General features: G+C 66.4%; 44 protein-coding genes (1 of these 44 running past the window's edge). 26 read left to right on the top strand and 18 right to left on the bottom strand.

The features are described 5' to 3' along the window. Positions 1-533: 533 nt before the first annotated feature. Entirely contained in the window at positions 534-1115 is a 582-nt protein-coding gene (locus ACFWUR_RS16025) for a vancomycin high temperature exclusion protein (RefSeq protein WP_378907464.1), read from the top strand. Here ACFWUR_RS16025 and ACFWUR_RS16020 read toward each other — a convergent pair. Continuing rightward, positions 1042-1695, bottom strand: a complete 654-nt coding sequence (locus ACFWUR_RS16020) for a hypothetical protein (RefSeq protein ID WP_378907462.1) — start codon at positions 1693-1695, stop codon at positions 1042-1044. The genes ACFWUR_RS16025 and ACFWUR_RS16020 overlap by 74 nt on opposite strands. Positions 1696-2178: 483 nt before the next feature. On the opposite strand from ACFWUR_RS16020, the gene ACFWUR_RS16015 reads away from it, so the two are divergent. Continuing rightward, complete coding sequence (locus ACFWUR_RS16015) at positions 2179-5469, top strand: DEAD/DEAH box helicase (RefSeq protein WP_378907459.1); 3291 nt, start codon at positions 2179-2181, stop codon at positions 5467-5469. Here the strand turns inward: ACFWUR_RS16015 and ACFWUR_RS16010 are convergent. From ACFWUR_RS16010 to ACFWUR_RS16000, 3 genes are all read right to left on the bottom strand, one after another. Continuing rightward, a complete protein-coding gene (locus ACFWUR_RS16010; protein ID WP_378907457.1) occupies positions 5451-6509 on the bottom strand; it encodes a class I SAM-dependent methyltransferase in 1059 nt (352 codons plus the stop codon). The genes ACFWUR_RS16015 and ACFWUR_RS16010 overlap by 19 nt on opposite strands. Before the next feature lie 490 nt (positions 6510-6999). Then, complete coding sequence (locus tag ACFWUR_RS16005; protein WP_378907454.1) at positions 7000-7455, bottom strand: PTS glucose transporter subunit IIA; 456 nt, start codon at positions 7453-7455, stop codon at positions 7000-7002. Further along, a complete protein-coding gene (locus ACFWUR_RS16000; protein WP_378907451.1) occupies positions 7452-7682 on the bottom strand; it encodes a glucose PTS transporter subunit EIIB in 231 nt (76 codons plus the stop codon). The genes ACFWUR_RS16005 and ACFWUR_RS16000 overlap by 4 nt, the downstream gene beginning before the upstream one ends. Positions 7683-7910: 228 nt before the next feature. On the opposite strand from ACFWUR_RS16000, the gene ACFWUR_RS15995 reads away from it, so the two are divergent. Genes ACFWUR_RS15995 through ACFWUR_RS15970 form a run of 6 tightly spaced genes read left to right on the top strand, consistent with a single transcriptional unit; the run spans position 7911 to position 13891 of the window. Next, complete coding sequence (locus ACFWUR_RS15995) at positions 7911-9257, top strand: PTS transporter subunit EIIC (protein WP_378907449.1); 1347 nt, start codon at positions 7911-7913, stop codon at positions 9255-9257. 4 nt (positions 9258-9261) lie between these two features. Further along, positions 9262-9525 carry an HPr family phosphocarrier protein gene (locus ACFWUR_RS15990; protein ID WP_378907446.1) on the top strand — a complete coding sequence of 88 codons (264 nt, stop codon included), beginning with the start codon at positions 9262-9264 and terminating at the stop codon, positions 9523-9525. Further along, positions 9525-11189, top strand: coding sequence for a phosphoenolpyruvate--protein phosphotransferase (gene ptsP, locus ACFWUR_RS15985; protein WP_378907444.1), 1665 nt, complete (start codon positions 9525-9527; stop codon positions 11187-11189). Before ACFWUR_RS15990 ends, ptsP begins: the two co-directional genes overlap by 1 nt. Beyond that, positions 11186-12358 (top strand): N-acetylglucosamine-6-phosphate deacetylase, encoded by a 1173-nt coding sequence (locus tag ACFWUR_RS15980; protein ID WP_378907441.1) that lies wholly within the window; start codon positions 11186-11188, stop codon positions 12356-12358. Before ptsP ends, ACFWUR_RS15980 begins: the two co-directional genes overlap by 4 nt. Further along, positions 12358-13137, top strand: a complete 780-nt coding sequence (gene nagB / locus ACFWUR_RS15975; RefSeq protein ID WP_378907439.1) for a glucosamine-6-phosphate deaminase — start codon at positions 12358-12360, stop codon at positions 13135-13137. The genes ACFWUR_RS15980 and nagB overlap by 1 nt, the downstream gene beginning before the upstream one ends. A gap of 1 nt (position 13138) precedes the next feature. Beyond that, positions 13139-13891: a copper homeostasis protein CutC gene (locus tag ACFWUR_RS15970; RefSeq protein ID WP_378907437.1), complete on the top strand. Its 753-nt coding sequence runs from the start codon at positions 13139-13141 to the stop codon at positions 13889-13891. 33 nt (positions 13892-13924) lie between these two features. On the opposite strand, the gene ACFWUR_RS15965 is transcribed toward ACFWUR_RS15970, so the two are convergent. Continuing rightward, positions 13925-14566, bottom strand: coding sequence for an HD domain-containing protein (locus tag ACFWUR_RS15965; RefSeq protein ID WP_378907434.1), 642 nt, complete (start codon positions 14564-14566; stop codon positions 13925-13927). A gap of 73 nt (positions 14567-14639) precedes the next feature. Beyond that, positions 14640-15308 (bottom strand): methyltransferase domain-containing protein, encoded by a 669-nt coding sequence (locus ACFWUR_RS15960; protein WP_378907431.1) that lies wholly within the window; start codon positions 15306-15308, stop codon positions 14640-14642. Between the two features lie 99 nt (positions 15309-15407). Here ACFWUR_RS15960 and ACFWUR_RS15955 point away from each other — a divergent pair, with 99 nt between their 5' ends. Beyond that, positions 15408-15986, top strand: a complete 579-nt coding sequence (locus ACFWUR_RS15955; protein WP_378907429.1) for a TetR/AcrR family transcriptional regulator — start codon at positions 15408-15410, stop codon at positions 15984-15986. Here ACFWUR_RS15955 and ACFWUR_RS15950 read toward each other — a convergent pair. Beyond that, positions 15922-16224 carry a hypothetical protein gene (locus ACFWUR_RS15950; RefSeq protein ID WP_378907427.1) on the bottom strand — a complete coding sequence of 101 codons (303 nt, stop codon included), beginning with the start codon at positions 16222-16224 and terminating at the stop codon, positions 15922-15924. The genes ACFWUR_RS15955 and ACFWUR_RS15950 overlap by 65 nt on opposite strands. A 235-nt stretch (positions 16225-16459) precedes the next feature. On the opposite strand from ACFWUR_RS15950, the gene ACFWUR_RS15945 reads away from it, so the two are divergent. The 3 genes from ACFWUR_RS15945 (at position 16460) to ACFWUR_RS15935 (ending at position 19901) form a co-directional block, all read left to right on the top strand. Continuing rightward, on the top strand, positions 16460-17410 hold the full coding sequence (locus tag ACFWUR_RS15945) for an NAD(P)H-dependent flavin oxidoreductase (protein WP_378907425.1): 951 nt from the start codon (positions 16460-16462) through the stop codon (positions 17408-17410). 147 nt (positions 17411-17557) lie between these two features. After that, positions 17558-18112, top strand: a complete 555-nt coding sequence (locus tag ACFWUR_RS15940; protein WP_378907422.1) for a TetR/AcrR family transcriptional regulator — start codon at positions 17558-17560, stop codon at positions 18110-18112. Between the two features lie 70 nt (positions 18113-18182). Further along, positions 18183-19901 carry an alpha/beta fold hydrolase gene (locus ACFWUR_RS15935; RefSeq protein WP_378907420.1) on the top strand — a complete coding sequence of 573 codons (1719 nt, stop codon included), beginning with the start codon at positions 18183-18185 and terminating at the stop codon, positions 19899-19901. Between the two features lie 87 nt (positions 19902-19988). Here ACFWUR_RS15935 and ACFWUR_RS15930 read toward each other — a convergent pair whose 3' ends face one another. Next, positions 19989-21632 carry a CocE/NonD family hydrolase gene (locus ACFWUR_RS15930; RefSeq protein WP_378907417.1) on the bottom strand — a complete coding sequence of 548 codons (1644 nt, stop codon included), beginning with the start codon at positions 21630-21632 and terminating at the stop codon, positions 19989-19991. 361 nt (positions 21633-21993) lie between these two features. Between ACFWUR_RS15930 and ACFWUR_RS15925 the strand changes: the two genes are divergently transcribed. The 3 genes from ACFWUR_RS15925 to ACFWUR_RS15915 all read left to right on the top strand — a co-directional run bounded on the left by ACFWUR_RS15925 (position 21994) and on the right by ACFWUR_RS15915 (position 23922). Then, a complete protein-coding gene (locus ACFWUR_RS15925; protein WP_378907414.1) occupies positions 21994-22461 on the top strand; it encodes a hypothetical protein in 468 nt (155 codons plus the stop codon). 92 nt (positions 22462-22553) lie between these two features. Next, positions 22554-23024, top strand: coding sequence for an SRPBCC family protein (locus ACFWUR_RS15920; protein WP_378907411.1), 471 nt, complete (start codon positions 22554-22556; stop codon positions 23022-23024). Positions 23025-23346: 322 nt separating this feature from the next. Then, positions 23347-23922 carry a hypothetical protein gene (locus ACFWUR_RS15915; RefSeq protein WP_378907409.1) on the top strand — a complete coding sequence of 192 codons (576 nt, stop codon included), beginning with the start codon at positions 23347-23349 and terminating at the stop codon, positions 23920-23922. 185 nt (positions 23923-24107) lie between these two features. On the opposite strand, the gene ACFWUR_RS15910 is transcribed toward ACFWUR_RS15915, so the two are convergent. After that, a complete protein-coding gene (locus ACFWUR_RS15910; RefSeq protein ID WP_378907407.1) occupies positions 24108-24464 on the bottom strand; it encodes a S1 RNA-binding domain-containing protein in 357 nt (118 codons plus the stop codon). 87 nt (positions 24465-24551) lie between these two features. Between ACFWUR_RS15910 and ACFWUR_RS15905 the strand changes: the two genes are divergently transcribed. The 3 genes from ACFWUR_RS15905 (at position 24552) to ACFWUR_RS15895 (ending at position 27189) form a co-directional block, all read left to right on the top strand. Beyond that, a complete protein-coding gene (locus tag ACFWUR_RS15905; protein WP_378907404.1) occupies positions 24552-25646 on the top strand; it encodes a hypothetical protein in 1095 nt (364 codons plus the stop codon). A 387-nt stretch (positions 25647-26033) separates the two neighbouring features. Further along, positions 26034-26417, top strand: a complete 384-nt coding sequence (locus ACFWUR_RS15900) for a hypothetical protein (RefSeq protein ID WP_378907401.1) — start codon at positions 26034-26036, stop codon at positions 26415-26417. Between the two features lie 142 nt (positions 26418-26559). Further along, positions 26560-27189 carry a hypothetical protein gene (locus tag ACFWUR_RS15895; protein ID WP_378907398.1) on the top strand — a complete coding sequence of 210 codons (630 nt, stop codon included), beginning with the start codon at positions 26560-26562 and terminating at the stop codon, positions 27187-27189. A gap of 161 nt (positions 27190-27350) precedes the next feature. On the opposite strand, the gene ACFWUR_RS15890 is transcribed toward ACFWUR_RS15895, so the two are convergent. Further along, a complete protein-coding gene (locus tag ACFWUR_RS15890; protein ID WP_378907396.1) occupies positions 27351-27578 on the bottom strand; it encodes a hypothetical protein in 228 nt (75 codons plus the stop codon). A 651-nt stretch (positions 27579-28229) separates the two neighbouring features. Between ACFWUR_RS15890 and ACFWUR_RS15885 the strand changes: the two genes are divergently transcribed. Then, the gene (locus ACFWUR_RS15885) at positions 28230-28829 is read left to right on the top strand and encodes an AIM24 family protein (protein ID WP_378907393.1); all 600 of its coding nucleotides are present in this window, start codon (positions 28230-28232) and stop codon (positions 28827-28829) included. A gap of 108 nt (positions 28830-28937) precedes the next feature. Here the strand turns inward: ACFWUR_RS15885 and arfB are convergent, their stop codons facing one another. Both arfB and glnA read right to left on the bottom strand, forming a co-directional pair. Further along, positions 28938-29366, bottom strand: a complete 429-nt coding sequence (gene arfB, locus ACFWUR_RS15880) for an alternative ribosome rescue aminoacyl-tRNA hydrolase ArfB (RefSeq protein ID WP_378907391.1) — start codon at positions 29364-29366, stop codon at positions 28938-28940. Positions 29367-30166: 800 nt separating this feature from the next. Continuing rightward, a complete protein-coding gene (gene glnA, locus ACFWUR_RS15875) occupies positions 30167-31603 on the bottom strand; it encodes a type I glutamate--ammonia ligase (protein WP_378907388.1) in 1437 nt (478 codons plus the stop codon). A 285-nt stretch (positions 31604-31888) separates the two neighbouring features. Here glnA and ACFWUR_RS15870 point away from each other — a divergent pair, with 285 nt between their 5' ends. Next, the gene (locus tag ACFWUR_RS15870) at positions 31889-32344 is read left to right on the top strand and encodes an RDD family protein (protein WP_378907385.1); all 456 of its coding nucleotides are present in this window, start codon (positions 31889-31891) and stop codon (positions 32342-32344) included. Positions 32345-32389: 45 nt separating this feature from the next. Further along, the gene (locus ACFWUR_RS15865; protein ID WP_378907381.1) at positions 32390-32773 is read left to right on the top strand and encodes a YrdB family protein; all 384 of its coding nucleotides are present in this window, start codon (positions 32390-32392) and stop codon (positions 32771-32773) included. A 52-nt stretch (positions 32774-32825) separates the two neighbouring features. Here ACFWUR_RS15865 and ACFWUR_RS15860 read toward each other — a convergent pair whose 3' ends face one another. Then, a complete protein-coding gene (locus ACFWUR_RS15860) occupies positions 32826-33569 on the bottom strand; it encodes a DUF4191 domain-containing protein (RefSeq protein ID WP_378907378.1) in 744 nt (247 codons plus the stop codon). A 118-nt stretch (positions 33570-33687) separates the two neighbouring features. Between ACFWUR_RS15860 and ACFWUR_RS15855 the strand changes: the two genes are divergently transcribed. Genes ACFWUR_RS15855 through ACFWUR_RS15845 form a run of 3 tightly spaced genes read left to right on the top strand, consistent with a single transcriptional unit; the run spans position 33688 to position 36434 of the window. Next, positions 33688-35106 (top strand): M20/M25/M40 family metallo-hydrolase, encoded by a 1419-nt coding sequence (locus tag ACFWUR_RS15855; protein ID WP_378907376.1) that lies wholly within the window; start codon positions 33688-33690, stop codon positions 35104-35106. After that, positions 35103-35936 (top strand): alpha/beta hydrolase, encoded by an 834-nt coding sequence (locus ACFWUR_RS15850; protein WP_378907373.1) that lies wholly within the window; start codon positions 35103-35105, stop codon positions 35934-35936. Before ACFWUR_RS15855 ends, ACFWUR_RS15850 begins: the two co-directional genes overlap by 4 nt. 36 nt (positions 35937-35972) lie before the next feature. Continuing rightward, a complete protein-coding gene (locus ACFWUR_RS15845; RefSeq protein WP_378907371.1) occupies positions 35973-36434 on the top strand; it encodes a 6,7-dimethyl-8-ribityllumazine synthase in 462 nt (153 codons plus the stop codon). 1 nt (position 36435) lies between these two features. Here ACFWUR_RS15845 and ACFWUR_RS15840 read toward each other — a convergent pair whose 3' ends face one another. Both ACFWUR_RS15840 and ACFWUR_RS15835 read right to left on the bottom strand, forming a co-directional pair. Continuing rightward, entirely contained in the window at positions 36436-37881 is a 1446-nt protein-coding gene (locus ACFWUR_RS15840) for a metallopeptidase (protein ID WP_378907368.1), read from the bottom strand. Positions 37882-37954: 73 nt separating this feature from the next. Next, entirely contained in the window at positions 37955-38905 is a 951-nt protein-coding gene (locus tag ACFWUR_RS15835; RefSeq protein ID WP_378907365.1) for an endonuclease/exonuclease/phosphatase family protein, read from the bottom strand. Between the two features lie 94 nt (positions 38906-38999). Between ACFWUR_RS15835 and ACFWUR_RS15830 the strand changes: the two genes are divergently transcribed. Then, positions 39000-39281, top strand: coding sequence for a hypothetical protein (locus ACFWUR_RS15830; RefSeq protein WP_378907362.1), 282 nt, complete (start codon positions 39000-39002; stop codon positions 39279-39281). Here the strand turns inward: ACFWUR_RS15830 and ACFWUR_RS15825 are convergent. Together ACFWUR_RS15825 and ACFWUR_RS15820 are read right to left on the bottom strand one after the other, a co-directional pair. Further along, positions 39278-41794: a DUF262 domain-containing protein gene (locus ACFWUR_RS15825; RefSeq protein WP_378907359.1), complete on the bottom strand. Its 2517-nt coding sequence runs from the start codon at positions 41792-41794 to the stop codon at positions 39278-39280. The two genes, ACFWUR_RS15830 and ACFWUR_RS15825, sit on opposite strands and share 4 nt — an antisense overlap. 103 nt (positions 41795-41897) lie before the next feature. Beyond that, the gene (locus ACFWUR_RS15820; RefSeq protein WP_378907357.1) at positions 41898-42920 is read right to left on the bottom strand and encodes a hypothetical protein; all 1023 of its coding nucleotides are present in this window, start codon (positions 42918-42920) and stop codon (positions 41898-41900) included. Between the two features lie 220 nt (positions 42921-43140). Here ACFWUR_RS15820 and ACFWUR_RS15815 point away from each other — a divergent pair, with 220 nt between their 5' ends. Next, positions 43141-43344: a cold-shock protein gene (locus ACFWUR_RS15815; RefSeq protein ID WP_056821080.1), complete on the top strand. Its 204-nt coding sequence runs from the start codon at positions 43141-43143 to the stop codon at positions 43342-43344. Positions 43345-43402: 58 nt separating this feature from the next. On the opposite strand, the gene ACFWUR_RS15810 is transcribed toward ACFWUR_RS15815, so the two are convergent. Continuing rightward, positions 43403-44290, bottom strand: the 3' end of a protein-coding gene (locus tag ACFWUR_RS15810) for a bifunctional [glutamine synthetase] adenylyltransferase/[glutamine synthetase]-adenylyl-L-tyrosine phosphorylase (RefSeq protein ID WP_378907355.1). Its footprint extends 2124 nt past the window's final position; only the last 888 of its 3012 coding nucleotides appear in the window; its start codon lies beyond the right edge, outside the window; the stop codon is at positions 43403-43405.

Genomic DNA, 44290 nt, shown 5'->3' with positions numbered 1-44290 from the left:
CTCTCCGTTGAAGACTCTCAACCAACCCCCGAAAGGGTCAATCAGAAATATCTAAACTAGAGTCCGAAAACCTAGCATTGCCGAACACCAGCAAAAAAGATTCGCTGTTGTTCAATGTCCAACCTCCCACGACCGGGGGGTACATGAAAGATTGGAACCAATAATAATTATTGGCACTGACATTCATCGACACACTATTGAGTTCTCAAAGAACACACGCACACACTTCTACCCACAACTTCTCGTAGGGGTTTCGGTGAGGCAAGGGTTCAAACTTTAGCTCAGGCAACCGGCCGGAAGCAAATCCGAACCGAGTTCCTCTGAACACGCAGTCAGTCAGGCGCTCATCGTACTACCTCGTGTCCCGGCCGCTGGGCGGCTGAGTCGGTGTCCGTGTCGCTCTGACTCGAATAAAGTTACGTGCCGACAAACGCGAAGTCAAATCCCCTAGTCAGGGGTAATTTTCGCGCGGTTCATGTATGAAAGGGCGCATGGCGGGTGAACTCAGTGGGAAGCGTCGATGGTGGCGTCGAGTGGCAAAGGCCGGAGTTCTGTTGGCGGGTGGACTCGCGTTGGTGACGGCCGGGCCGAACGCCACCATGTGGACTTTGTCGTCCGGCCACAGAAGTGATGTGGCGGCCGCGCCCAGCGCACCTGTCGTCATCGTCCCGGGTGCCCGAGTCGCACCGGACGGAACTCCGATGGCCTACCTCCGAGGTCGTCTCGATGTAGCGATCGAGTTGGTCGAAGCGGGCAAGGTCGGGGGGATCTTGCTGTCGGGGGATGCCGGCGGTTCGTCGGGCGACGAGATCGTGTCGATGACGCGCTATCTACTCGACCACGGCATCGACCCGGCCATTGTGCGTTCCGATGGTGTCGGACTTTCCACTCGAGAGACCTGCGAGCGGGCGAAGTCGATGTTCGGCGTCGACCGCGCGATCATCGTGAGCCAGTACCAGCATCTCCCCCGGGCGGTGGCGCTGTGCCGAGCGGCGGGTATCGAGGCCGACGGGGTGGTGGCCTATTGCGAGTGCAGGCAGATCACCGAGGTACGCAACAACGTTCGTGAATGGCTTGCAGCACCGAAGGCCGCGGCGGAGATGCTTCTGCGTTGATCGCGCGCTTGGACCGCAGCGAGGCGACGAACCGGCGCCACTTCCCGGGCCGGGTCGGAGTTTGTTCGAACGACGCCTCGAATGCTTGCGGGGGCACCGGCGCGTAGGGCGGGCCTGCGAGCAGGGTTCGGCACGCGCTACGAACCTGCGCACGGAGCGACGCGGCGTCGGCGAACTCCAGGTACTCCGACAACGACTCGAACTCCCTGGCCAAGTCGTACAGATCCGGTGCGGGCGGATCGGGGTATCCGGCCAGCTCCAGAAGCTGCACCGTGATTGCGTCCACGTGGTCGGCCAACTCGCCCTCGTCGGCCAGCAGGGCTGTCGCGTGATCTCGTGCCCGAGCTACCCGGGCGTCGACTTCCCGCGCTGTCCATTCGGTCACCACGTTCAGTTCAGCCATGGCGGTGCGGAACAGGTCGGGGGCTCCGGCGCAGTCCGTTCGATGTAGACAGGCGAGCTCGAGCAGCGCGGGGCTGTCGAGTCCACGCGCGAGCGCCTCGGCGGCAGCCATCGACAGGTCCGCGTCGTCGAGCTCGCCGAGCACGAACAGGTCTGCGGCGCGGGCCAAGTCGTCCATGATCCCAGCGTGGGCGGCGGGAGACGGACGGGTCAAAGGGTTTTCCGACGCGGGCGCGGCGATCGGAGCGGTCAACCCTGTCCGTCGGTACGTACTCCTGATCGAGGAGGACGACGAGTGGGCATCATCAAGGCAGTCACGATCACGGTGGCAGTGGCCGGCGGGCTGTGGCCTGGGCAGGTCCGGCTGTGGCGAAATCGGCGCCCGATGAGAACACCTTCGATGTGCTCGAATGCTCGTTCGGGGCCGGATGAGTGAGAACACATCGGTCGCTCTCGGCGGCGGAAGCGGTTCGGGCGCACCGGTTTCGAGTTCGTCGGCGGGGCGGTCGCGGGCAGCTGGGTGCTCGCCGCGGCGGTAGGACCAGCGCCGATGGTCTCGCCCCGGCAGGCAGGACCGCCGGGGTGGCGTGCTAGCGCAATCCCTATCGCGTACCGTGATCGGGGTTGTCTGCAATGATGGCCGACCGGATTGGGGTGCATCGTGGGCGGTTCCGAGCACGCCGCGCGGCTCGTGCGTTTCTGGCAGACCGTCGAGTTGTTCGGTCCGCAGCTTGTGCCGGACGTCCAGACCGACGGCCTGGTGGTCGATCTCGCGGCGGATGAACGCGCCCCGTGGGAAAATCTTGCCGCGCTGCCCGCGTTGAAGTCCGGGCGGGTGTGGCAGTTCGTCGTGTACGGCGGATTGTTCGAGGTGGGGCGCGCGCGGAAAGCGCTGGTGCGGACGTTCGGCGAGGATCAGCTCGAGGCCGATGCTCGACGGGCCGGGACCACAGCGGCTTTCGCGATGACGCTGACCGACAGCGGTGGAGTTGTCGAGGGCTCGGCCACCTTGTCGGGGTTGGCGTGGGCCGTGAATCGGCTGCGCGCGCCGGGGCCCGGCGATATCGGTTGGGCCGACGGGTTCGACCATGACTCGGCCTCGTTCACTGCCGCGCTCGACACATTGGCGCGAGACACCCCGCCCGATGCCGATCAGGTGGGCCCGTCACCGCGGTGGCGTGCGCTGGATGTGGCGGGCCGTGGGGTGGCGGCTTCGGTGATCGCGGCGGGGGCGGATGGGGTGATCTCACCGGGGCTCGCCGGGATGTCGGCGTTGGCCTTCGCCGAACGGTTCGCCTGCGCGGACGATGAGGACAGTGTCGAGGCGCCCAGGTTGACCGGTCGGGACCTGCATCTCTTCACCGGCGAACTGTGTGCCGCGTTGGGTATTCGGTCGGAATTGCGGGCCGGTGGCGTGCGGGTGGCGTGTGTCCAGGTCGCGGCGCGTGATGCGGACAACGATGCCGCCGAGGATCGGCTCAACAGTGGGCTGGGACCGGTGCTGGCCGACCTCGCGAAAGCGGTGGAGCGCGGCGATATCGGTGTGGCGCTGCGTGATTACCTCGCGGCGGCCGACGCCCTGCCCGTCGATGACCGGATCGATGTTCGTCGACGACAGGACGCGGTGGTCGAAGGGCTACTCCCCCACCTCGTTCCGGACGGACGCTGGCCGGGTGACCCGCTGGTGTCGGGGCAGCAGTTCGCGGTCGATTGCGCACTGTCCGAATTACGTGATGACGCCGGCATTTTCGCGGTGCACGGCGCGCCGGGTACCGGCACCACGACGATGCTACGAGACCTACTGGCCGGAATTCTGGTCGAGCGAGCGGGGCAACTGGCGGCTTTCGATGACCCGATGGCGGTGTTCGCCGGAGTCACCGAGCAGGTTCAGGTAGCCAAGAACTACACGGTGGGCGCACATCGATTGGCGAACTGCGTGACCGGGTTCGAAGTGGTGCTCGCGACGGGCAGCGACGCCACCGCGGCCGATGTGGTCACCGAACTTCAGCATCGCGGCGCGATCGACGGCGAGCTCAATCACTTCACCGACTTGGCCGAACTCGTCGGCGGAGCACCCGCGTGGGGTTTGGTCGCGGCGGCGCTGGGCGAAACGCGACGGACATTCGCCGAGCAGTTCTGGTTCGGGGATCGGTTCGCCGCCGAGCGCAAGACCGGCACCCCGAACGGCGGGATGCTCGACATCCTCAAGCAGGCCGAGGCCGACCCGGATTCGATTCCGGATTGGCCGACCGCGACGCGGGACTTCACCACTCGCCGGGCCGAGGTGCGCAGGCTCGCTCAGGAGCGCCAGAACGTGGCCGATGCGGTCGCCGAACTGCCCGCCATGAACGCCGGGTTGCAGTCGACGGCGGCCGAGATCGCCAATGCCGATGACGCACACGCACATTGGCGTGAGCGTCATCAGCTGGCAACCGAACATCTGCGCGCCGCGCAGGCCGCGCATCACCGGGCAGGCAAGTTCCTCAGCGAGCACGGCGGACAGAAGCCAGGGTTCATGGCGTCGCTGTCGACGGGGTTCCGGGCCGGTCGGCGGTGGAGTGCGCGCAGCAATGAGTTACTGAGGGAACGGCATATCGCCGAAGCGGAGATGCGGCGGCGCCAGACCGAGGTCGAATACACGCGCGACCAATGGTCGCAGGCCGCCGAGCACGGCCGCACGCTGATTCGTCGGCACGTCGAGTTGACGGAACGGCGGGCGGCGGCGCTGGACGTGATCGAGCGAGGGCGCGAGAATTGGTCGCGCACCATTCCGTTCGGCGATGTCGCGGGTGATGACGAGCAGTTCCAGCTGTGTAATCCGTGGGCGGACGAAGAGTATGCGACCGCACGGCGTGACCTGTTCCTGTCCGCGTTGAAGCTGCATCGCGCGTTCCTGCTCAACGCGGCACCGCGGGTGCGCGACAACCTGATCGTCGCCATCGCGTTGATCCGTGGTGAGCTCGCGGTCGAGCCGAATCCGGAAACCGTCGCGGCGGCGTGGCAGACGCTGTTCTTCGCGGTACCGATGATCACGACAACCTTCACCGCGCTGCCGCGATTGTTCGCGGGGCTGGGGTCCGAGGCGTTGGGATGGTTGTTCGTCGACGATGCGGGACAAGCCGCGCCACAGTCGGTGGCCGGTGGGTTGTGGCGAGCTCGGCGTGCGGTGATCGTGGGTGATCATCGCCAGCTGGGGCCTGTCGGTGCGTTGCCCACGTCGGCGCAGGAAGCCTTGGTGCAGCAGTACGGGCTCGACGCGGAATGGATGCCGGATCAGGCGTCGGTGCGTCAGGCGGCCGATCGTGGCGTGCGGTACGGGACCTGGCTGATGCCCTCGGATTCGATCGCGCCGGTGTGGGTGGGCACGCCACTTCGGGTCCATCGGCGCAGTGACAGGCCGATTTTCGAGCTCACCCATCACATCGCCTACGACGACGACCTGCTGGTGTTCGGCACGCCGGATCGGCCGGAGTTCCCCGGCCACGATCGGTGGATCGATGTGAGATCCGCACGGGCCGAGGGCAATTGGATTCCCGGTGAGGGTGACGCGCTCGCCGCGTTGCTCGCGCAGTTGACCGAGGACGGTGTGGCCTCGGCCGATATCCGTGTGGTCAGCCCGTTCCGTGATGTCGCCTTCGGCGCGCGGGAAGTGGCGCGTGAGGTGCTCGGTGCGGAGTTCGCGCAGCGACAGGTGGGGACCGTCCACGCGATGCACGGCAATTCGGCCGAGGTCGTGGTGCTGATCTTGGGGACCTCGCCCGCCGCGGGCGGGTCACGACGGTGGGCGGCGACCAATCCGAATGTGCTCAACGCGGCGGTTTCGCGGGCGCGGCGGCGGGTCTACGTGATCGGCAACTACCGATTGTGGAGCAGCCAAAGGTATTTCGATGACCTCGCCAGGCGGTGGACGGTCCAGACCGAGCAGCTGGTCGATCAAACCGTGAGCCGGTAGAAGCGCCAGAAGCCGAAGTTCTCGATCGGGAGGATGTCGACGGCGGTGAAACCGGCCTCGTCGGCGTACTCCCCCAGTTTCGCTGTGCGCATGACAGTGCCGGTACCGGCGGACTGGGGGTGCGCCATGCCGTCGGGCAGGCAGATCAACAGACTGAATCCGTACATCAGGCGATCGATATCGCTTGCGGGGGCGGTGAATTCCGATTCGACGGCCTCGTCCATGATGATCACCGCGCCGCCCGGGCGCAGGGCCTTGCGCATGGAGGTCAGCACCTCGACGGGGTGTGGCATGTCGTGCAGGCATTCGAAGGCGAACAGCGCGTCGTAGGTGGATTCGGGGAGATCGGTGGCGGCGTCGGCGTGGTGGAAGCGGACGCGGTCGCCGAGATCGGCGGCGTTCTCGGTGGCCATCTTCACCGAGGGCTGGTCGATGTCGTAGCCGTCTACGGTCAACTGGGGGTAGGCGCGCGCCAGCGCGATCGCGGACCAGCCGCCGCCGGAACCGATGTCGGCAGCCTTGGCATCCGGGCGCGAGAGCAGCGCGTGGACACCGGCGACGCCGGCGAGGTCGGTGGCGAGACGTTGTTCGAACCAGGGGCGGTTCATGTCCGATTGGGATTCGCGCATGTCGGCGCCGTATTCGGACCAGCCGACCCCACCACCGTCGCGATAGGCCCGCACCAGCGCGGGCATCTGGACAGCGGCGCCTGCCAGCATACGAGCCAGCGGCGCAAGGTAATCGAGACTGCTCGGGTCGGTGAGAACCTCCGCGGCGCCGGCGGGCAGAGCGAACCGCCCGTCCGCGTCCACCGCCAGAATCCCGGTGGCCGCCTGCTGCTCGAGCCACTCCTGCGCATACCGGAGATCCCCGCCGGCCCGCGCGATCAACGCTGCCGCGTCGGCGGGCCCACCCTCGACCAACGCCCGATACCAGCCCAGTCGATCACCGAGATGCACCGCCAGGATGTCGATCGTCCCGAGCGCGGCCCCGAACAACCGCTCGGCGAACTGCTCACTGGTCTGCTCCACTGCACTCACCGGTCATCCTCCTGACGATGCGACACGAATCGGCATCGACCCGCTGATACGGACTACGCACCGCCGAGACCAACGGTTCACCCGCCCAACGATTCGATCTCCAACCGGTCCATTGCGGGATGTTAGCGCGACAATTGTCGGTGAGCCTCGAATGATCGGACAAGTCATGAGAACAGCGATATTACTCGGCTCAGCAGGTTGCTCCGCCATAGCTGTCGCCATTGCGATGGCGCCATCAGTCACCGCTGATCCGATCACCGACGTACTTCGCACCAGCGAATCGAGCCAGTTCCGTGCAGCACCGGACTGTCACTCGTCCTATGACCCTTGCGTCCCGATCGTCAGCGACGTGGACTGCGAGGGCGCCGGCGATGGGCCGGTCTACACGGGGCCCGTTCGCGTGATCGGGCCCGATGAGTACGGGCTCGACCGCGACGGTGACGGAAGAGGGTGCGAAGCCGGCTGATTCGCCGGTGTACGGCCGCGCGCCCTACGGCGAATCGAACAGGAGGGCGCCGGATTCCACGGTGGTGCTGGTGGTGTCGGTGTCGACGGAGTTCTTCGCAGAGTCCATCACCACGACGGGGCAGATGACCGAGTAGCCGGTGGCGGCGATTTCCGTCGGGTCGAAGGTGACGATGGGGGCGCCGGCCTCCACCGTGTCGCCTTCGGTGGCGAGGAGTTCGAAGCCTTCGCCCTTCAGTTTCACCGTGTCGATTCCCAGGTGAACCAGCACGCCGACCCCGTGGCCGAGGATGACGAAGGCGTGGGGGTGGAGTTTGAGGATCTTGCCGGAAATGGGGGCCGTCACCGTCAGGGTGCCGCGGGTGCGGTCGGGGTCCAGTGCGACACCCGAGCCGACGATTTGGTCGGCGAAGACCTGATCGGGCACCTCGGACAGGGCGATGACCTTGCCGGGGAGGGGGGCGAGGACCGGGATGCTCACAGAATGTCTCCGATGTCGTCGGCGAGGGTGTCGGCTTCGGGGCCAACGACGACCTGGACGATCGAGCCCGCCTTGAGCACACCGTGGGCGCCTGCGGCCTTGAGCGCGGCCTCGTCGACCTTGCTGCCGTCCTTCACCTCGGTGCGCAACCGGGTGATGCAGGCCTCGATCTCGACGATGTTGTCCGCGCCGCCGAGGCCCTGGACGATCGCTTCCGCTTTGGACATGTGTTCTCCCTTTCCACGGTGGTTGCCGGTACCAGTATGGGAGTCTCGAATGTGCGCCACATCATATTCGGCGGTTGACATCCGACCTCCACCTGGTCAAACTGGCAACTGGTTATGACCGGACAGTACCCGTCAGGGACACCGGTTCACAACAGTTAACCCGGATCGGCGGGCAAGCCGGTCCTCCCTCGCCGAGACCGCCGGAACCCCGGCACGAAGAAGGTCGACATGACTGCCGTTACCGACACACCCAAACAAGAATCGAAGGTGTTCGCGGGATTGCAGCGCCTCGGTCGCAGCCTCATGCTGCCGATCGCGGTGCTCCCCGCGGCGGGCATCCTGCTGCGCATCGGCCAGGACGACCTCCTCGGCCGCTTCTCCGCGCTGGAGAGCACCGCTTCGGTCATCTCGGCGGCCGGCCAGGCCGTGTTCACCTGGCTGCCGCTGATCTTCGCCGTCGGTATCGCGATCGGCTGGGCCAAGAAGGCCGACGGGTCGACGGCGCTGGCCGCGGTGGTCGGCTACATGGTGATCAACGGTGTGTTCGAGGCGATGTCGCCGATCGTGCTCGAGGGAAAGACCGACCCGAAGGGCGCGCAGGCGCTGATCAACTACGGCGTCCTCGCCGGCATCGTGATGGGTCTGCTGTCGGCGACGCTGTGGCAGCGGTTCTATCGCACGAAGCTGCCCGATTTCCTCGGGTTCTTCAACGGCAGGCGGCTGGTGCCGATCCTGACCGCGTTCACCGGCCTGATCGTCGGCGTCGGCATGGCGTTCCTGTACCCGGCGTTCAACTCCGCGCTCACCTGGGTGGGCGAGGGCGTCGCCGACAACTCGGTGGTCGGTGGCGGCATCTACGGCGCGGCCAACCGCCTGCTCATCCCGACCGGTCTGCACCACATCCTGAACTCCACGGTCTGGTTCCTCGTCGGCGATTACACCGATGCGTCCGGCCAGCTCGTGCGCGGCGACCTCAACCGCTTCTTCGCCGGTGATCCGAGCGCGGGCACGTTCATGACGGGCTTCTTCCCGATCATGATGTTCGCGCTTCCCGCTGCCGCGCTCGCCATCTGGCACAACGCGCGCCCGTCGCAGAAGAAGCTGGTGGGCGGCATCATGCTGTCGACCGGTCTCACCGCGTTCGTCACCGGCATCACCGAACCGCTGGAGTTCTCGTTCATGTTCGTGGCGTGGCCGCTGTATGTGGTGCACGCGATCTTGACGGGCACGTCGATGGCACTGGTGAACGCGCTCGGTATCCACGACGGATTCACGTTCTCCGCCGGTGCGATCGACTATCTGCTGAACTTCGGCAAGGCGACCGACGCGTGGATGCTGATCCCGATCGGGCTCGGCTACGCGGTGATCTACTACGTGCTGTTCAGCTTCGTGATCAAGAAGTGGAACCTGCGGACTCCCGGACGCGAGGCGGAAACCGATGTCGAGGCCGGCGTGCCCGACGCGGCCGTGGTCGAAGCGGAGACCGCCGAAGCCGCCACGGGCGATACTCGCACCGATGCACCATCGGTCGCCGAAGTCGACAAGAAGTCGGACAAGAAGCTGGAAGGTGAGTGAGGCAATGAGCACCCGCACCGTCATCGTCGGATCCGAGGTGGGGCTGCACGCGCGGCCCGCCGCGAAACTCACCAGGGCCGTGCAAGCGGCGGGAGTGCCGGTGCGGATCTCGGTGGGAGGTGGCGAACCGGTCGACGCGGCCAGCGTGCTCGCGGTGATGACGCTGGGCGCGGACCACGGCGCCGAGGTGACCCTGCACGCCGAGGGCGCCGACGAAGTCCTGGACCAGCTGGCGGCACTGATCGCCTCGGATCTGGATGCCGCCTGATGCCGGAACAGGTGATTCGCGGTCTCGGAGTGAGTCCTGGAGTCGTGTGCGCGCCGTGGTTGCGGTTCGGATCGCAGCTCGAGACCTCGGCGCAGGATCCGGTCGGCGGATCGGTGGCCGAGGAGCTCGCGCGGGTCGAGGACGCGCTCGGTGGGGTGTCCGACGAGATGACCGCCCGAGCCGCGCGGGTGAGTGGTGTTGCGGCGGAGATTCTTTCGATGTCGGCGACGATGGCCCGTGATCCGGGCATCGTCGCCGCCACCGAGAAGGAACTCGCCGCCGGGATGCCGACGGCGCACGCGGTACACCTGGCGTTCGAGGGGTTCTGCGCGAAGCTGGAAGCGCTCGGCGGGTATATGGCCGAGCGGGCCACCGATCTGCGCGATATCGGCGGCCGGACCGTCGCGGTGCTGCTCGGGCTGCCGATGCCGGGCATTCCGGAGCCGGGGTATCCGTTCGTGCTGGTCGCGCGGGATCTGGCCCCGGCCGACACGGCGATGCTGGGTGACAGTGATGTGGTCGGGTTGCTCACCTCCGAGGGCGGGCCGACCAGCCACACCGCGATTCTCGCGAAGTCCCTCGCCTTGCCCGCGGTGGTCAACTGTCCCGACACCGATCGACTCGTCGACGACGTGCCGGTCCTGCTCGACGGCACGACCGGCGAGGTCGTGATCGATCCCAGCGCCGAGCATCAGCAGGCCGCACTCGAGCGGGCGGCGGCGGACAAGGAGCGAATCGCGGCGGCCAGTGGGCCGGGGCATACCGCCGACGGGACGCCGGTACAGCTGCTGGTGAACATCGGCACCGTCGATGACGCGGTGCACGCGGGGCCGATCGACAGCGAAGGCGTGGGGCTTTTCCGCACCGAGTTCATGTACCTCGGTAAGGCGTCCGCACCGTCGTTGGACGAGCAAACCGCCTCGTATACAGCGGTTCTCGAACAGTTCGCCGGGCGACGGGTTGTGGTGCGAACCCTCGATGCCGGCTCGGACAAGCCGCTGCCGTTCCTCGATCTCGGCACCGAGGAGAATCCGGCGCTCGGTGTCCGCGGGCTGCGGATCGGCACGGTGTTTCCGGAAACGCTCGCCACCCAGCTCACCGCGCTTGCCCGGGCAGGTGAGGCGACCGGGGCCGATCTGTGGGTGATGGCGCCGATGGTCGCTACCGCGGACGAGGCCGCTGGGTTCGCCTCGCTGGCACGGGAATCCGGGCTGAAGAAGGTCGGCGCGATGATCGAGATCCCGGCGGCCGCGTTGCGAGCCGCCGACCTGCTCGCCCATCTCGACTTCGTCAGCATCGGAACCAATGATCTGAGCCAGTACACGTGTGCGGTGGATCGGATGGCGGGCGGGCTCGCCCAGCTGCTCGATCCGTGGCAGCCCGCGGTCCTCGACCTGATCGCGATGGTCGGCGCCGCCGGTGCGGCGGCGGGCAAATCGGTCGGGGTGTGTGGTGAGGCCGCGTCGGATCCGACGTTGGCGCCGGTCCTGGTGGGTCTCGGAGTGACGAGTCTGTCGATGTCTGCGCCCGCGTTGCCCGCCGTGCGGGCGGCGTTGGCCGCGGTGGATGTGCAGCGGTGCCAGGATGCGGCGGATGCGGCGTGTGCCGCGCGGAATCCGCAGGTGGCGCGTGAGGTTGTCGCGGCGATCATCGGGCGGTCGTGAAAAAGGTTGTTGTGCGCGGTCGACTCGTCGGGACGGCCGAAGGAGAGATCGCGGACGGGATCGTCGAATTCGATGAAGGTCGAATCATCCGGGTCGGGCCGGCTGCGGATCATCATGATTCCGAATGTCTTCCAGCGCCGAACGATGATCTTGTGCTTCCGGGTCTGATCGACCTGCACTGCCATGGTGGCGCCGGGTTCGGGTTTCCGAACGCTGATGCGCAGGGTGCGCGGGTCGCGGCGGCGCATCATCGGGGGCAGGGCACGACCGGGCTGCTGGGGAGTTTGGTGTCGGATCAGCCGGAGGTGCTGGTGACGCAGGCGGCGATGCTGGCCGATCTCGTCGAAGACGGGGAACTGCTCGGCGTACATCTCGAAGGGCCGTTCCTCAATGCGACCCGCTGTGGCGCACAGGACCCGGCGGCGATCATTCCCGGCGATCCCTCGTTGTTCGAGCGGATCTACGCTGCGGCGCGCGGCACCGTGCGGTCGATGACATTGGCCCCCGAGACCACGCATTTCGATGAGCTGCTGGCCGCGATGCGCCGTCGTGCTGTGCTGCCGAGCCTCGGGCACACCGACGCCGACGCCGCGACCACCGCGGCGCGCATCGCCGAGGCAAGTGGCGCGCCTATCACCGCTACGCACCTCTTCAACGGGATGCCCGCCCTGCACCACCGCTCCCCCGGGCCCGTCGCGGCCTGTTTGGCCGCCGCTGGGCGCGGCGAGATGGTGGTCGAATTGATCGCTGACAGTGTGCATTTGGCGGCGGAGACAGTGGCGATGGTGTTCGATACCGTGGGACCGGATCAGATCGCACTGGTGTCGGATGCGATGGCGGCAGCGGGAATGAGCGACGGCGACTACCGGCTGGGTGCGCTCGATGTTCAGGTCCACGGCGGTGTCGCCCGGCTCGCCACCGTCGACGGTTCGCCCGGGGCGATCGCGGGCGGAACAGCTCGGCTCGTCGATGTGCTGCGCTGGACCGTTTTCGAGGTGGGTATCCCGCTGTCCGACGCGGTTATCTCCGCGACGCGCACCCCTGCCCGTGCGCTCGGACTCGAGGGCGAACGCGGCAGTCTCACCGTGGGTGCGCGTGCCGACATTCTTGTCACCGACCAGTCATTGCGGCCGCGGCGGGTCTTCGTCGCCGGAACGGAAGGAATCTGATGGAGATCGTGATCCGGGCTGACGACAACGAGGTGGCCGCCACGGTCGCCGATATCGTCGGCGGCTATGTGACCGGCGGGAACGCGATCCTCGGCCTGGCTACCGGGTCGTCGCCGCTGGGCAGCTATCAGGAGCTGGCGCGCCGCTGGCGCGCGGGTGAGCTCGATTTCTCCACCGCCAGTGCGTTTCTGCTCGACGAGTACGTCGGACTGCCGAAAGACCATCCGCAGTCGTACTTCTCGGTGATCAGGTCCGAGTTCGTCGACCATGTGAACCTGGATCCCGCGCGGGTGTTGAGCCCGAACGGGGAGGCAGGCGACGTCGCGGGTGAGGGACGGCGGTACGACGCGGCCATCGCCGCGGCAGGTGGGGTCGACGTGCAGCTGCTGGGCATCGGCACCGACGGGCATATCGGTTTCAACGAGCCCGGGTCGGCGTTGACCTCGCGCACGCGGGTGAAGACGCTCACCGAGCAGACACGTAAGGACAACGCGCGCTTTTTCGACGGGCCGCAGGATGTGCCGCATCATGTGCTCACGCAGGGTCTGGGCACCATCAACGAGGCCGGTCACCTGGTGATGATCGCGCTCGGCGCGGGGAAGGCCGATGCGATCGCCGCCGCCGCGGAAGGGCCGTTGTCGGCGTTCTGCCCGGCTTCGGTGATGCAGTGGCACCCCCATGTCACGGTGGTGATCGACGAGGCCGCGGCGAGCAAGTTGAAACTGGCGGACTATTACAAGTACGCGCTGGCGAACAAGCCTGCCTGGCAGTCGTTCTGAGGTGACCGCGCTCGAGTTCGCGGTACAGGACGTGGCGGGCGCGCTCGGCGCTCGCCGCGTCGGGGCGGATCGGGTGGAATTGTGTGCGGGGCTGGGCAGTACCGGCGGGCTGACGCCGAGCATCGGGACCGTCGAGGCGGTGGTCGGAACGGGAATACCCGTCCACGTGCTGATCCGGTGCCGGGCCGGTGGTTTCGTGTACGCCGATGCCGCTGAGCTCGCGGTGATGAATGCCGATGCGCGCGCGGCAGTGTCGGCCGGCGCCGCCGGGTTGGTGCTCGGTGCGCTCACGCCCGACCATCGGGTCGACGCAGAAGGACTGCGTCGCATTCTCGACGGACTCGATGTTGATGACATAGAGCTGACCTTTCATCGTGGGATCGATCAGATCCGCGACCGCGAGGCCGCTCTCGACACGTTGATCGCCGGTGGCCTGACCCGGGTTCTCACCTCCGGCGGGGCGGCTACCTGCGCTGAGGGTCTCGATGAACTCGCCGCGATGGTCGAGCACGCGGCGGGGCGCATCCAGATCATGGCGGGCGGTGGGATCGCCCTCGGTGACCTCGCCGCCCTACAGCGGGCCGGTGTAGACGCGATTCACCTGTCTGCGCGACGTGTCGTCGCCGATGACGGCGGGCCGGGCGGAGGCGGTGAGTCCGGCCATGAACAGCTGGACGAAGACCTCGCGGCAGCCGTGGCCACCCGGTTGTTCGCCGCGGACCGTCCGCCGTTCCCCGGACGCCGAGCACCCTGAATCAGGCTGCTCGGTAAGCGGTGCCGCGGGTGATCAGGCGCGCTCGGCCAAGATCAATTCTGCTTCGCCCGGATCGCACTCGAAAGTGGCTTGTACTGCCGCTAAGGCCTTTTCGTGTTCGCCTGCCGCGACCAACTGGTCGATGTCGGCCCACTGATCGATGGGCGGGGCCACCGACGGATCGAGGCGACGGTCGAGCCGCTCCCACATGCGGGCCACGGTGGGGTCGTCAACGAGTAGCTCGCCGAGGTGAGCTTTGAAGGTGGGGTGTTCGGTGCGGTACATGCCCATCCAGCTGCTCGCGAGTGGGCTGGCCTCGGCGTTGGCGGTGCGGTCGGCGAGCTTGAGGATCACGGCCCGGGGGTGGGCGGCGATCTTGGTGTAGGCGTTGTGGTTTCGCGCCTTGCGGTCGGGGCCGATACCGGTGACCGCCCAGACCAAGTCGAGAACCACACGACCGAAACGGGATTCGACCTCCTCGGCCGTGACCGGGGTGTCTTCGACGACGTCGTGGAGCCAGGCGGCGAGGCCGAGTTCACCGCCGTAGCCGAAATCGTCGAGAACACCCCGAACGGCCGCGAGATGGGTGACGTAGGGACGGTCGCCGTAGCGCTGATCACCGTGTGCCGCGATGGCGAATTCCCGTGCTTCGATTTCGCGCTGATCGAACTCCATGCCGCACCCCCGTGCTCGATTGGTGATCGTGTCGAAATCGACCCTAGCCGAGGGCACCGACAGGATGCGGGGATCAGTGGTGGGCGAGGGGTTTCAGCGCGGTCAGGATACCCGTCTGGTCGCGGCTCTGGGTATAGACCAGATCGGTGAATCCGACCGCCTCGACCTGACCGGTGTAGTGGCGGATGTCGGCGTCGGCGAAGGGATCGGCGTCGCGGCCGAGGAACCGTGAGAGCACGGCCCGCATCCGGGGCGACGGGGACGCGTCGGCGAGCAGCAGACGTCCGCCTGGTCGCAGCACTCGCCACATTTCGGTGATCGCGGCATCACGCTGCGGCTCGGGGATGTGGTGCATGACGAAAGTACAGGTGACCACGTCGAATTCGGCGTCGAGCAAGGGTAGCGATTGCGCGGGGCCGACCACGTAGTGATGGTGTGTGGCGTGATCCCGGGCACTGTTGTCGGCCACGGCTGTAGCCGAGGGGTCGACCCCGACGGCAGCACCGCTCGGTCCGACCGCTTCGCCGAGCGCCCGGACGAGTTTTCCGGGACCACAGCCGATATCGAGGGCACGAGAACCGGCGCGCACACCGGAGCGGGTGACGAATTCGGCGAGCAGACGACGATGCCTGCCGAGGAAGAACACCGAGGTGAACAGGTTGTAGCGACGCAGGCCCGCGATGACGAGGCCGGTGTCCGCGTCGTGGACGAACATGGGGGTGAGAAGCTGATTTCGGGACATGAGTTCATGGTCGGGCGGCGCCGCGTACGGCACCAGGAGCAGAATCTCCGGAGGTGTCCGTTATCGAACAGATCCGGGGAAACCGTGCAGGAGGAAGCGATGGCCGAGCACCCTGACCGCCGGGTTCGACGCACCAGGGACACGCTGCACAAGGCGTTGATCGAGCTGATGATCGAGCGCGGCTACGACAAGGTGACCGTCAGCGACATCATCGGGCGCGCCGACGTGGGGCGATCCACTTTCTACGCGCACTATCGCGACAAGGACGACCTGCTGGCGGTGAGCTGCACCGAATTCCTGCGTCGAGAAATCACCCGCACGACCGCTCCCGGCTCCCCGCTCGCGCCGCTGCGCGTGATGTTCCATCTGGCCGCACAGTATCCCGAGGTGTATCGCCCACTGATCGGGTCGAAGGCAACTGCCACCGTCGTGCGCGCCTACCAGCAGAGTGTGGCCGAACTGGTCGGTGAACTCCTCGGCGATCGGCCCACGGGGACGATCGAATTCCTGTCGTGGGGGCTGCTCGGCATGCTGGGTCCGGTGATCGAACCGACCGCGCCGACACCGCCCGCGCAGGCATGGCGGCGGTTCGAGGCGCTCGCGCTCTACGGGCTCAGTGGGTCCGGCGGCGCAGGTCCGGCCACGGCGGACGACGCAGAATCGCCAGCGCCGCAATGACTCCGGTGAGCAGTCCGATCCATTCGCCGAGTTGAGCGATGCGATTGGCGTCCATCGCGGGCGTCCAGTGCGCGCGTCCGGCATGGACGACGAACAACCCGATCGGATGAGGGTGCCGCAGGAGACCACCACTGCGCGAGACAGTGATGACAGTCGAGCCGTCGGCCGTTTCGAACGGTTCACCGAACACCATCACCGGCTCGGCCACCATTTGTTCGACGCGATCTCTGATCGTCATCACAATCCTGTCTCGTCGTCCTGTGTTCCCGTCGAACATACGCGCCCGGCGGAGCCGCCGTCGGGGTTCGTCGCCCCTGGCGCGCCACCTGGTCTCCAGTGCGACCAACTCCACGAACAGTGCTGCCAACGAGGTATTTCGAGATGCAGGTCGGCCCCGGCTCGCGCGGCCAGGACCGCCCGCACCGCCCGGCTGCCATGATGGTTGCGTCATGGCCGTGGCGAAAGGTACACCGATGTCGGAACTGGCACTGTCGACCCAGTGGTCACGATCGTTGGGGCTGCGAGTACCCGTGGTGAACGCGCCGATGGGCGGAGCGGCGGGCGGACGACTCGCGGCGGCAGTGAGCGCGGCGGGTGGGCTCGGCATGATCGGGATGGGCAGTGCGGGGTCGGTGGCGGCTTTGCGGCGCGAGTTGGCTGTCACTGGCTCGCCGGACGGCATCGGGCTCGTGGACTGGGTTCGCGCCCGCGAAACCGGGCTGCTGGATGCTGCCATCGCCGCGGGTCCACGGATCATCTCGGTCAGTTTCGGCACTGATTTCTCCTGGGTGCCGAAGGTGCAGGCAGCGGGCATCCTCGCCGTCACCCAGGTCTACGACGCACCCGGCGCCCACCGCGCGCAGGATGCGGGCATCGACATTCTGGTGGCGCGCGGCAGCGAAGGCGGTGGTCACGGCGCCGACCGGCTGGCTTTGTTGCCGCTGCTCGACGCCGTCCTCGACATCGCGACCGTGCCGGTTCTCGCCGCCGGCGGTATCGGGTCCGGTCGAATTCTCGCGGCCGTGCTCGCGGCGGGCGCGGCGGGGGCTTGGCTGGGGACCTGCCTGGCCGCCGCCGAGGAGTCCCTGCTGCCCGAATCCGCCCGCCTCGCGATGCTGGCCGCCGACTCGGGCGCCACCACCGTCACCACCGCTTTCGACGAGGCACTCGATCTGCCCTGGCCACCGATCTATCCGGCGCGCGTCCTGCGCAACGAGTTCACCGATCCGTGGACCCGGCGCGACGGCGACGACCTCCCCGATTCCGAACAACTTCGCGCGGCGATCGAGCTCGACGATCCCCGGCTCGCGCCTGTCGATGCGGGGCAGGGCGTCGGTTCGGTGAACCATATCGAGCCTGCCGCCACCGTTATCGACCGATTGTGCGGGGACGCGGCCGAGCTTCTCTCGTCACGCCTCACGTAGTCGAATCTGCGAAGAAGGTCGTTTCGCCACACCACCACGATCCTTCGCGCCCCGGCGCATGTCTTGCTGTGTGCCGGAAACGCCCGCCCCGCGGACACCGACCAATCACCAGTTGCAAAAATATGTAGATCGGTCTAGTTTGAGTTGGTGGGCAAAAAGGGAGCCGAAACCCGGTGCAAGCTGATCAGGGCGACGAGGTCGCTGATCGAGTCGCAGGGATATTTCGGCGCCGGGCTCAATCAGATCGTGCAGGAGAGTGGGGCGCCGCGCGGGTCGCTGTACTTCCACTTCCCCGGCGGCAAGGACGAGTTGGTGGCAGCGGCCCTCGCCGAGAGCGGCACCGATATCGCGGCGATCATCCGGACGATCGAAGCGACGGACGCGCGGGATTTCGCGCGGAAAATGGTGAACCTGCTGGGCGATCAGCTGGAAGCGTCGGACTGGACTGTCGGATGTCCGGTTGCGGCCGTCGCGTTGGACACCGCGTCGACCAATGACACCGTGCAGCAAGCCTGTTCAGCGACCTACCAGCTCTGGGAAGAAGCGATCCGGGAGCGGCTGACCGGGTTCGGCCATCCCGAGCCGGAGCGAATCGCCACGGTCGCGCTCGCGCTGATCGAAGGCGGACTGGTGCTGGCTCGCACTTATCGCTCCCGCCAACCACTTCGGCACCTCGCCGACACCATCGACGTTCTGATCTGAACGACCTCCTTCACCCGAGCCCGGCTCATCACTTCAAAATATGTAAATCGGTCTACTGAAAGTAGGACACATGACTCACACTGACTCGGTTGTTTTCGGTGCCGCCGGCTTCATCGGCCGCTCACTGGTCGCCGAACTACTGCGAACCGGACATACCGTCACCGCCGCGTTGCGAACGGGCAGTCAGGATCGGCTTCGGAACTGGCTCGACGGACAGGATGTCGACACCGCAGGCTTGACCATCACCACCACCGATATCGGTGAACCGGATCTGGCGCTGAGCGACACCGTCGACGGGGTGCGCGATGTGTACAACGCGGCCGCGTTGATGAAGTTCGGGCTGGATGCGCAGGTGGCCCGACGAGTCAATCTCGACGGGGCGGTACATGTGCTGGAATGGGCTGCGCGACAACCGGATCTGCGACGAATCGTGCACATCACCGGCTATCGCGCGGCCGAGAACGGCGGAAAGCAGGACTACGGCAACGGTGCCTACGAGGCGTCGAAGGTCGAGGCCGACCTGCTGCTACGGCGCATCGCGGCCGACCGCGATATCCCGCTGACCATGGCAAACCCCTCCGGAGTTCTCGGACCCGGCCAATATTTCGGGCTCTCCGACATCATCGACAACCTCTGGCAGGGCCGATTGCCCGCACTGCCGGGCGCTGCCGACACCTTCGTGCCGGTCGTCGATCTCGACTACGTGGCCCGGTTCATCGTCGGGCTGCCCGCGCAACCCGATACGGTCGGTAGGTCTTATCCGCTGCTCGATGCCGCGACTCCCGAACTGCCCGAACTGATTCGGCTCGTCGCCGACCATCTGCACGTCGCCGCGCCACGCTTCACCCTGCCGACCGCGCTGGTCCGCCGACTGCCCCGCGCAGTGACCCGTGCCGATCCGGAAGCATTGGCTTTTCTCAGCAGCGACCGATACGACACCAGCGACAGCGACGTCATCGCGCGTCGTCTCGGCATCAGTCACCCACCCGTCGGTGAACTACTGCGAACCTACGCCGACGGGATCGTCGCGACCCGCAACGGCGCAAGCGAGCCCGCACCGAGATCCGGTTTCCGCGACGGCACCTGGGTGGTCGGCGAGCAGATCGCCCCGGAGTATGTGCTGCTGCACGGCATTCCGCTCGACAGCGATTCGTGGGCCGGCGTGGTACGGGAACTGGATGCTCCGATACTGGCGGCCGACCTCCCCGGGCTCGGGCGATCGGCGGCGACTTCGCAGTCGACCGGCGACTGGATCGCGGCACTGATGGCGCCGGTACGGACTCGACCGGTCGTCGTGGGCCATTCATTCGGCGCCTGGCCTGCCATCGAATTCGCGCTGCGCCATCCCGAACGGGTGTCACGGCTCGTGCTCATCGCACCCGCGTTCTTGCAGCGCCCCGCCTCCCGGCTGCTGGGTTCACACCTTGCCGCCGAGGTCGTGAAACGGATGTCCGGGGCGAAGTTGGCCGCGCAGCTGGGCATTCCGGAAGGACCGGCCGTAGCCTCCGCGGTGGCGAATCTGCGGCGACCCGGCGTTGCCCAGCGAACCTTCGCGGCCTTGCGGGCGGCCGGTGCCTCGCGAGACGAGCTTGCCGCGAAACTGGCCCGCGTCACGGTCCCCGTCGACATCATCGTCGGGGCGGACGATCCGCTGATCGAGCCGACCGATCGGTCTGTCACGACCATCGCCGGCACCGGACACTATCCGCAGCTGACCCATCCTGACCTGGTCGCACGCGTCGTGCGTGGCGATGAGTTCGCCGGGGCCACAACGACTTCGGACCGCTGATCGACGTTTCGAACGACTCCGCCCGAGGTCGACCGCCCAGGGCGGAGTCCAGCTGGCGCACTGCCCAGCCGCTGAACCCGCTTCGGCTCAGCCGGGTATTTCGATACGGAGTGCTGGATCGTCCAGGGTCGGCCGGCCGAGTTCGACGGTTTCCGCTCCTCGCCAGCGCTCGTGCCAGACGGGGACACCGCCGGGCAGGTCCAGCTCCCGCGGGGTGGTGAGGAGCGGCAGGTCGAGGCGGGCCGAGGTGACGGTGACGTTCGCGTTCGTCGGCGTGTGCGACCACACGTCGTCGACCGCGTTGGTGATGCGGACGCCGAGTCGGTGGCCGGTGGCCAGACGAGCGTCCTGCCACAGCAGCCGGATCTCGGATTCGGATCGGACGGGCGCGATGCCGCGGGTGATGACGGTGGCACGTCCGTCGGGGGCGATGTCGTAAAGCTCCAATGCCACAGTCGCTTCCGGTGGGCCCGACAGGGTCAGTGCGGCAGTGGCGCGGCCCGCCAGATGCACGGGCTCGGTGACCGGCGCCGAGATCGACCAGATTTCGCGGTCAGCGCCGGGCAACAGGCCGCGATCGTTGTAGGTACCGGTGCGCAGCGCCACCGACTGGCGCCGGGAATCCGCGGGAGGCCAGACAGGTTCACCGCGCCAGCCCCCGTCGAACTGACCGACGGTCACCGGTGGACCGGGTACCGCGATATCGGCGCCCGCGACGTGTTTGTCCAGGAACGCGTAGAGCTCCGAGGCGAATTGGGGTGCGCCGCACTTCTCGCGGCAGTCCGAGTGGCCCCATTGACCGAACCAGGCGCGGTGCTCGCCGGGACCCCTGGCTTCCCAGGCCTCGATGATGCGGTCGGCTCGGGTATTCGAGTCGAGGAAGCTCTGGCCGAGGAACATCGGGGTGGTGTTGCCGCGGACGGCCTCGACCATGTCGCGCTCGCGCCAACCCGGATTGGCGGCGTCGTGATCGGTGGTGAGGGCGAGATAGCGGGCGGCGCAGTCCTGCGTCATCTGCACCGCGTTGGCTTTGTACTCGTCGCCGTCATCGGGGTGACCAGGGGTCGACGCGATAGCCAGGTGTTCCGCGCCGGCCGTGTCGGCGGGACGAATGCCGTCTTCGGTCAGCGGTTTGCCACCGAACTTCCACGCGGTGCCCTGCATGTAGAGGTAGGAGTACGGATCGACCACCGGCTCGAACGCCGCCACCGCCGCCAGGCCCTTCGGCTTCGCGGCCAGCGCCATCATCCCGGTCCATCCCTCATAGGACGTCCCGACAACTCCGACTCGTCCCGTCGACCACGGCCTGCTCGCCGCCCACTCCACCGCCGCCGCCACATCCGACCGCTCCCCCGGGCCACCGAAATCCGGGCACCCGTTGGATCCGCCGAACCCACGAAGGTCGACGATCACATACGTGTATCCGGCCCGCAGCGCCCATTCGACCGGCAGGTTGTCGGTCGACGGCCCACCACCGGGCCGAGGCTGGGACAGATACGCCAGATGCGCCCGATACGGACTCGCCGTCAACAACACCGGGGTCGGCGCATCGGGCGCCACACCCGGCGGCCGAAGGACATCGGCGTGCAGCCGAGTCCCGTCGGGCGCGGTCAGGTACTCCTGCGTCCACGTGAACTCCACATTCAGCGGCTCGGCCGTCGCCGGCGCCGCCATCCCGAGCACCAACGCCACACCGGCCACTGCCCGCGCCACCACAACACCCAATCGCACCCCCGGACTATTGCCGGTCCCCGCACTCGCGTCCAGCCCCGAATATCCGGGGCGTGTTGAGATCATCGGCCCGCTCGACCACCCAACCCCGTGAGCGACACCAGATACCCCTCGCTTCCCCCGCCTGTACGCCCGCGACCTGGCCGAACGTATCGAGCGGCACTCGGCTCCGCGTCGAAACCGACATTCGCCCGGCGTTCTCGGGAAAATCGGCATGGCCTGCTTGTTCTCGGCGTACCTGGCCCGCTGACAGATGGCGGTGACTTCACCGATGCCCACCGGCACGGTCTGAAACCTCGACTTCTCCGGCTTGACGCACGAGTTAGGCTGACCGGTTCAAATCCATTGAAGGGATTGACTTTTGACGCAGGCGAGGACTCATCACTACCAGTTCGCACATCGGGTGTTGCCTGATCTGGCGCTGCGGATCGGGGGGCGCATGGTCACCGATGAACCGCCGAACGGTTTCACCGAACACCTGACCGGCCTGTGGCATTTCGTCGGCGAGAGACTGGACGACGGTGAACGACTGCCGAGTGATGGCCTTTCCGCCGACCGAATCGACAGTGCGGGGTTGCGGCTACTACTTGTTGTCCTGCCACCGCCTGTCGCACCCGCCGAAGCGTATTTCGTCGGGATCGCGCTGGCCGACGCCGCCGACTCGGTGCGGGTCTTCACCCTCGAACGGGCGGCGTTGCAAGTTCCCGGAGGCAGCACCGCCACGATGCTCGGATCATGGTCGGAGCGCGGGCATTTCAACCTGGGTCCCGGACCGCGGCCCGACCCTGACGCGTTCGTGGCCGCGATCAGATCACGTGAGGCACGCTGAGCTCCGGCCGGGCACGCTTGTCGAAATCACACCCGCCACCCGCGACTCCGCTCGCGACATGCGTCGACGCCGAGTGTGCGAGGGTGGAGGGCATGACGGTAGAACGGTTCGAGGTCCAGCGGCATGTCAACGCGTCACCCGCGGAAATCTTCGCGCTGCTGCGCTCCCCCGAAGGGCACGTGACCATCGACAGTTCGGGCATGCTCCAATCGGCGGAGGGAAAACCCGTCACCGGTGTCGGCGACGAGTTCATCGTGCACATGGATCGCGAGTCGCTCAACGACCTCCCGATGGGCAAATACGACGTGACCGTGATCATCACCGAATTCGAGCAGGACCGACTGCTCGAATGGACGATCTCGGGCACCATCCAGCCGCCGATCGAGCACCGGTACGGCTACCGCCTGGAAGCCGACGACACCGGCACCATCGTCACCTCGTACTACGACTGGAGCAAGATCGCACCCCGCTACCGCGAGGCGGCCATCTTCCCGATCATCCCCGAGTCGGCCCTGCGAGCCACCCTCGGCATCCTCGCCCGCACCATTCAGCGACGTCCGTGAGAACCTGACCTTCTCATCGACCGCTGTCTCACGACGCGATTCCGCTGTCCTCCGACTCACCGAAACAGCTCCCCGACAACCGGATCCGAGCCCAGATTGATGTGCCGATCTCACCGTTCATGATTCCCGACGGAGCACGCGCCTGCCCGGCAGGGTCCGCTGTTCAAGGCCGCTCACTGCGTGGTCGCGAACATCCGATTCTGTCGACCGCAGGAATTTGTGCCGGGCGAATCCATGTCTCCCGATCGAGTCCGCTCGAGCGGCCACCGAAACTCAGCCTGCGTTAGTGTGCTCGACGAACACGAAGGCGCCAGGGGTATCGATGGATTCAAAACGTACCGGCCACGAACGCGTACCGACGCCGTGGAAAGCAGTAGCGACAGTGGCGCTCGTGCTCGCAGCGGCGCTTGCGCTGACAGCTTGTGGCTACGGTCTCCCGCTGGTCTCCGAATTCAAAGATGGATGCAAGAAGCTGTCGAACAGGGACGTCATCCGCGTGTCGGGCGCGGGAGCGAAGGTTGACGGATTCAATTACAGTCCTCAGCCTTCCGTGGCTCCGGACCCGGGCACAGACAGGAATGTGCTGGCGGGAGGAGACATTTGCGCTCGGTACGTCAGCGGATGGAAGGACGGCGATCGCCGGGGCAACAGCATGGTGTACGCGAGAACTCAAACCGGAAGCGATGCGCCGGCGGTATTCCGACGTGAGCGGGAAACCGCTCTGAACCGCGACACCCAGGACGCGCAAACGCTGAGAACCTTCTTCCTGAGCGACACCCACCCGGCGACGAAGCGTTCTGCACTGTCACCAAGGACGCCGACTACCCCGCTCACGGCGTGCTGGTACGTTTCGGCGACAAGGTGGCATACGTCGATGTTCCCACTCTCGGCGACCTGACCGATGAGGAAAACTGCGATCGGGCCCGACGGCTTGCCGATGAATTCCGCTAGGTCACTGTCTGGTTGGCGCCTGAACCTCGGCTGGACGGCAACCGGCGCGCTGAGATGCCGCCTATCGCACGGTCACGAACGTCCGCACGTGTCGATGACAGCGTTGGCCTCAGTCGGTGTCGGTCACAGTGACTATGCCTGGTCACCCGATAGATGCCGTTTCAGAGCGCGTAGTCGGTGCGCATCAATCGGCGACCTGGGACGTGCACGGTAGGTGGGATCGAGTGGGATGAGTCTGACTTGGTGACCTTGATGGGTGTGGTGGACGACTTCGAAATCGGTGACGGTGCCGATGGTCGGCCACCGCTCCGGAGAGTCTGGGAGATGGCTTACATCCACGAATCCCCATGGTGGGGTGCCCAAGTCGACGAACAGTCCTCCAGCTCCTGGTCTGGGGATTTGGACGACTACGCCGGTCACGTGTTGACCGACCGGATAGATCTTGCGAGCGATTTCGAGGTTCAGTTCTGTCGGGTCATGGTCGGTCATCGTTCGAGCATTTCAACCAGTTCAGTGTCCAGCTGTCAACCATGTGTATTCGGCCGCGCGCTGCCGATGCCTGTATGAGCGATAGCTTTGACCGTGCTCACGGTGACGATGAACGACCGAACGACGAAACTACTCGGCCTTCGTGACGGCTTCGGTGGCCTGGATCCGGAAGAGGGCTTGTCGTCCGGCTTGCGGACATGGGTGGACCGCGGGATCGGGTGCCGCGGCGAGGTGGTGTGCTGGGCCCCGGTGCCCGCGCACGCTGATGACGCGCCGGGGCGCTCCTTCGATCTCATCGGGTGGGAGTGCTTTCACACTCTCTTCCACCTAGAAGATTTTGTGCCCGTAGACAGTACGTATGCCGAGGGGCCGATCATCGGTGTCGACGCGCAGCGAACCCTACTTCGACAAGGGATCGCCCTGGCCAGGGAGGTCGGGCGACTGGCGGGTGAACTGAGCACGCCGCTTCCGCTGCGATGCATCGTTGCGATCGACGAAACCAACGGCACGTTCAGGTTTCATCGGATCCGGCCGAATGAAAGCTGGCTCCTCGATGATCTCGACAGTTACGACCGAGGCTGTGTAGTGGTCATCGACTTCTTGGCCCGGCCCCTCGATCGGTTCCACAGCGCGCACATTGCGGCAGCGCAACGGGCGGCGCTTTTCGACCTTGTCGAGCTCATCGCACCCGACGTAGAGAAGGCTTGTGGCAGGTTGGAGAGAGTTCTCGAGAATGCGTCGTGGTCGGCGTTCGATCCAGAGGACACACTGATCGAGGTCTTGGCCGATGGCATCGACAGTGGCTTGGTCTACTTCGATCGCGTGGTAGCCGATCCCGACGCGATTCGCAGCCGCCTAGCACTGCTACCCACCTGTCCGAAAGGGTTGACCTGGGACCGGTACGACGACGATGTCACGGTCTGCAACACCGAAAGCGATCTCCAGACCTACCTCCGGTTGTTGGCCGACCACTGCCGAACGGTCGGCACCGCGTTGATCGGCGTCTTCACCGGCAAGAAAGGACTGGTGCTCGGTTTCCTACCTTTGCACAAGCTCGAGCGGTGTGTCGAGCTCGCGGCGATGGCCAAAGCTGAAATCGTCATCTACAGCACGGTTGAGCCGGACGACTGCCACCAAATCTCCCACGCTGATGTTGCCGACCGTGGGTTCGACGCCTCCTAGGCGAGTTGTCCGCCACAGCACGTTCACTTATGCCGATCTCGAGTTGTTCCTGTCGCGGAGACTGAGCATCATGAGGCCATGCTGCAGCCCGAGGAGGAACCACAGGTAGGCGTGGCAGAGATCGTTACCCCGCTCGGCACCGTCGTCTTCACGACCCGCCTCGGGCCGACGGTGGCTGGGGGCAGAACCTCTGCTCGGCAACTGCGTTCGGGAGCAACCGTTTACAGATGGAATCAGCAGAATGTGACAGTCGACCTCATTGTCGGCCGGATCCTCCACCGACGGCATCACGTTGATCGTGCAGTGACAGCCCTCTGGGCTGTCGTATGGCAGATTCATGCCACCGCGTCCACTCCCGAGCTCGAATTACGTGCTCAGATAACGGGGATGCCCGCCGACGCGGATGTCTCGCCGGACTGTGGTGAGCACCTCGCTGCGCTCACCGTCGACTCACCGGCCACCACACTGTCGATGGGCGGGCCAGACCTGGACTTGCTGTACGCCCATGCTCGAATCGGCCGACACCTTCCGCAGCGATGGGCGCAGCACTTGGCGCCTACCCGGGCACACAACCCCACACCGTGCTCGGTAGACATCAGCGATCCAGGGCAGCTGACCTGGCGCCTCCCCGGCCTCGAATCCGGTGAGACCCTCGGGGTCTGTGCAGCCGTAGCGTGGCGGCCGACAAGTGACGACGTCGACAACGTCGACACCTGGTTGCTGGTGGACTATCCGATCGACGACGCTCTCGAACTACTGCTGGCGCCCTAGCGCCCTCACTGTGCAGCGAAACTCTGATATCGCTGTCCAGACCTGATCGGCATCAGAGTAAGACGTTCTGTACGCCACTCATTCGTGGTGACTCAGCCGAAAATCGGAGGAAATACCCGGTTGGTTCTGCTTCAGTGGCCAGGTGATCAAGATGCAGGCCGTCGTCGAAGTACCGAACTTCGATTTCGAGCCGCCACAGCCATGGCCGGTCTCCTCGGCCGACCCATACTCATGGGTGCCGATCGATGGCGGATGCTCAGACCCTGAGATCGGACTGTTCGTGAGCGGGTTGACTTGTGGGCGCGAGATCGTGGGCCCCGGGGGCCGAGAAAATGTGGTGGCAAGCCTGCTGGCCGCCGATGCCCTCATCCAACCTGGCGGCCTGCGGTTGATCGACACAGACACGGGGGCATTCGTGGTACCGGGATGTTGTGCTGGGCTCGAAGATTGGCGTGGGTGGGCCGATGTGCTCACGGGAACGCTGCCGTGGCTGGGCCATGACCCGACCCCCGAAGTCGAGATCGGTGTCAACGAACTACGCGTGTGGCAGGACAGCGGGGCGAACCGCGATGCTGCGGCAAGTGTCGTGGTGGCGCGCTCCTCGTTGCCGGACCTGCTGAACGAGGTGCAGCGGGATCTCATCGGATTTCTGTCGCGTGTCCAGATATGGACTGAACGTAATGAGTTGGGCAGCAATGGAACCGAACTCGTCAAGGCCATCGACCGCAACTTCGACGTGACCGCCCCGCTGAGCTTTCCGGCAGCGATGTAGGACCGAGTGTCAAATTCGACCACCGTCCCGCGGCAAGTCTGTGCGTTACAGCGCCACTCGATAACGCTCGGGTAGCAGATGAATCACACGCAACATCTGAGAATTGTGGTTGCTGACCGCGCGAACCGACCCGGTCGCCGTTCGGGGCGACCAGGTCTGGTTCAGGATGCCGTCGGGTTACTACTGAGGCTGGAGGAGCCGGCGCTCAGCAGTTGCAGGATGTTCTGGAAGAAGTCGCACCCGCCCGGAGCGCCGACGGGGAACTCGACGCACCCAGCGACCGGAGCAGCCTGTTCGGTGGCGACCTGTCCGGTGGCAGCCTGAGCGGTAGCGAGCGGGGCCAACATCAGCGCACCGGCCAGTGAGGCCGTAGCGAGGGATCGCTTCATCGAAAATCCTTAACTGCTCTGAGCTTTCACAATTCAACTGCCTTCTAGCAGCGAAGGTCACACTATTGCGGCGCAGACTGAGCCACTAGCCCCCGGTTTCGTGGCCCACAGATCCAGGGGCAGAAAGTCCGTGACTGTCGGCGAGCGTGCGATCCAGCGCCTCCGCACCGGCCCCTACGAATTCGATGCACGTCAGAGGTTTGCTAAACGCTGACGTGTTGTTCTCAGACGCTACTGGGAAGGGGGTGCCGCCACTGCCGGACATGATCTGCCGTGCGAGGTCGAGCAGGAAGGCTTCCTGACCCTCACCTTCCGCAGTGTTCGTCACGACAATCCGGGAGCTGTCGGACGGTATCGACGGGCCCCCGCGATGTGGCTCCGCTCGCATTTCTGTGCTCGATCATGACACGGCCACCCGGACTTTCACATCCAGTGCTCCTGGGACAACCGCATTGTCACGCCGAATATCGTGTGGTGGGCATCCGTCCGGAGGCTCGGTATCGTGAGGTGAGCGCTCGCCCCGGGGTCCGGACAGGCGCGACCCGCAATCGTTCAGGAGCACCGACGCGCATGCGTAGCGATATCTTCCACGCGAACAATACGGCCCAGCAGGCGACCCAACTCGGCCTCACACTGCAGCACTCGAAGTGTGTGAAGGCGTGCGTCAACGGCGAGGTGTACGCCCGACAGGGCGCCATGATCGGCTACCGCGGGCAGTTCGCGTTCGAGGTCAAGAGCCAGGGGCTGGGCAACTTGGTCAAGCGGTTCGCCACGGGTGAGGGGGTGCCGTTGATGAGCTGCCGCGGGCAGGGGGAGGTCTGGTTCGCGCATCATTCCTCGGATTGCTTTCTGATCGACCTCGATCCCGGGGACTCGCTCTCGATCAACGGCAAACACATCCTCGTCTACGAGCCCTCCCTCAGCTACGACATCCAGATGGTTTCCGGCGCAGGCGCTTTCGTCGGCGGCGGCCTGTTCAACTGTGTGTTCCAGGGACAGGGCAGGCTGGCGATCACGAGCCATGGTCAGCCGATCGTCATTCCTGTCAGCCCTCAGCAACCGGTGTTCGCCGATTCCGATGCCCTGATCGGCTGGTCCTCGAGCTTGCAGACGTCCATTGTGCGCACCCAGAGTTTCGGATCGATTCTGCGCGGCGGCTCCGGCGAGATTGCGCAGGTGCGATTTCTCGGCACGGGGTTCGTCATACTCCAACCCTCGGAATTCAACTTCGGGCCGACGAGCTCGAAGTAGCCACACTGCGCCGCCGCTGCGGTCGAAACCGGAGGCTGAGCACCGGTCGAAGCAATCAGGTGTCGCCGGTAGGTAGAGGGCGCTCAGACCTGTGCCAGTGCCCGTCGGTTAGTCGTCGGGGGAAGCGCGGCGGTTTCGTTTGGTGACGCCGCGCCGCTTCTTGGCGGCGATGCGACGTTCCTTCGCTCCGCGCGAGGGCTTGGTGGCGCGGCGAACGGGGGGCGGGGCGGCAGCGGCGTCGCGGAGAAGCGAGGTCAGGCGTTCACGGGCGGCTGCGCGGTTCTGTAGCTGTGCGCGTTGCTCCGATGCGGCGATCGTGAGCACCCCGTTGACCAGGCGGGTGGCCAGGCGGTCGAGCATCCGGGTGCGCAGCCACTCCGGCACCGAGGGCGAGTTGGCAAGGTCGAACGACAGCTCTACCCGGCTGTCGGTGGTGTTGACGTGCTGCCCTCCCGGACCGGACGAGCGCGAGAATCGCTCGCGTAACTCGGACGCGGGTATCACCAGCAGCCGAGTCACGGTCAGGTCCTCTGCCATGATCCGATGCCGTTCTTTCTGATCCGCGAATCGACTTGGCCACGTCGGTCCAGTCGCGACTGAATGGTGGCCTTGTCACGATAGCGATGACCTTGTCGATGGGTAACGAGCAGGTCTTCCGCACACGCCGCCGAGCTACATTCTCCTCGGCACCGCGCAGCGAGCGCACTCGCAAGCCGAGGTGCGAAAGCTCGCCGCCGCTCAGCAGTCGCGAACCGAATCACGCCGGTCTCGCTGAACGCGGTGCTCGGGCTGCCGTCGATCCCCGGGAAGTCGGGTGCGGGTCGGGGGAACGGATCACGACAGAGTGGCGGGGTCGACTCGGTCGCCGTACTGGTCGCCGCGCGCTGGTAACCGAGGTCGTAACCACTGTCGGCAAGGGCGAACGTCCACGCGGCAAGATCGTCGTCGCCGTGTACCCGCCTGCACCATAAGCCTGGCGATATGGATAATCGAACGTATGTGCGAATCGATTCGGCTCTATCTGCGCAACGCGCGCTGGACGGAACCGGCTCCGCGGTTCTGCCCGAACGGGCATCGGCTCGGGGCGGGCAGGTCACTTGTCAGCGTGCTGCCGTGCGTGCGCATCGGCGGACATCACCGAACGCACACGTGCCTGGCGTGCAGCACGACGATCTACAGCCCGCCGATCCACAGCGAATGCGATCACTGACGGCCGAGCTGGAACAGGTCTCGATACGCAAGAATCCCCCTGGCTACGGCCAGGGGGATTCTTGCTCGATCACTGCGGACCTACTGCGTACTGAAGAGGCTTTTCAAGCCTTTCATGCAGGCCAGGATCACACGTCGTAGTAGAGCTCGAACTCGTACGGGTGGGGACGCAGGTTCACCGGGGCGATTTCGTTGTCGCGCTTGAGCTGGATCCAGGTCTCGATGAGGTCAGGCGTGAAGACGTTGCCCTCGGTGAGGTAGTCGTGATCCTGCTCGAGGCGATCGATGACCGCGGACAGGCTGGTGGGGGCCTGCGGGATGTTCTTGGCCTCCTCCGGCGGGAGCTCGTAGAGGTCCTTGTCGACGGGGGCCATCGGCTCGATCTTGTTCTTGATGCCGTCCAGGCCCGCCATCATCATGGCGGCGAAGGCCAGGTACGGGTTGCCCGAGGAGTCAGGCGCGCGGAACTCGATGCGCTTGGCCTTCGGGTTGTTGCCGGTGACCGGGATACGCACGGCGGCCGAGCGGTTGCGCTGCGAGTACACCAGGTTGATGGGGGCTTCGTAGCCCGGCACCAGACGGTGGTACGAGTTCACGGTCGGGTTGGTGAACGCCAGCAGCGACGGGGCGTGGTGCAGGATGCCGCCGATGTAGTGACGCGCCAGATCCGAGAGGCCACCGTAGCCGGCCTCGTCGTGGAACAGCGGCTTGCCGTCCTTCCACAGCGACTGGTGCACGTGCATGCCCGAGCCGTTGTCACCGAAGAGGGGCTTGGGCATGAAGGTGACCGACTTGCCGGCCTTCCACGCGGTGTTCTTCACGATGTACTTGAACAGCTGCAGGTCGTCCGCCGCCGAGAGCAGCGTGCCGAACTTGTAGTTGATCTCGGCCTGACCGGCGGTGCCGACCTCGTGGTGGCCGCGCTCGAGCTCGAAGCCCGCGTTCTGCAGGTTGGTCGAGATCTCGTCGCGCAGGTCGACGTAGTGGTCGTACGGGGCGACGGGGAAGTAACCGCCCTTGTTGCGGACCTTGTAGCCGAGGTTGCGGCTGCCGTCCGGGTTGAACTCCTTGCCGGTGTTCCACGAACCCGAGACGGACTCGATCTCGTAGAACGAGCCGTTCATCTCCGAGCCGTAGCGGATGCCGTCGAAGATGTAGAACTCGGCCTCGGCACCGAAGAACGCGGTGTCGGCGATACCGGTCGAACGCAGGTACTCCTCCGCCTTGCGCGCGATGTTGCGCGGGTCGCGGGAGTAGGCCTCACGGGTGAACGGGTCGTGCACGAAGAAGTTCAGGTTGAGCGTCTTCGCGTTGCGGAACGGGTCGATCCGGGCGGTGCTGAAGTCGGGGAGCAGGAGCATGTCCGACTCGTCGATCGACTGGAAGCCACGCACCGAGGAGCCGTCGAACGCCAGACCCTCTTCCGCCAGGTCGGCGGTGAATGCCTTGGCCGGGATCGAGAAGTGCTGCTGGACGCCGGGCAGGTCGGAGAAGCGGATATCGACGTACTCGATGTCCTCTTCCTTGATGTACTGGATGACCTCTTCGGCCGTGCTGAACGTCACTTGCTCTCCTTACGAATCGGTTCCCAGCCAGTCTCGGTGCTGGCCCTTTCGAACGACCTGCGTGCAGTCCTACGAAGGGGTTCGTCGTGACCTGACGCTAAGGACGCGGTGTTTCCCAACAGTCAAGGCTGTGTTTCGCCAGTGTTACGCGAGCCGGATGTCTGGTGATGTCCACCATCCGGGCGCGACCTTCAGGCTAATCCTGCCATCCGCGCGATCCCGCGCTGACGTGACCTCCGTTAATGCGGTCGTGGGCGACCGATCGCGCGCCACTATCCTGGGACCATGGCGCGTATTACCGGCACATGGCTCTCCGGATCCCCGGGCGAACCCGGCGACTCGGACATCTCCGGCTACCCCGGTGAGCTGTACGAATTGCCGCGCGAAGGTGCGGGCTCGCTCGCTCCCACCTGGCGCCGGGTGGTCGCGCTGTTCGTCGACTGGTTCATCGCGGTCGGGATCGCGGCGGTGATCACCCGCAGCTTCGTATCGTCGTCGGTGCCGCTGCTGGTGTGGTTCGTGGTGGGCGTGGCGGCGGTGACACTGTTCGGGTTCACCCCCGGCCAGTACTTCCTGCGACTGCGGGTGCTGCGCATCGACGCGGCGGTGCCGGTCGGGTTCGTGCGGGCGCTGGCCAGGCAGGTGCTGCTGGTGTTCGTCGTACCCGCGCTGTTCACCGACGCCGACGGGCGCGGCATGCACGACCGGGCCACCGGGACGTCGCTGGTCAACGCCCGCTGAGCTGTTCGGCGCGCTCGGGGCGACGCGCGACCATACGATCGGGCCGTGTCACTGAATCCGGTCATGCTTGCCGTGCGTTTCCTGCTCGAATTGATCGCCATCACCTCGTTCGGGGTGCTCGGCTGGCGCGCCTTCGACTCCCCCTGGCGATACCTGCTCGTCGTCGTGCTGCCGGTCGCGGCGGCGCTGCTGTGGGGGACGTTCGCGGTGCCCGATGATCCGAGTCGCGGCGGCGGCGCACCGGTACCGGTGTCGGGTCCGGTGCGACTGGGGGTCGAGCTCGCGGTGCTGTTCGGCGGGGCCGCGGCGCTGTGGGGCGCGGCCCTGCCTCGATGGGCACTGGTCTCGGCGGCCGCGCTGGTCGGCTACCACCTGCTGGCCTACGACCGGATCCTGTGGCTGCTGACCGGCCGCTCAGCCGACGCTTGATACGCCGCGAGCCCGCCACCTGACAAGGTGACGGGCTCGTGACGGGAGTAGGTCAGCGGCGACGGATCGCGCGCTGCATGCCTTTCATCTTCGCGCCGGGGGGCATCGGACCCTTCGGCATCGCGGGACCGCTGCGCGAGCTCAGAGCCGAGAGCCTGCCCTCGATCTGGTCGATCCGCTTGACGTCGATGTTGCGCGGCAGCTTGGTGAGGTATTTCTGCAGCTCCTTGAGGGGAGTCTGGCCTTCCTCGTTGCCGACGATCACTTCGTAGATGGGGGTGTCACCGACCAGCCGGGCGGTGCGCTTCTTCTCCTGCGCGATGAGCGATTTGACCCGCTGCGGGGAACCCTCGGCGACGAAGATCACCCCGGGCAGGCCGATGACGCGGTGCACCGCGTCGAGCTGGGTGGTCGCGGCGACGCCGTTGGCGACCCGCCACTTGCCCTGCAGGTTCTCCAGAACCCACGCCGCGGCGCCCGCCTGACCCTCGGCCTTGCGGTACACGTTCTTCTGCACACGGCGCCCGAACAGGATGAACGCCAGCAGCACACCCAGCAGCAGACCCAACGGCAGCAGGAACCACTGCATGTCGAAGATCAGGCCGATTCCGAAGAAGACGACCGTGGTGCCGACCAGTGCGCCGATCATCAGCGGCAGCAGCGCCTTGTCTTCCTTGCGCTGCATGTTGAACGCCTGCCACAACTGCTGACGTCGCTCGCGTGATGCCTGCTTACGGGCCGCTTTAGCCGCGGCCCTGGCTTCCTTCGACGGCTTGCCGCCCTTGCCTCCTGCCATGGTGTCAGCTTAGATGGCGCGCCGCCGGGCCGCCTGACCGCATCACACCGCGCCACGATCGCGGCGTTTCGGACGCCTTCGGCGGCGAAGGGCGTCGCCACGGGCCACAATGGCTGGGATGCGCCCGATCACCGAGAACCCCGCCCCCTCCCCCGTCACCGAGGGCGTCGACGACGAGGTCGCCCGGCGGCTGGCCGTCGCGCTGCAGTGCGTGACGGTGTCGACAGAAGATCCCGCGCACACCGCCGACGCGGAGTTCGCCCGCCTGGCCACCCACCTCGAGACGTCGTTTCCGCGCGTACACACCGAGCTGACGTTGACCAGCTTCGGCTACAGCAGGCTCTACCGCTGGGACGGCGCCGAGCCGGGCACCGTGTCGGCGATCCTGCTCGCCCACCTGGACGTGGTGCCGGTCGACGACGCGCAACGCTGGACCCATCCCCCGTTCGCCGGTGTCGTCGACGACGAATTCATCTGGGGCCGTGGCGCGATCGACGACAAGAGCCGCGTGCTCGCCGTCCTGGAAGCGGTCGAGGGGGCATTGGAAGCCGGGATTCGCCCGCGCCACACCATGTTCCTGGCCTTCGGTCACGACGAAGAGGTCTTCGGTGACGGGGGCGCGGTCCGGATGGCCGAGCACCTGCGTGACCAGGGCGTGCGCGCGCAGTTGCTGCTCGACGAGGGCGGAGTGATCACCGAGGGTGTCGCCGACGGCGTGGACCGACCGGTGGCCAGCATCATGCTCGGCGAGAAAGGCTATGCCACGGTCCGGCTTTCGGTGACAGAGACCGGTGGCCACTCCTCGATGCCGGGCAAGCAGACCGCGGTGGGCCGGTTGGCGCGCGCGGTCGCACGCGTGCAGGATCATCCGATGCCGCTGCGGCTGACACCGGTGATCGGCGACATGCTCGCTCGCATGCGCGAAGCTCTGCCCGAACCACGACGCAGCCTGCTCGGGCTCACCGATTCGCGCGGGCTGGCCAAGCTGGCCGGACCGCTCGTCGCCCGGATCATGGCGGCGGGCCCGACCACCGAGGCCCTCGTCCGCACCACCACCGCGCCCACGGTGATCAGCGGCGGTGTGAAGGCCAACGTGCTCCCGCAGAGCGCCGAGGCGCTGGTGAATTTCCGTATCCTGCCCGGTGATTCGGTGGCGGCGGTGCTGGCGCACTGCACCCGGGTGATTCGCGATATCGGGGTGGCGATCGACCTGGTTGGACCAGCTTCGGAGCCGTCCCGGTTCACCGAGCCGGGTCCGGCTTACGACATGGTCGCCGAGTTGGCCTCGAGCGTGGTGCCCGGAATCGTGACCACTACCGGAATCGTGCCCGGCGCCACCGATTCCCGCCACTACGACGGCTTGGCCGCGACCCGCTGCAACTTCGCGCCGATCGTGTTGACCGCGGCGGATCTGGAACGTATCCACGGAACCGACGAGCGGATCTCGCGGCTCAACTACGCTCGGCTGATCGAATTCAACCGGCGTCTCATCGAGCGGCTCGCCGCGGCGCCCGCAACAGGAGGAGCGCCACGATGACGACCGACACCGGCGAGTTCGCGGGCCACGGCGGCAAGATCGCGTGGCGTGCATGGCAACCCGAGACGGCGCCGCGCGCGGTGGTGGTGCTGGTGCACGGCGTCGCCGAACACTCGGGGCGCTATGAACACCTCAGCGCCACCCTGGCCGACGCGGGCTTCGCGGTCTACGCGCTCGACCACATCGGGCACGGCCTGTCCGAGGGTTCGGCGGCCAATATCGGTTCGATGCAGGGCGCCGCCGACAATGTCGCGACCCTGCTCGACCTCGCGGGCGCCGCCCATCCCGGTATCCCCCGGTTCCTGCTCGGGCATTCGATGGGCAGCCTGGTGGTGCTGCACCTGGCGACCCGCGGACCGCTCGACGTGGCGGGCGTCATCGTGTCCGCGCCACCCCTCGATATCCCGCTCGGCAATCCGATCCAGCGCCTGGCCGCTCCCCTGCTCACCCGGCTCGCGCCGAATCTCGGTGTGCTGACCCTGGATTCGTCCACGATCAGCCGCGATCCCGACGTGGTGCGAGCCTACGACGAGGACCCGCTGGTCTTCCGCGGCAAGCTGCCCGCGCGCACCGCGGTGGAGATCTTGCAGCACACCGCGCTGGTGAAACAGCGCCTCGGCGCGCTCACCGCGCCGCTGCTGGTGCTGCACGGCACCGGCGACGTCATCGCCTCGCCGTCGAGCGCCGATCTGCTCGAACGCGACGCGGGATCGACCGACGTGACGGTGCTGCGCTACCCGGGGCTCTATCACGAGGTGTTCAACGAACCCGAGCGTGAGCAGGTGCTCGGCGATGTCACCGACTGGCTGTCAACTCATGTTACCGGCTAGTAAGTTCTCCCCCGGGTGACCTTGTAGACTCTGCTCATGACCACGTCTACCGGCGCCGTTGCCTTCATCCGCGCCAGCTGGCACAGCTCCATCGTCAACAAGGCACACGAGGGGTTCCTCGCCGAGTACACCGGCTTCGGGTTCGCCCCCGAGGTCGTCGAGGTGTTCGACGTCCCCGGCGCCTTCGAGATCCCCCTGCATGCCCAGCGCCTGGCCCGCACCGGCCGCTACGACGCGATCGTCGCCGCGGCCCTGGTCGTCGACGGCGGCATCTACCGCCACGATTTCGTCGCCTCCGCGGTGATCGACGGCCTTATGCGCGTGCAGCTCGACACCGATGTGCCGGTGTTCTCGGTGGTGCTCACCCCGCACCACTTCCACGAGCACAGCGAGCACGTGGACTACTACACCAACCACTTCGTGACGAAGGGAGCCGAGGCTGCCCGCGCGGTGGCGAACACCCTCAGCTCCCTGCGGTCACTGCCCGCTTCGCGCTGACCTACTCGAACTGGTTCAGGCAGGCCTGTTCGCCGCTGAGGACGCCGGTGCGAAACGCCTCCAGGCGCTGATACCCGCTCGGTACGACCTTGCCGTCGACGTCGGACGCGGCAAGACCGTCGGCGAGCAGGCCCGAGACCGCCTCGTCGAGGTCACCGGCCGACAGGCGCGGATCACTGCTCGGCTCACTGAGTTTCGTGGTCAGCACGCCCGTCAGGCACGCGGTGCGCAGGCCCGCGGAATCGGCGCCCGACAGTGACAGCTTGCGATCCTGCTGCACCGCGAGGGCGTAGCGGGACACGAACACCGCCGCGGCGTTGTAGTCGCCGGTGACGACCGCCGACAGCGGCTCCTCCTTGGTGCTCGCCCCCTCGCCCGCACGCTCGGCCATGGCCGGGATGTCGGTGCCGATGGTGTTCGAGCCCGGGCAGTAGGAGACGGGCTCGGTGGTCGTCGTCGACGAGCAGTTGCGGGTGACGCCGGCGTAGTCGAACTTCGGCGCGTTCTTCACCGGCATCGACTTGCCCAGTTGGGCGGCCAGGGTGCTCAACGTCTCCTTGTTCACCGGGAGCTGATCGTCGCGTTCACCCTCTTCGAAGGTGACGGGCAGTCCGGCGCGACGCTTCTCGATCTCGGCCTCGTCGATGTCCTTGCACGACTTGGCGCCCTGGGTGTAGCCCATCTGCACCGCCGTGACCCGTTCGAACGCCGAACCGTGTACGGCGTCGGGATCGTTGGGGTCGCGGTCACGCACGGCGACGGTGGCGCCGAGCACGCCGTTGAGGCCGTCGGTGGTGTTGAGGGTGAAGTGCTTCGAATTGCCTTCTGCCACATGGCGAAGAAAGACGCCAGCCAGGCAGTCGGCCTGCTGCTCCTTGACCAGCGCATCGGTGAGGAACCCGCGCAGCAGGTCGGCCTGGGATTGGATGGCGTGCCCGTATTCGTGGGCCAGCACCATCACCACCGACATCTCCTTGTACTTGTCGACCAGCAGCGGCAACAGGACCGAGCGGTCCCAGCCGATGGTGTGATCGAGCGGGCAGTAGGCGGCGTTGACCAGCTTGTAGGTGCTGCTCTTGCAGAACTGCACCGACTCCGATTCCGGCGCTTTCGCCGACCACGAGATGTACTTCGAGGCAGGCTTGAAGTTGCCGCGGAACGTCTTGGAATACTCGGTCTGCCAGTACTCTTCGATGTCGGCGATGGCATTGAGAGCGAGCTTGTCGACCTTGCCGTTGTCGCCGTTGTCGGCCTTCTTGTCCGTGTCGGGCGCACCGGGACGCGGCCCGCTGGGACCGGTGGACGACGCCGCGCCCGCCACCTCCCACGGGTTGTCCATGATCGGCTGCGCCTGGTCACTCGCGACTGTTGTCGCGCCGCAACCGGAGACGAGCATGCCGATACTCACCAAAGCTGCCATGGTCGCGCCGAACCGATGTCTTCTCATGCGCTGTCCTCCCCACAATGACGCGGACGCCGTGCGGTCCGCGATCGAGCGCTCACATGGTAAACGACCACTGTCACAGGTCCATTCGGATCGTGGCGAGCACTGCGCGATGATCGGAGCCCGCGATGGTGAGTGTGCGGATCCGTTCTGCCACCCCACCGGCGACGAGGATGTGATCGATCCCGATCACCGGCCCCCACCGACGATCCGCCGGGAAGGTGAGCAGGACACCGTCGCCGGTCTGATCGGCGGCCGAGGCGAAAGCGCCGTCGAGCAGCGCGCGATAGGCCGAATGGTCTTGTGTCGCGTTGAAATCCGCGCCGACGATGGCCGGCGCGCTGGTCGCCGCCAGGATCTCGTCGACCTTGCCCATCTCCGCCGACCACGCCGCGAAGTCGATGTTCGGCGGAATCGGGTGGAAGGCGAACACCGGTATCGGGCCGCGCTGCGGATGGTCCATGGTCGCGGAGATATTGCTCATGATGAAGCCGTCGTATTTCTTGTTCTCGCGCAACGGGTATCGGCTGTAGATGCCGGTGCCGCCACCCCCCGACCGAGCAGGTTCCAGATAGGAGTAGGGCAGACGCTGTTCGAGTCCGGCCCCGCGCAGACCCGCGATCGAGTCGATGGTCAACTCCTCGACGGTGAGCACGTCGACGTTGTTGTCGCGCACCGCATCGACCACGGCGGTCGGGTCGGCCGTGCCGAAGAGGATATTCGACTGCAACACCACCAGTTCCGGACCGTCGGCAGCCCTGGCCTCGGGAATGTAGGACGGCACCACCAACCACGCGGCACCGGCCAACACCAGGGCCGCAGCCCCCGAGCTGCGCCATCCCCGCGCGAGGAGCAGGAGCACCAGCCCCGCGACCGCGCCGAGCATCAACCACATCGCCCCCGATGCCAACAACACCATCGACTTCTGGCGCCAGTCCACGACGTGCAAGACGATCCCGACGACTGCCGCGACCACCGCGCCCCACCCCAGGACGAGCAAGACTCGTTCCACCCGTTCACGCATCATGCGGCCACCCTAAGCGGCCGTACTTTCGGCTCCCTTGTGACAGCCTTGAAGATCTCCTGAGGGCCTACACTGGCGGCCGACGAGGAGGTTTGCCGTGTACATCGAAGGATTCACCGCCGCGGGAGCGCTCACCGAGCACGCCGTCGAAGAGCTGATGACCGTCGCGAACAAGTACACCTCGGCGATCACCCTGACCGTCGCCGAGCGCACCGTGCAGTTGCCGGTTCTCCCGGTCTGCTGGGACGAGCTGGGGGTCCGCGCGGGCACCGCGATCACCGTCGAAGCCGATCGCGGATACCGACCGGCCGACCTCGAAGACCGCACCGCGCTGACCGACTTCGTCACGACCTTCCAGCGCGCGACCGGCAACGCCTAGAGCGGCAGTCCCGCCTCGATCCAGTTGTAGGCCTGGATCTTTCGCGACTCGGGGTCGTTGACCACCTGGTTGATGAGGTCGTTGATCTGATCGGTGGACAAGGGGTAGCCGTAGTGCTCGGCCGCGCCCGCCGACGCCCACAAGGACGCGAAAAGGCCGGGGCCGCCGAGGATGTGGGCCAGGGCGGTGGCGACCTCGTCGACGGTGTCGAGTACGCCGTGCACGAGGGCGATCGCGATGTCTTCGTCGCCGGGGGGCATGCCGGGAGCCAGCGCACCGGACTCGACGGCACGCTGGGCCAGCCAGGCACGCGGGACCAGCGGGCTCGGGCCGATGGCATCGCCGAGGTAGTAGCGCCATTCACCCGGATTGCCCTGGTCGAAGGCATGGATGTAGAAGGTGCGGGTGAGCGCCCACAGGGCGATGTAGCGCAGGGCGAGCTGTTCGGCGCCGAGCAGCGCGTCGGGGCCCTCCGCGCGGTCGTGCTCGAGCTGGTTCCAGGCGAAGCGGAACCAGACCTGTTCGGAGTTGCCGACCCAGGTGGCGGGCAAACGGTCGGCCAGCGCGGCAAGGTCGGCGACCGGGCCATCGACGCCGGTGTCACCGGAGGCCTCGACGCGCAGGTTCTCGACGTAGCCGCGCAGGGCTTCGACGGAGGTGAACACCGCGTAGCCCAGTTGGGCGAAACGGGTGAGGTCGGCGTTGGACGGTTCCAGGACGAGCACCACCGGCATGCCGACACCGGGCTGCAAACCCTCCGGCCAAAAAGCCTCGGCGACCGCGAGTTCGCGGCCGGTGACCGGATCGGAGACCTCGCTGTCGAGCAGCGGGAAGCCGAAGCCGTCGGCGATGAGGTCGTCGACGAGCGCGTTGACCTTGTCCACCGCGGGATCGCCGACGGTGACCCCGGCGACTCCCACCGTGAGCAGGGTCGGGCGGTGCAGCTTGCCGGTGCGCAGCTTCTCGAGGAAGGCATCGGCCGAGGCGGAGAGCAGTTTGCGGCGCGCCCGCAGGAACTCGCGATAGTTCTCCACCCGCCACAGCGACGGATCGGTCGGAATCCACTGCGAGGCGAGCACACCCGGGTTGCGCCGCTCCACCTCGGCGAAGTAGTCGCCGGGCTCGCGCTCGCCGATCTCGGCCTCGGAACCGGGGCTGAGGAAGCAGAAGTTGGCGATCGCGTTGATCTCGTTGCGTTCGTAACCGGCATCGCGCAGCAGGGTTTTCGGGAACAGGTAGTGCACCTGCACCGGGCTGCGGTCGCCGAACTGCCCGATGCCGAGCACCGAGCCGGAGCCGAGATCGCGCGAACCGTCGACGCGGGTCAGCATGTACAGCAGCGGGTAGAACCGGGAGCCGCGGGTGGCGCCGGCGAAGTCGTCGGCGCACAGGTCGAGTGAACCTCCGCGCAACCGTTCCAGCGAACCGATCAGCGCGTCGATGCCGCCGCGCTCGAGGGTGTCGTAGTCCTGTTGCAGGAAGGTCTCGGTGGAGCCGCTGAACCTGCCCCACAGCGCCGAATGCACGTACCAGTACAGCACCCGGTCGCGCTGCAGATCGTTGTCGAAGCGGCCACCGTTGAGGAACAACATCCGGGTGATCACGGGAATCGCGTAGCGTCCCATCAGGACTCGGTCGTGATCGAGGCCGAGTCGGCCGGCCACCGTGTCCAGGAAGGTGTCGACCTGCTCGGCGGTGGAAACCAGTGCCTGCTCGAACTCCACCGGATCCAGATCACCGAGCGCGTCGAAGTGGGCGCGCCCGTTGCCGACCGCGATCACATTGCGCAGCAACCAGTCCAGCGTGAAGGTGTAGCCGTCCTTGTCCCAGCGGATCAGGTGGTCGCGCAGATTGCCGCGAGCCTGCGGCCACTGCGCGCACAGCGTGGCCAGCGCGAGGTCGCCCTTGGACAGTTTGGTGCCGCCGGAGTTCACCCGGTTGAAGATGTCGACCACCTCGTCGACCGTGCGGTCCGATCCGGTGATGGTCTCGACGTTGAATTCGCGGTTGGTGACCTCGCGAACCTTGTTCAACCGATCGAGATAGAGGGCGAGGGTTTCCGGAGACTCGTCGGGAAACCGGGACAGGTAGTGCATCGGACCCTGGGCGAACAGTTCGGTGATGTCGATCCATGCGGGTGCGGTATCGCGACCCGGAACCTGGAATTCGAAGAGTTCACGCTCGACGTCGAAATGCAGACCGGTGAAGGCGATCTCGTCGCCCTCGAAAAACGACGGCGCGCTCCCGCGCACGATCCCGTAGAGCGTGGTGATGCGCTGCTGACCGTCGAGCAACAACTGCCGCAGCCCCGAGCCGGTCGTCGTCGTCCCACGCACCGCGATCTCCTCGGACCCGGTCTCCCACACCAGCAATCCACCGACCGGATAACCGAGGTACAGCGACCGCATGAGTCCACGCACCTGGTCGCGATTCCACACGTAGCCACGCTGGAATTCGGGCAGCAACACAGCACCGGAGTCGATCTGGTCGAGCAGGGTGGACAGACGTGTCACGGCAGCCTTTCGATCGAGATCCGGTGGCGGACAAGCGCCCCATCGTTGCACGGATCGTACCGACACATCCCGACATGCCAGCGGCCGAACGGAACTGGTGCGATCACTCGATCCCGGACACGGCGGCGCGGAAGGCATCGGAGGCGTAGAACGGAGCCAACCTGCGGCGCAGCACGGTGTCGAGATAACCACGCTCGTCGAGTGTTTCGAGGACCGGCGGGCCGAAACGCAGCGCCTCCTCGATCATGTCCGCGCGCCCGACGCCCAGCTCAGCCAGCAATTCGGCAAGGGGGGTGTCGCCGTATTTGTCGAAGACGTGGTCGACGCCCTCGTCGAGCAGTGCGTGGAAATAGTCGGTATCGCGGAATGTGCGCCAGAATTCGAAGACGAGCACGACGATGTCTTCGACGTCGTCGGCCGAGACCAGATCACGGAACGAACCGACCGCGTCGCCGGTGTGTTTGCGCCAGGTCTCGCGAGCGCTGTCGAAGAGCACCTCGTCGGCGTCATTGCTGTTGCCGCGCAACACGAATCGTGCGCCGGTGCGGGTGATCCTGCCGACGCCACTCTCGATCACGGGCATCGCGGGTTCGGCCAACCGCGACAACGCACCACGCAGCGACCGGGCCAGACCGCCCCCCTCGGGGTGTAAACCGTCGTCGACCGCGGTGACCACCGCGCGCTGGACCGCTTCGACGCACGCGTCGACGGTCACCGGGCTGTTGAGCACCAGCCGCACCAGCCGGTGGGTGAGATCCAGATCGGCGACGGTGTCGACCAGTTCGTCGAAGCGGCGGTTGTCGACAAGCTCACCGACCTCGATCTCGTCGTTGGCCCGATGGTTGTACAAACGCGTCGCGATCTCACCGACGAGTTCGGGAATCGCCCCCTCCACCGGAACCTGCACGGCGAACTTGTGGGCGACCGCCTTGATCTGCTCGCGGGTGACCGCCTCGGCCAGAGTCAGCTCCGCGGCCTCCTCGAGCGCGCCGTCGACCTCCTCGGTGACGAACTCGAGGAACCCGGCGGGCTCGCGCAGCTGCTGTTTGGTGAACGCCACGTGCGCGTCGAGCACTCGCATGGCCAAGTCGACGTGTCCGCCGCGCCCCTCGTTCGTCTCACCCATACCGCCCAGATTGGCACAGTCCGCGACGCGAGGTGACGGGGGCGCACACTTCGCTCGGAGACCGACGCGACACGCCGGTTTTCGACCGCAAACTCCGCCCAGACCGCGATATTAGAACTGCCATGCGCGGTTTGCTGGCGAGTATGGCATACTGGGTTGCTGAGACTGGGCTGATCGCAAGTGATCGCCATGGCTCACCTACGGAAAAGACTTTTAAAACATGACTCAAGGCACCGTCAAGTGGTTCAACGGCGAAAAGGGCTTCGGCTTCATCGCCCAAGACGGAGGCGGCCCCGACGTCTTCGTTCACTACTCGGCTATCGGCGGCTCGGGCTTCAAGTCCCTCGAAGAGGGACAGCGCGTGGAGTTCGAGGTCGGGCAGGGCCAGAAGGGCCCGCAGGCCCAGGACGTCCGCGCCATCTGATTTCGGCGCGAACTGAAAAAGCCCCGCACCACTGGTGCGGGGCTTTTTCGTGTCCGGACTATCCCCCGAACACGCGCTCGACGACCGCCTTGGCGCGACGGGTCACGCGCATGTAGTTGTCGAGGAACTCGCTGCCGTCGTCGGTGGGCCAGCCGGCTACCCGGGCGACCGCCGACAGCAGCTTGCCCGGTCCGGGGAGCTGGTCGGTCGGTTTGCCCTTGACCAGGACGAGGGCGTTGCGGGCGGCGGTCGCGGCGATCCAGGATTCCCGCAGCAGCGCGACGTCCTCGGATTCGAGGATGCCCTCGGCCTCGATCACGTCGAGTGACTGCAGGGTCGAGGTGTTGTGCAGCGCGGGGACCTCGTGCGCGTGGCGCAACTGCAGCAGCTGGACGGTCCATTCGATGTCGGCCAGGCCGCCACGACCCAGTTTGGTGTGGGTGGCCGGGTTGGCGCCGCGCGGGAGGCGTTCGGAATCGACGCGGGCCTTGATGCGACGGATCTCGCGCACCGATTCCTCCGACACCCCGCCGATCGGATAGCGAATCGGGTCGATGACGTGCAGGAAGCGCACGCCCAGATCCTGATCGCCCGCCACCTGATGGGCGCGCAGCAGCGCCTGCACCTCCCACGGCTGAGCCCATTGCGCGTAGTAGGCCTGATAGGCCGCCAGCGTGCGAACCAGGGGCCCGTTGCGGCCCTCGGGGCGCAGGCCCGCGTCGACCTGCAGCGGCGGGTCGACGCTCGGGGCGCCGAGCAACCCCTGGACCTTCTCGGCGATCCCGTTGGCCCACTTCACGGCGGTGGACTCGTCCTGGCCGGGGCGCGGATCGCAGACGAACAGCACGTCGGCGTCGGAGCCGTAGCCCAGCTCCATGCCGCCGAGCCTGCCCATGCCGATGACGGCGAAGTCGGCGGGCGCCGGTGCGCCACGTTCGGCCTCCGA

Origin of the sequence: Nocardia sp. NPDC058633, from assembly GCF_042717045.1 — a bacterium.
Lineage (GTDB): Bacteria > Actinomycetota > Actinomycetes > Mycobacteriales > Mycobacteriaceae > Nocardia.
Note: the sequence above shows the minus strand (reverse complement) of the source record. Positions and strands in the feature narration are given on the sequence as shown.

Coding starts and splice junctions, on each gene's coding strand:
- ACFWUR_RS16020 (WP_378907462.1), bottom strand. CDS start 1,695: ATGGACGACTTGGCCCGCGCCGCAGACCTGTTCGTGCTCGGCGAGCTC.
- ACFWUR_RS16000 (WP_378907451.1), bottom strand. CDS start 7,682: ATGTCCAAAGCGGAAGCGATCGTCCAGGGCCTCGGCGGCGCGGACAAC.
- ACFWUR_RS15995 (WP_378907449.1), top strand. CDS start 7,911: ATGACTGCCGTTACCGACACACCCAAACAAGAATCGAAGGTGTTCGCG.
- ACFWUR_RS15990 (WP_378907446.1), top strand. CDS start 9,262: ATGAGCACCCGCACCGTCATCGTCGGATCCGAGGTGGGGCTGCACGCG.
- ptsP (WP_378907444.1), top strand. CDS start 9,525: ATGCCGGAACAGGTGATTCGCGGTCTCGGAGTGAGTCCTGGAGTCGTG.
- nagB (WP_378907439.1), top strand. CDS start 12,358: ATGGAGATCGTGATCCGGGCTGACGACAACGAGGTGGCCGCCACGGTC.
- ACFWUR_RS15965 (WP_378907434.1), bottom strand. CDS start 14,566: ATGGAGTTCGATCAGCGCGAAATCGAAGCACGGGAATTCGCCATCGCG.
- ACFWUR_RS15960 (WP_378907431.1), bottom strand. CDS start 15,308: ATGTCCCGAAATCAGCTTCTCACCCCCATGTTCGTCCACGACGCGGAC.
- ACFWUR_RS15955 (WP_378907429.1), top strand. CDS start 15,408: ATGGCCGAGCACCCTGACCGCCGGGTTCGACGCACCAGGGACACGCTG.
- ACFWUR_RS15950 (WP_378907427.1), bottom strand. CDS start 16,224: ATGACGATCAGAGATCGCGTCGAACAAATGGTGGCCGAGCCGGTGATG.
- ACFWUR_RS15945 (WP_378907425.1), top strand. CDS start 16,460: ATGTCGGAACTGGCACTGTCGACCCAGTGGTCACGATCGTTGGGGCTG.
- ACFWUR_RS15935 (WP_378907420.1), top strand. CDS start 18,183: ATGACTCACACTGACTCGGTTGTTTTCGGTGCCGCCGGCTTCATCGGC.
- ACFWUR_RS15920 (WP_378907411.1), top strand. CDS start 22,554: ATGACGGTAGAACGGTTCGAGGTCCAGCGGCATGTCAACGCGTCACCC.
- ACFWUR_RS15915 (WP_378907409.1), top strand. CDS start 23,347: ATGGATTCAAAACGTACCGGCCACGAACGCGTACCGACGCCGTGGAAA.
- ACFWUR_RS15910 (WP_378907407.1), bottom strand. CDS start 24,464: ATGACCGACCATGACCCGACAGAACTGAACCTCGAAATCGCTCGCAAG.
- ACFWUR_RS15900 (WP_378907401.1), top strand. CDS start 26,034: ATGCCCGCCGACGCGGATGTCTCGCCGGACTGTGGTGAGCACCTCGCT.
- ACFWUR_RS15890 (WP_378907396.1), bottom strand. CDS start 27,578: ATGAAGCGATCCCTCGCTACGGCCTCACTGGCCGGTGCGCTGATGTTG.
- arfB (WP_378907391.1), bottom strand. CDS start 29,366: ATGGCAGAGGACCTGACCGTGACTCGGCTGCTGGTGATACCCGCGTCC.
- ACFWUR_RS15870 (WP_378907385.1), top strand. CDS start 31,889: ATGGCGCGTATTACCGGCACATGGCTCTCCGGATCCCCGGGCGAACCC.
- ACFWUR_RS15860 (WP_378907378.1), bottom strand. CDS start 33,569: ATGGCAGGAGGCAAGGGCGGCAAGCCGTCGAAGGAAGCCAGGGCCGCG.
- ACFWUR_RS15855 (WP_378907376.1), top strand. CDS start 33,688: ATGCGCCCGATCACCGAGAACCCCGCCCCCTCCCCCGTCACCGAGGGC.
- ACFWUR_RS15850 (WP_378907373.1), top strand. CDS start 35,103: ATGACGACCGACACCGGCGAGTTCGCGGGCCACGGCGGCAAGATCGCG.
- ACFWUR_RS15845 (WP_378907371.1), top strand. CDS start 35,973: ATGACCACGTCTACCGGCGCCGTTGCCTTCATCCGCGCCAGCTGGCAC.
- ACFWUR_RS15840 (WP_378907368.1), bottom strand. CDS start 37,881: ATGAGAAGACATCGGTTCGGCGCGACCATGGCAGCTTTGGTGAGTATC.
- ACFWUR_RS15835 (WP_378907365.1), bottom strand. CDS start 38,905: ATGATGCGTGAACGGGTGGAACGAGTCTTGCTCGTCCTGGGGTGGGGC.
- ACFWUR_RS15820 (WP_378907357.1), bottom strand. CDS start 42,920: ATGGGTGAGACGAACGAGGGGCGCGGCGGACACGTCGACTTGGCCATG.
- ACFWUR_RS15815 (WP_056821080.1), top strand. CDS start 43,141: ATGACTCAAGGCACCGTCAAGTGGTTCAACGGCGAAAAGGGCTTCGGC.